Source organism: Nostoc sp. CALU 546, assembly GCF_048836525.1.
Genome location: NZ_JAWJTF010000019.1, coordinates 38648 through 96318 on the forward strand (window position 1 = coordinate 38648; position 57671 = coordinate 96318).

Genomic DNA, 57671 nt, shown 5'->3' on the forward strand with positions numbered 1-57671 from the left:
GAGACAGGGATTTACAATCCCTGGCGGACGTGAGGTTTCGCGTTAAGTTGACACTAATGAGCAATGCTTTACCCCTACGAAAAATCTATATGTATCAAGATTTTTGTGAAATGGTATAACTTAGGGTTTTCTGATAGCCTTCTCTGTTGATTTATGACTCTTGACTCCTGCCCAAAAGGTAAGTGGTTGCCCAACTTTCTTATACAGTAGACTCTCCAAAATAACACCGTTATTATTGGCGGTAAGAGTTTTATTTGGCTGACGCAGAGACTCATAAAAACCGTTGTACCAGCCTTCTTTAGACTGAAGGTTGCCTTGAACGAAATCAAATAACTGGCGAGTATAATCAGTGTTATAAAGTACATGCCAACCGATCGCAGCTTTGGCACTGAGGAATCGCAAATTGTTATGCTGTTCTCTAGTATCTGTAATAGTTGTCCAAGGTTTTCCGTTGACAAATAGGCTGCTGTAAACGAAGTATGGAGAGCGATCTAAGTTGTCTGCGGTAACGGCAGTTAATTGTTTTGTGGCTTCATAACGCGCTGCTTGAGCAGCTAAAATCCGATCGGCATAAGCTTTAGGCAAAGCTTGAAATCCAGTTTCAATACCATCTAAGATATAAGGTTCGCTAAGAACGTAGTTATTAGCACCAGAGTTTTTATAGTCACGTTGATCGTAAGGAATTCCCTGTCCGTAAAGATCAACAAAGGCAGCGTGAGACTGATAATCTAAGGCTTTGTTAACATCCAAGCCCCAAAGCTTCAGACCATAAGCAGCATAATTCTCATAACCCAAGCGACCTTCTTGGTTGTACTGTTCTTTACCTTTGACAACAGCAGTACCATACATTTGTCCTCTTTTGGTCAGACGCTTGACTTGCCAATGTTTCCAAACTTCTTCTGTTTGCGATCGCATTTCTGGATACTTTGCCCCGACAATCTTCAGCCAAATTGCCATCCTGCCCAAATCGATGGCTGACCAACCAATTTCTTCCCGTTTTTCTAGTTGACCATAGTTAACAGGGACGAGAGTTTTAGCATTGTAAAGCTTGTTGGGTAGTTCCCCTTTGTATAAAGGCATTGATGCCAGAGTTTTCAACATTTTGCTCATTTTGGCTTCAAATTCAGCCACAGGCACAATATTGAGTTCTCTAGCACTGACCAAGGCTGCGATCGCTGCTGTCTGATCCCACATACTGACAGAGGCAAAGCCATCAACGGAATTGACCAAGCCAGTTTCATCGTTCCAGTTGCGCTGGAAGTATGACCAAGCCTGACGAGCAGTTGTCGTTTCCCCTGGAGTCAGCTTTCCAACTCCAGGAGCAACGTATGGAATTATGGCGATCGTTAGTTGGTTTTTAGGGATGGGTTGACCTGGCAACACTAAAGATTTAGCATCAAAGCTGGCAATTATTTCAGCTTCTTGAGTAGAGATAGGGCTTTGGATTTTATCTGGTTGTACCAACTGCTGTGAGGCAGTTTGGTCTACAGAAGTTTTAGGAAGTTGCTTAGACCAAACAGTTAAAATTGCGATCGCGATCGCAGCGGTAAGCACTCCTCCTACAGAAGCTAGTATGAACAAGCTCTTAGGTGGCGGTTGAAAATCAGAACTCATACTGATTAAAGCCTTATTTTGTAAGTCAGGGTTATTTGCGTAGTTTCACCAAATACATTCTTCCCAATTTTGAAATCTAACTAACACCCAGAAGTCCACCTGACCACTACAATAAAATAGTCACGCACCCGATCTCTGGAGTTCTAGCAGTGGGCTTATTTGATGATTTGAGTCGGTTTTTAGAAAACCGTTTAGAAGAATTCTTGCGTAACAATCCACATTTGGAGTTAGAGGCGCTGCTAGAACAGCTGCGTGAGCAAGAAGAAGATACATTAAAGCTGATCGCAGATTTAAAATTACAAGAGAAGCGATCGGAAGAAGAAATTCTCTCTACCGCTCAAGAAATTCAGCGTTGGCATATCCGGATTCAAAAAGCCAAAAACGCCAATAGAGAGGATTTGGCAGCGGCGGCGGGTGAGCGAGAAGCAGCCCTGTTGCGCGAAGGAAATCAGCGCTGGGGACACATGCAAGGGCTGAAAGAACGCATTAACCAATCTCAGGAACTACTGCAAAAAATTCAGCAACGGCGACAGGAAGTGCAAGCTAAAGCGGCCGAAGCACAGACAGCCCGTGCGAAAGCGCAAACCCAGCAGCGCTCGGAAAGCATTGGTTGGTCGAATCAAACTAGCAATTTTTCTGGTGGTTTTGATGACTTAGAAGAGAAGTTCCGTAGTTGGGAAACTCAGGATGAGTTAGAACAAATGAAGCGGAATATGCAGAAGTAGCGCCTATTGGCTAAAATACGCCGAAATAGCAAATGAGTATGCCGAAATAGCAAATGCGATCGCCGAATTAACAAATGCGAATGCCGAATCAACAAATGCGATCGCCGAAATAACAAATGAGTTCGCCGAATCAACAAATGCGATCGCCGAAATAGCAAATGAGTTCGCCGAAATAGCAAATGAGTATGCCGAAATAGCAAATGCGATCGCAGAATCAACAAATGCGTAGGCGTAGCCAGCCGTAGGCATCGCCAGAAATAGCTTACTCACTTGGTTTTTCGCGTCAGTTTTACCCCACCCTAACCCTCCCCTTGGAAAGGGGAGGGAACAAGATTTCTTATTTCCCCCCTTTACAAGGGGGGATTAAGGGGGGTAAACGTGTAGTATGTATGTAAACTATATATACCAAGCAATATGAGCGTAGATTTATTAGCTATTGTGGGCCCAGTAGTAAAAGCAGTAGCTCCAGAAATTGTTAAGAAAATCAATAGTGCATTAAATCCTACAGACTTAGAAAAAGCTTTAAAAGCAGGTGCCAAATCTGCTGATGAATGGGATAATAAGCAATCTTATGAACAGCATTTATTCTATCATTGTGACGACAAACAAACTAGAGAACTTCTAGACCAATTTTTCAAAGATACAGGAGTTCAAGAAGAATTACAGAAGCCTTTTACAGAGAAAACAACCCCAAATCTACAAGTTTTAATTAAAATATTCCACAAAATTAAATCAGAAAAGCCAAACTTAGAGTTTCACGATAAAAGTATTGAACATTGGCTGAAAAAGTTTGTAGATGCTTATTTTGAACACACCAATACATATTTAAAGTTTCAAATTGCTAAATCAGATTATCTTAAACAACTATTAGGCTATTTTGATGGTGTTGAATTTGTCGGAATAAAGGTAAAAACAAAAGAAGAAGAAAAATTTGCTAAACTACCACAAATTTTTGTGATGCCTAATGTAGTTGAGCAGGTGGAAGTTAGAGCAAGCACAGGTTTAAAATTAAATCTAGATTTAGCTTTAGAAGAAACAGCCAACCAGCAACGCCAGGAAAATTTACTTTGGGAACAACAAAGTAGTGGCAAGAAATTCTCAGCTAAAGAACTGCTGAAAGAAAGTATACGCAATAAATTTGTTGTGTTGGGAGAACCAGGAATTGGTAAAACAACTTTGATGAGTTACTTTGCTTTGATGTTGGCTAAACAGCAGACTGAGAAACTCGGTTTATCAGCAGACTTAGAGTTACTGCCAATTTTGATTAGAATTAGAGACTTAGGCAAAGCTCCAACAAAGAATCTTTTAGAATATGTACGCATTTTTGCTAATAGTATTCATGTTAAAGAATTGCCCAAAGGTTTCTTTGAACATTGGTTAGATGATGGGAGAGCGTTAATTTTACTTGATGGCTTAGATGAAATCGCTAAACCAGGCGATCGCCATGAATTCGTAAAGATAATTCACAGCTTTCTCGGACAATATTCTCAAAATCGGGCAATTATAACTTCGCGTCCAGCAGGTTATAATCGAGGATTTTTTGGTACAGATGAATTTCCTCATTATCAGCTAGAAAAATTTGATGATAGTCAAATTGATTTATTTATTCAGCAATGGTATAACAGCAGACTGCCAAACAACCCAGAAAAAGCACAAGAGCGTCAAGAAAGCTTAAAAAAAGCATTAGCAACACAAGAACGCATCAAATTATTAGCACGCAATCCTTTATTACTGACAATTATTGCTTTGATTCATCGCTATGATGCACATTTGCCCAGACAACGACATAAACTCTATGAACAAGCAGTTGATACGCTATTGATTAACTGGGATGTAAACAAGGATATTGAGTCCTGGAAGCTGAATTATATTAAATTGGACGATATCAAAAGATTGATGGAACGCCTAGCTTACTGGATTCATTCTCAAGGGGAAAGTAGCGATAAAGAAGGCGGTACGCTGATTGATAGAGATGAGTTAATTACGCAATTAAGCCAATATATTGGTGAATGTAATTATCAAGTTCAAAAACATCAAGCTCAAGAGGAAGCAAAACGCTTAGTTGACCATATTACAGAACGCTGTGGTTTATTAAACGAACAAGGTCAAGATAGATATGCCTTTGTGCATAAGACATTTCAGGAATATTTGGCAGGTGAAGAAATACGCGATCGCCAATCAGGAGACTTTAACGAAGTACTAAATCACATTCGAGATTATCTACACAATTCCCACTGGCGAGAGGTGTTGTTGCTGTTAATAGCTCAACAAAATCCAAAGAACTCGAAAAAAATTATTGAAGCAATTCTGCAACAAGAGACTCCTTATGAAGAATGGCTGCATCGCAATCTTTTATTTGCAGGTACTTGTTTAGCTGAAGATTTAAAATTATCTGATGGCAAATTGATTACAGATATTTTGCAGAAATTAGTTGAGCTTGAAGTTAGCAATTCTCAGTCAGTAGGTAAGAAAGTTAAATCACAGGTTTTTCAAATTCTTTGCAATTTAAATGAAACCCGGTTTCAAGCTCAAGCACTAGAACGGTTGAAAGCATCAGCAGATTTGGATAAAGGGCGACTGCGAGAATACCGGGCAGCTTTAGGTGAACAACAGGAAGTATTGGCAGAACTGCTGGGTTTACTCAAAGATGAGAGTCAGAGTGTACGTAACTCTGCTGGTTTTGCATTGGGCAACTTGGGCAACGCCTCGCCACAGGTAGTTGAAGCACTGCTGGGTTTACTTAAAGATGAGAGTGAGATAGTGCGTTACTTTGCTGCTCAAGCATTGGGCAACTTGAGCAACGCCTCGCCACAGGTAGTTGAAGCACTGCTGGGTTTACTCAAAGATAAGAGTGAGATAGTGCGTAACTCTGCTGCTGATGCATTGGGCAAGTTGGGCAACGCCTCGCCACAGGTAGTTGAAGCACTGCTGGGTTTACTCAAAGATGAGACTCCGATAGTGCGTTACTTTGCTGCTTCTGCATTGGGCAAGTTGGGCAAAAACTCCAGCAATGTAACTGCTACTGTCGCCGAATGGATTTCACAACACCAGGATTCAGAGTATGTAGGAAATGGGATTGATGCGCTGTGGAATTTGGTAGTAACAGAAGAATAATTTTTGTTTTTTCACTAGAAGTTTCTAAAGAGTGCTGAATACTCAGCACTCTGTTACTCAAACAAACCATTGACATTCAGTTAAAAATCGAAAGTTGTCCGAAGCACACCCACATACTGCGTATCATTTCTGCTGTCGTTTTCTGGGTTGAGAATCACCCAAAAACCAGGAGTAACTGAAATGTTATCATTTAGTCGGTAACGATAGAATGCTTCGATATGATAAGCGTTGTCTCGATCTTGACGAACATCACTGTTAGAGACACGCGGCGGTATACCAAAGAGAATTCCCGGCAAGTTTCCCTTACCGCCCACATCGGGAAACGACATACCAATCGCCCCAAACCAAGCATTGGCATTATCACCATTGTTCACGAAGAGAGAATCTGTTCCACCTCTGCCATTGGAAATATCACTCAAACCTGAGTTTTTGGCAGTTGACCAGATATAACCACCCCAAGAGTGAATCTGGAAATTTGGGGAAAAGCGATAGTATCCTTGTGCGCCAACAATGCTGTTGGAAGTAGCAATGGTGTTTCCAAAGGGAGCGCCTGATAAAGCACTGCCCCTACCGGCGGTGATATCTACAGAGCCAGCAGGGGTATAGCCATGAGAGTAAGCGACACCAATAGATCCTTGCTTGCCGTAATATACCAAATGTGCAAGGGCGTTGTAACCACCATCAAATAACCCATTTTGCGCTGATGGAACGTTGGGATTATTCGCTAAATAGCCCAAGGTGAGAACTAAGTTTTTGCTGATATTTAAGTTAGCAGCTGCACCACCGCCACCCCGCTCGAAGAGGGGACTGTTTTTGCCAAATAGTGAGGGAATTCCGTTACCGTCATCGGCGATTGTGGCAGGAGTCACGTTATCTGTGATGTCGTTGTAGCCAATGCCTGTGGGGCCGACAACGAAGGAAAGGGAATCGCTAACGGGGAAGTAGTAACGGATGTGGGGAATTATCAGTGTATTGTTGCTGTCATTGTCGAAATTCAGGCGTGTCATTCCCGTGCCTGTGGCTGCGGCAATTTGGCTTGCACCATTGGAATTCGTAAAGTTGCCAAACTCCAGCCGGACTCGCAACAAATCTTTGCCGGTGAAGCTACTTTCTAAGTTGAGACGACCCCGGTTTGCAAAGTAGAGATTGGATTCATCATCTTCACCACCTACTCTATTACCAAAGGTATCACTAATGGCGGTAATAATTTGAGCATTCAACCTAGTAGTGGTGGAAAACTGCTGCGCCTCCAGTGTTGCTGTCCGTGCTTCTAGGGTATCCACTCGCCCACGCAGAGTTGCCAATTCTGCCGCAAAGTCTGACTGTAACTTTTGTAGCACTGCCAAGTCTTGCTTATTAACTAAATCGCTAGTAGCTGTGGCAATTAACTCATTAATCCGATCCAAACAAGCATTTAAACCTGCGGCAAACTCATAACGGCTTAAGGCACGATTACCGCGATAGGTGGAATTGGGATAACCTGCAATACAACCGTAGCGTTCGACCAAAGATTGCAATGCACCAAATGCCCAATCGGTTGGTTGTACATCAGAAAACTGGGAAACTGAGGTAACTTGTCCCTGCAAATTTCTATTAGAATCATCTTCTGGAGGTGCTGCCCAAACTGCTGGAATTGCCAAAAATAAGAGAAAAAAGCTATAAAAAAGAGTTTTGATCATTGACTTATTAGTTGAAGATGGTTGAATTCTGACTTTGTAACCAAAGAGATTACCAAAAACTTGGGTCTGTTCGCGAAGCGTCTCGTAGAGAAGCCCTGTCCTTTGAGGACGGCTTTTTATCTCGGTGACAGGACTTTAAATGAGTAATGAATAATGAGTAATGAGTAGTGAGTGGATGAGAAATGGGTATTTACTCATTACTTATTACTTATTACTTATTACTCCAGAATCCCCTCCCCTTCTTTCTCGGTGAGTATGTCAAACTAGAAGCTTTGGTTAGAGGTTATGAGATAATCAGCGTTAAAGTTAGATATTTTGAGTTTAGGTTTTAGGTCACTTAAAGCAACGCTATGACTTTTTGCTCATTGCTGCTTGTAATAGCCGCTTCTATAATTCGCATTACATTAATTCCATCTTCGGCAGTAACAGCAATTGGCTGATTATTAACAATGGATTTATACACCGCATCGTAATAACCTAAATAACTGCCCTGTGAGCTTTTAACTTTTTCCCGAATTACTTTTGTGTCTTTTTCTGTATGAAGCAAGCCATATTCACTTTCCGGCTCTGTATACCAATCAAGTGTATTAGGCTTCATACCCGCTACTAAATACTCTTCTTGTTTATCGGCTCTGCTTTTGAGAAAAGAACCTTTAGTGCCATGTATGATATAACCCGGTTCAGGCTCACGCACAAGAAAACTTGCTTTTAATTTGACGCGCAGTTTGTCGTAGTATAATATCAACTCAAAATAATCATCTACCTGCGATCGCAGCCTAGTTATGCGGATATCTGCAAAAACAGCATCAGGCATCCCAAATAAATGCAAAGCTTGGTCTATTAAGTGCGGCCCTAAGTTGTTTAATGTTCCTGCCCCCGGACTTGGAACTTCTACGTGTTGTTTATGGCTAAGGGTTGGTTTATATTTTTGAAGTTGAAATTCTGCTTCAATAATATCACCTAGCAAGCCTTCTTTGACAATTTTTTTTACTGTTTTAAAATCACTATCCCACCTCCGGTTGTGATATACAGATAATTTTTTTCCCTGTTTTTGTGCCAATTCTTTCAGGTGTTCGGCTTCTGCTACCGTTGTGGTGAATGCTTTTTCTACCACTACATGTTTGTCTGCAAGCAATGCCTGTTTAGTATAATCGTAATGGGTATAAGTGGGTGTATTTACCACCACCAAGATTACTTGCTCATCTGCTAGCAATGCTTCTAAAGAAGGATAGCTTTTGACATCAGGATAATGTTCCTGTATTAGCTTTTTGCTTCTTTCCCAAGAACCGGCTAATTTAAATCCGGGATGCAAATCAATAAACGGCGCATGAAATACTATGCCAGATAAACCAGAAGAACAAAGAGCCGTATTGATAGTTTCCATGTTTTTATTGATTGACTGAAGCGAGGGTTTGTATTTAGTTCACCAAATTAATTTTGATAAGTTCGTAGTGGCTGGCTCTAGCTCTCATCTAAGCACTAAAGTGCTTACTACGAACTAAATCAAACTTGATGAAACTACAAATTACATATCTTCTAACTCAATTCCGTTGGTTTCTTTAATAAAAAAGAGAATGAAAAAGAATGAGGTCGCTGCCGCAATTGTATAAAGTCCATAGGCAGAACCTAGACCAAAATATTGCAGTATGGGAGGAAATGTTGTGGAAATGATGAAATTCGCAACCCATTGCATGGCAGCTGCAACTGAAAGTGCAGCGCCTCGAATTTTGTTATTAAACATTTCTCCCAATAGCACCCAAACTACTGGCCCCCAGGAGAAGCCGAAGCAAAATACATAGAGGTTGGCTGCAATGAGAGCCACGGTACCTGCGCTTCCGGTGAGATTGGGGTTCCCAGCAGCATCTAGGGGAGCAGTACCAAAAATAGAAGCCATCGTCCCCAAGGTCAAGGTCATGCCAATCGACCCTAGTATGAGTAAGGGCTTGCGACCAAATTTATCTACAAAGGCGATCGCAATCAATGTTGTAATAATGTTGACGGCTCCTGTAATCACGGTAATTGATAGGGAATCTTTTTCTGAGAACCCGACTGCCCGCCACAAAACGCTGCTGTAGTAAAAGATTACATTAATCCCAACGAATTGCTGTAATACAGATAAGCCTATTCCTATCCAAACTATTGGGAGGAGTCCACCACTTCTGCTTAAAAGGTCAGATAACCTGGGTTCGCGTTCTCGAAGCACTGTTTGCCGAATTTCTTCGATTTTTGGCAGTACGTTACCCCCCAAAATTTTGGTCAGAACGTTAGCTGCTTCTGGTTCTCGACCTTGAGCAACCAAGTACCGGGGAGATTCGGGAATCATTAAGGCTGCCATTCCATAAAGCACGGCGGGAGGAATTTCCGTCCAAAACATCCAGCGCCAAGCCGCGATACCAAACAAAAACGGTGACTCGGCTGAACCTGCTGACACCGCAATAAAGTAGTTGCATATTAGGGCAATGAAAATCCCAATTACGATCGCTAATTGTTGCAGAGATCCTAATCTTCCTCGCAAATGGGTAGGAGAACATTCCGCGATGTAAGCTGGGGCGATTACACTAGCAGCACCAACTGCAATCCCACCCAATACCCGCCAAAAGATAAAATCCCAGATTCCGAAGGCTATCCCGGAACCAATGGCGCTGATGGTAAAAAACACCGAAGCTGCTACCATTGCTTTGACTCGACCATAACGATCTGCGATTTTCCCTGCATAGAAGGCTCCTACCGCAGACCCCAACAATGCCAGTGATACGGCAAGACCTGTTAGCACACTGTTGGCGTTAAAGGTTTGGGAAAGAGCGCGAACCGCGCCGTTGATTACTGCGGTGTCAAAACCGAACAGGAAGCCGCCGAGAGCAGCAGCACCAGCAATCAAAATGACATAAAATGTGTTGGATTTACGACGAACAGTAGTGGTAGACATAAGTTTGTATATTGGGAATTGGGCGTTAGGAGTGCTGAGTGCTGAGTGCTGTTAGCGGTAGCGGGGCGTTTAGCCCGTGCTGAGTTAAGAGTTTTGTTTATCTCCCTCATCCCCCCAGTCCCCAGTCCCCAGTCCCTTTTATCGTCTAGAACGTCTGCGTAACCGATCAATCATTACTGCCAAAATAATTACTAGTCCTTTGACGACTAGTTGCCAGAAGTAAGATAGGTTCAACAAGGTTAAACCGTTGTTGAGAATCGCAATAATTAATGCACCTAAAAGTGTACCGCCAATAGTGCCAATACCACCTGTAAAGCTGGTTCCACCTAGAATAACAGCTGCGATCGCATCTAATTCATAACCTTGACCCAATACACCACTGGCACTATAAAGACGGCTGGCGCTCATGATTCCTCCTAAGCCTGCCAGTAATCCACTAATACCATAGACGAATAGCAATACCCGATTAACTTTAATCCCTGTTAATCTTGCTGCCCGCTCGTTACCACCAACGGCATATATCTGCACTCCTAAAACAGTTTGCCGCAGGATAAACCAGCTAGCTATCACAGTCAGTAGCGCAATTATCACTAGCCACGGCAGGGGGCCGACATAACTATTACCCACCCAAGCAAAATTTATGTCCCGGTTAATTAACGTTGTCCCCTTGGCAATCAAGAAGCCCACACCCCGCAAGGCTGTAAGTGAACCCAAGGTGACAATAAAAGGTGGCACATCCAAGAAGGTGATGAGCGCACCGTTGAGTAAGCCCAAAAACAATCCTGCAAGCAACGCAGCAGGTACGGCTGCCCAACTTAAAGCCGGTAGTAGCGATACCAGCAGGGCAACTACGGCAGAAACAGCCAATATTGACCCAACTGAAAGGTCAATACCGCCGGTGAGAATTACAAAGGTCATTCCTGTTGCCAGCACAATATTAATTGATGACTGACGCAAGATATTAATGATGTTACCGCCGGTGAGGAAGTTGGGAGAAAGGAATGCAAATAAGATGCAGATAATTACTAGGATTGGCAGAATACCCGCAACTTCTAACAGAGTGCTGATTGATTTCCGGTTGCGAGCTGCGGAATTATTGGCTGATTTATTGATAGGTGGTCTGACTGTTTGACTCATGATGCTAATACCTCCGATGCTCCAGTTGCGTAGTGCATAATCTTTTCTTGGGTGATTTCTTTGCCAAGACTGCCATCCAGTTCGCCTACCAGCTGTCCTTCTCGCATCACCAAGACGCGATCGCTCATGCCGACAATCTCTGATAGTTCGCTGGAAACCATTAAAATAGCAACACCTTGCGCTGCTAATTCACTCATAATTCGGTAAATTTCGCTTTTGGCACCGATATCTACGCCGCGTGTCGGCTCATCTAACATCAGTACTCTCGGCTTAATGGCTAACCAACGCGCTAGCAATAGTTTCTGCTGATTACCACCAGAAAGATCCAATGCTCTAATTTCCAAATTGGCTAGGCGGATATTAAAGTTTTCTACCGCGTCTGTTGATAGCCGATTCACTGAAGGCCAGTTAACAATTCCACCCTTTGCATCCTGCTTGAGTGTGTTGATGGCAATATTCTTGCGGGCGCTCATCTCCAGAAATAAACCTTGGTCTTTGCGGTCTTCTGGAACGTAGCCAATTCCCGCCGCGATCGCATCACTGGGGCTATTAATTTCCAGTTTTTTGCCATTCAGAAATACTTCACCACTGGCTTTGCGGTCAGCACCAAAAATCAGCCGGGATAGTTCTGTGCGTCCTGCGCCAACTAGACCCGCTAAACCCAGAATTTCTCCAGCATGAAGTTCAAAACTAGCCGGCTCAATTTTCTTGCGGGCGTCGCTCATATTCCTGACTGACAGCACCACTGGGCCAGGATGCATTTGCCGTTGATGTTCGTAAAAGTCTTGCATGGAGCGACCGACCATCATCTGCACTAATCGCTGGGGAGAAATTTCGCTGCGTGTCAGACTGCCAATATATTGACCATCACGCAACACACTAATCCGGTCAGCTAAGGCATAGATTTCTTCCATGCGATGGCTGATGTAAATAATGGCAATGCCATCACGCCGTAGTTTGCGAATTACCTCAAATAAATGGTCGCTCTCGCGGTCAGATAGGGCTGCTGTTGGTTCATCCATCACCAAAACGCGGCTTTTATCTTTCAGCGCCCTGGCAATTTCCACTTGCTGCTGTTCGGCAATGGACAAAGTACCAACTATAGTCTGGGCGGTAAAATTAGCTCCCAGGCTTTCCAACACTTCCTCTGCTTCCAGTTGCATCGCTTTGCGGTCTAAAAGCTGACCTCGCCGCAACTCGCTACCCATAAACATATTTTCGGTAACGGTTAAATTCGGTGCAACGTTCAGTTCTTGATAAATTAGGTTAATACCCGCCTTGCGTGCTGTCGCCGGATCGGTAATTTTCAGGGGTTGACCATTGATGCGAATTTCTCCTTCATCGGCAATGTAAGCCCCTGCCAGGATTTTCATCAATGTGCTTTTACCTGCTCCGTTTTCACCCATGAGGGCGTGAACTTCTCCAGGATAAATGGTGAGATTAACATTTTGGAGCGCAGATACACCATGAAATCGTTTTGTAATCCCTTGCATTTCTAACACCGGGGTGGTGGCTGGTGCATCAGAAAATGAAGTTTCAATATTTGTTGTCATGAGCAAAACCTGTAAAAAAATTTAAAATTCGCGAACCTAAATTAGAAATTAATAAATTCATATTTGATTGATCGCAAAATCATGTTTTCAAAGCTGACTAGGAGTTGTCAAGAGATATTTTCATCCTTTGTTGTTAACGTTAGTTCAGAGAGATTCTTGGGAAAGTCTAAGTGCTATAAATAGACACTCAAACTTTCCACTGATGCACATACATAGCGGTTATCAATTGGGTGCAGCAGAGTTTTAACCTCTTTCTAAACCCATCTTTCTATTAAAGAAAAGACAGGCATAAAGATGAGGTTTGGTATTAATTTAAGTGAAAACAGCCAGACATTCTAGGTATGTGCAAAAACTTTACAAATGCACCAAAGGACTTATATCAAAAGACATAATTTCCAATTGCAAATTCACAATTTTTATTACTTCCAGCCTTTTTCTGTGCTGACGTTATCTTTTGTGATCAACTTAACTGGAATCAGAATCGTAGAACTGCTTGGTTTTTTCCCATTTAAGATGTCGTTGCCAACTTGAACTGCTTTTTCAGCCATCCCTCGCGGATTTTGAGTAGCAGTTGCCGCATATATACCATCTTTAGTTGCGATCGCAGTAATAGCTTCTGGCGCACCATCAACTCCAACAATAAAGAAATCTTTACGTTGTGCTTGATTAGCTGCTAGTTCTGCGCCAACTCCACTGGGATCGTTGATGGCAAAAACCGCATCAATTTTTGGAAAGGTTGTGAGCAAATCGGTCATAACTCTGAGTCCTCCATCCCGACTACCCTCTGCATTCTGGTTTTTAGAGAGGATTTTGATATCAGGATATTTGGACAATACACTCTCGCAGCCACTAACTCGCTGAATCACCGAGTCTACTGGCGGCCCGTTAACTATGACAACATTGCCTTTACCTTTGAGGCGATCGGCAATATATTTGCAACTAACTTCTCCAGCTTGGACATTGTTGGTAGTAATGGTGGCGTCTACACCTCCCTCAGCACCAGTGTCTACTGCAATGACAATTCGACCTGCTTGTTTTGCCTTTTCAATTGCCGGCTTAATACCACTTTTATCAGCAGCATTGACGATAATGATATCAGTGTTGGAAGCCGTGAAATTTTCAATTTGATTAGCTTGTTGGTTGAGGTCATAGGCACTGGAAACTACGGTAACATTGACATCCTTACCGCCAATTTTCTTCGCCTCTGCCTCAGTTGCTTGTCCCATGAGGACAAAGAAGGGATTACTTAAATCACCAACAGTAAAGGCAACTGATTTTAATTTTCCATTCCCAGTGGCGGTTTTAGTCTCTGCACTGGTATTGGTAGCAGGTTTTGTATCAGGGTTAGTAGCAGTGCCATCGGGAGAAGTATTTGTACAGCCGATAAGACTACCACTGATGATCCCTAGTATGCCAGATGCGATCGCAATCTTTTTCACATTCATATATCTCCTAGAAACACCAAATTTCAAAACGATGTATTTAAAAAACAGGGTAAAGTACTGCAACTATCCTGTATCAAGCCTTTTTCCGCATCTTGTAATTACGAATTACGAATTACAAATTACCAGCCCTTATAGCTGCTGAGATTTTCTCTAGTAACCAAGGTGACTGGAATCAGAATGTCAGATGACTCAGGTTTTTTACCCTTGATGATATCGTTGCCAATTTGAACTGCTTTTTGGGCCATCCCTGCGGGATTTTGAGCAGCAGTTGCAGCAAATACTCCATCTTTATCTTCCATTGCTTTGGTTGCATCTGGTGATCCATCAACCCCAACAATAAAAAATTCTTTACGTCTTGCTTGTCTAGCTGCTAAATCTGCGCCGACACCACTTTGGTCGTTAGTGGCAAAAACGGCATCAATTTTGGGAAAGGTTGTAAGCACATCACTCATGACTCTTAGCCCTCCATCCCTTGTCCCTTCAGCGTTTTGGTCTTTAGAGATGAGTTTGATATCAGGATATTTGGATAATGACTTCTCACAGCCACTAACTCGCTGATTGATTGAGTCCATCGGAGTCCCGTTGAGGATAACTACACTACCTTGACCTTTGAGGCGATCGGCAATATATTGGCAAGCAACCTCACCAGCTTGGGTATTGTTGGAGCTAATCATTGCATCCACATCTGCATCAACGGCTGAATCTACTGCAATCACAACCCTACCTGCCAGCCTTGCTTGATCAATTACGGGTTTAACTCCTTTTTTATCAACAGCACTGAGGATAATTAGGTCAGTATTCGCAGCCGTGAAATTTTCGATTTGGTTGCTTTGTTGGTTCAAGTCAAAGCCACTGGAAACCGCATTAACTCTGATATTACCCCCAAGTTTCTGGGCTTCTGTCTCAGCCCCCTTCTGCACTGCATTATAGAAGGGATTGCCTAAGTCACCCAACGCAACGCCGATTGTTTGCAATTTTCTATTGGGAGTAGCAACATTCTCTGCACTTATATTGGTAGCAGTGTTAGTAGTATTAGTAGCAGTGTTGCCATTTTGAGCGCCATTCGTGCAACCAACAACTGCAAAACCTAATATGCCAACTATGAGCGAAATTCTGTTCATATTTATTTCTAACAACGGATTTAAATTTGAGAAAGATCAGCAGAATATAAATCTGCACAATCATCAAAATATGAAGTAGGTCTGAAATTTTTAGACCTAACCAAGTGATACTACTAGCTTTTGGAATTTCAACTCAAAAGGTCTTCTGCTTTGACCCAATTGGAGTTAGTGCTATTAGTTTCACTAAACTAGATGTTTTGTTTTGAAAGCAAAATCATGAACATTACACTACTTCAAATAATCACATTATTTTTTTTGGTAAAATTACTTTGTCTGTAGTGTGTAGTCTGAAAACAGCTTTTCAGTGAAACTTCCAAAAACTGGTTTTATTAAACTTGCAAATCTTTATTGACTTTGACTTGTTTTATTTTATCCCGCTCCCGCGCAAAAATTAATTTTGTTTACCGAACTTTACAAACTTAAAAGATTTTGAATCTCTCGATATAACCCAAGGTATTCATTTCAAAGCCTTCGCATAAATCAGCCGATTCAATATTTGGGCTAATGTTAAAAACGTTAACATTTCTCAATCAAACTCCTTCAGAAAAGATACTGTTATAGTAGAGAACTCTTGGATTGTGAATGCTATATTTTGAGAAATGTAAACATCCTTTGGTTGGATTTTCTAAGTTAACTCAAATCTGCTTGTCAAGAGTATTTATTTGTTATTGCTCCTCCATCACTTAAAGGATGTCTGAAAAGTTTTTTTGTATACATCTAAGCCTTGGAGATCCCCCTAAACCCCCTTAAAAAGGGGGACTTTAAGAGTCTTGTTCCCCCCTTTTTTTAGGGGGTTTAGGGGGGAACAAGAAATATTTGATACTTCTGGGACATCCTCTAAGCTCGACTTTATCCAAAATTAAAAACTTGGTTCTCTTGATACGGCAAAACCCTAGATTTTTGGGAAAAACTTTTTCCATGTCACTGATTATCGGTGAGATCGAAAAAGTAAAATTACTGTCCCACAAAGATTTCAGAGTAAGATTGAGTCTTGCCAAAAAATGGATAAAGTCGAGCTTAAAGGCAATAGAGGAGTACACAAGATAATATTTTAAAGCCTGATTAGGGATGAAGGAAATTTACATATCTGTTTTATGCTTTTACAGATGTAATATCTTGCTCTGGCTTTATTCCTTCATATATCAAGGATTCTGAGTTCTGAATTCTGAATCCTGAATTCTTCTTCAAGCAGTTTAAAACTTTAAGGTTGCAGGCAAATATTTAGCTACTAAGTCTTCATAGTATGGTTTTAATTTCTGCCAATCAGGAGGAATAGGGTTTTTGGAATATAAATCGTAGGGGTTGAATAACTTCACCCATTTAAACATTTCTTGATCGTGTTTATCCATCAAATGTTCATACGCATTTTCACGATGTTGAGGATAAAATGAATGATAGCGAAGCATATACAATGCAGGTTCGGGCAAATAGTTTTTCATCATTTGATAAAAATACTCATCATGCCCCCATGAAATATGTACATTACTCAATCCACACTTTGGCTCATAAATTCCATATTTAGTGTTGTAGTCGGGGTTATTATAATCAGGATTTTCTTTGAAAAATTCTGGAAAAACAATTTTATCAGAGAAGGCACAACCTACAGGATAAGTATCGCCTACGGTAGCCCATTGAGGCTCACCAAATAGACAAAGCACTTTCCCCATATCGTGAAAGAAGCCGGTAAGTACCATCCAATCAGGATGACCATCAGCGCGAATAGCTTCTGATGTTTGCAATAAATGTTGTAATTGATCCATGTCTGTATCAGGATCGGAATCATCAACCAATTGATTCAAAAATTCGACTGCATCCCAAACAGACATTTCTTTCTTATCAAACTTTAAAAATTCTTTTTCTTTTTGGAGTACAAAATCGTATGTTTGATTAATATGGTTTAATCGATAAAACTCTTTTACCGTATTTCTAATAGTCGTTTCATAATTTCTATACTCTTCGGTGGTTTTACCTTCTTTAACTATGCTTTCTGGATCGGGATAGCGATTCAGTAAGTCTTCTTCCCATTCTTCTAGGGAATGTAAGGGATTGTTTTGAGCTTGAGCAATGACATTATTTAGAGTTTGAGACATATCTTCCTACTTGTCGATATTGATTTGTTAAATGGTACTTTTGCGCTCCCTTATGCACAGGTGTGCAAAACCTGTCTTAAACTTATTTTTTATTTTTGCACACGTGTGCAAAACTGTGTGTTAAGTTTCATTTCGTATTTGTAGACCGATCTATGGATATGGATGGTTTACTTCACCCGCTTTTCTTCGATCTTTTTGGTTCCGAAGAAAAATGGTACTTTTGCTTTTTGCACACCTGTGTATGAATTGACTAATATAAGCTAATCTTTTGTATTACACACCTGTGCAAAACCTATATTTATGTTTTTTTGTTGTCGGACTCAGCCAGGGGGTATCAAATTGCTAATTGCACAGCAGTGGAATACTTAACAAGATTAGCCAACTCTTCTAGCTGATTTATTGCTTCTGCACCCTCCAACTTCATTAATTCGCGATCGTCCCACAATTCCATCCAAGTAATCCCGTAATCAGAGACTAAAAACCGAATTAGGTGTTTTTCTCTGAGGCTAACTATAAATGAAGCACTCTTCATTTGGTCGCCGCATGTATAACAAGACGCAGTATAACCACGTCGCTCAAGTATAATTGTCAGGGCTTGCAGGTTCATTACCAAGTCTTGGACGAATTGTTGATGTTGTTGCGCTAATCTTAGAAACACTATTTTTCTCCTACCACTCCAGTTTATGTGGTTGCTTTTCTAATTTCTTTAGACTTACATCTGATGTAATTTAGTTGCCAAAAGTTCGTGTTTTCGTAGATACGTGATTAATCTTAATCTTATGGTTGTCATCAATAAGCTAAATTTCCAAAGCCGTTCTAATGTTTTGGACAATTATCTGGGGTGGCTGTGCAACATCCATAGATATGGTATCTAACGGTTCTTCAAGAGTATTGAACTGACTTCCGAGGAGTTTTTCATTCATGTAATGATTGCTACGCTCTTGCAATCGCGCTTGAATCAACTCATAAGATCCTTTGAGGTAAACTAGCTTGATGCGTTCGCCCTTGGCGTTGGCGGAGCGATCGCTATCCAGTAGCAAAAATTGCCGATAGCTATCTTTTAAAGCCGAACACGCCAGCACCACACTTTTATTTTCTTGCAACCATTGCTTGATCGCTGTTTGCAAATCTTGTAACCAAGGCATCCTGTCTGCTTCACTCAGAGGGATACCGCATCGCATTTTCTCAATATTCTCTGGCGAGTGAAAATTATCAGCGTCGCTAAACTCCCATTCTAACGAATCTGCTAACAGTTTTCCGATGGTGGTTTTGCCGGAACCAGATACACCCATGACGATAATAATCATTGACTGCTGAATCATATTTTTATTAAGAAAAGTTAAGCTAATTCGTAATTCCTAATTTGTAGTTGTAGCTATGGGTGGAGGTAAAAGTCAGGATTCCTAACTCCTTTTTATACAAAATGTGAGTTGTATAAATCTCTTGACAAATAACGATTATTTTCTATAATACATACAAATGCACACGTGTGCAATATTTAATTACTAAGAGAAAAAATGAATAAACGAAGAATTTCAATTGAAGATATTGCCCGCAGAGCAGGGGTTTCTCATTCTACAGTTTCACGCGCTTTGCGAGATAATGCTCTCATTAGCCCAAAAGTGCGAGAAGAAATTAAGCGACTGGCACAGGAGATGAGCTATGTGCCGAATGCGATCGCTCAAAGTTTGCAAAATAAGCGTACTAATACTATTGGTGTAGTAGTCACTTCAATCGCAGATCCTTTTTTTGCTGAGGTAGTAGAGGGAATCGAGAAGATAGCCAGACCAGCAGGTTTGAGTGTTTTGTTGAGTGCTTCACACCGAAATTTTGAGCAGGAGATGGCAGCTATTGATACTTTTCATCGCCGCAGGGTGGACGGGATCTTAGTAGCTGATTCACGAATTAGTAAGCAGCATATCAAACAACTTACGCAAATTGCTGTGCCAACAGTTCTGATTAATAGTCAGACCGAAGATCAATCCGAAATATTTCACTCAGTAGCAATAGACGATCGCTTAGGTGCTAAATTAGCCACAGAGCATCTAATAAGTTTGGGACACACTGCTATTGGTTATCTTGGTGTAGGCGATCGCAGCAGGTCAAACCAGCAGCGCCTAGAAGGATATCAAATGGCCCTTGCGGAAGCTGGTATTCCACCAAATACTGATTGGGTTTCAATTAGTGACGAATACGATACCAGAACCAGCGATGTGAACACCGGGAAAAATATGCTGTCTAAACTATTATCTGCGGAAGTTACAGGCATATTTTGTTACAACGATATGGTGGCGGTTGGCGCTCTGTTAGCTTGCCAAGAATTAGGTATTTTAGTACCGCGAAATTTAAGTCTCGTCGGATTTGATGGTATTGCTCTAGGCAGTTACGTTACACCAGCACTGACCACAGTTAGCCAGCCAATGTTAGAAATTGGTGGCTATGCTATGCAAATGTTACTCGATTTATTAGAAGAAAAAACTGTAGAAAACCTCGTTTTATCTCCTTTTTTAGTAGAGCGTGGTAGTAGTGCAGCATTATTAACAATTTAAGATTGAAGACAATTTATTTGAAACTTTTAACCAAATAAAAAGTATGTTAACTAAAAAACCGAGTTTATCTCCCGATCGCTGTTTTTCTCCAGAACCAGTTCAAAGACGACTGGCACATCAATTTTTTGACAGTATATCTGCGTTACCTTTAGTTTGCCCACACGGACACGTAGATCCAGCTTTATTAGCTAACCCCGCAGCCCGTTTTGGTTCACCGACGGAATTACTGATTATTCCTGACCACTACCTTTTGCGGATGCTCTATAGTCGGGGCGTACCTCTGCAAGCTTTGGGTATACATACTAATGATGGTTCACCAGCAGAAACCAACCACCGCAAAATCTGGCAATTGTTCGCAGACCATTTTTATCTATTCCAGGGTACTCCCTCTGGGTTGTGGCTGAAAGAGGAACTAACTAACGTCTTTGGTGTAGATGAACCTTTAAATTCTCACAATGCTGGACATATCTATGATTATCTAGAAGGTTTGTTAGCTTCATCTAAATTTTCCCCTCGTGCTTTATTCAAACGCTTTAACATCGAAGTGCTTTGTACTACCGACGCCGCCAGTGATAACCTAGAGAATCAGCGATCGCTCCACGAAGAAGGTTTCACTCAAATTAGACCAACTTTTCGCCCAGATGCAGTAGTTAACCTAGATGCTCCTGGCTGGCGGGAAAATCTTACTAAATTGGAAAGCAGTATCGGTAGAGAAATTACCACTTGTGCCACTTTTGTGCAAGCTCTCGAAGAACGTCGAGCTTTCTTTAAAAAAATGGGTGCGACAGCTACCGATCAAGGTGCAGCTACACCTTATACCACACGCCTTTCTGACCAAGAAGCTGAAGCTATCTTTGCGAGAGCATTAGCCGACAAGCTGAATCCAGGTGATGTAGAAAATTTTACCGGTCATATCTTCATGGAAATGGCGCGGATGAGTGTGGAAGATGGCTTGGTAATGCAAATGCATTGTGGTGTGATGCGTAATCATAACTCGGCTTTATTTGAGAAATTTGGATCTGATAAAGGTGCTGATATTCCCATAAAAATAGAGTGGACTCAAAATCTACACCCATTGTTGTCAGCTTACGGCAATGATCCGCGCTTTTGCTTAATCATTTTTGGTATGGATGAAAGCACTTATAGCCGAGAAATGGCTCCGTTAGCTGGTCATTATCCTACTGTATTGCTTGGGCCGCCTTGGTGGTTTCACGACAGCGTAAATGGTATGGAGCGCTATTTCAATCAGGTAATGGAAACTGCGGGAATTTATAATACTGCTGGATTTAATGATGATACACGGGCTTTTGTTTCGATTCCGGCTCGTCATAACGTCTGGCGGCGGGTAGCTTGTAACTGGTTGGCTGGATTGGTTGCACGGGGGTTGCTTGAGGAGGAGGAGGGGTATGAGATGGCTCGTGCTTTGGCTTATGACCTCGCTAAGGTTGCTTACAAATTGGACTAATACAATTCTCCAAAATCAAGCTATTAGGACTAGGGCGTGTTTTCAAACAACCCCCTTAAAAAGCTACGGTGTATACACAAGTCAAATTACCCCCCTTAATCCCCCCTTGGAAAGGGGGGAAACAAGAAAATCTAGTTCCCTCCCCTTTGCAAGAGCTGAAGAGAATCGTAATAAGCAAGAACATCAGGGGAAACAAGAAAATCTAGTTCCCTCCCCTTTACAAGGGGAGGGTTAGGGTGGGGTAAACCCTTGGTTAATCAGCTATTTCATACTTGTGTATACACCGTAGCTTAAAAAGAGGGACTAAGAGTTTCTTAAAGTCCCCCTTTTTAAGGGGGATTTAGGGGGATCTAAAAACTTATAGGCTAAACAAGTAGTTTGAAAACAAGCCCTATTCCTAGCTACAGAGGAAATCTGCAAACCCAGATTAAATATTGACTTTTTTAATTACGAATTACGTTAGCGGAGCGGGGCGTTAGCCCATTACGAATTACGAATTTAAATAAGCGGGGGAATAGTTGATGTCAGACTTGATTTTAAATAAACTTTTTAGCTTAAAAAAGCAGGTAGCGGTAGTTACTGGTGGTTCTGGTGTGCTTGGTGGGGCTATGGCAAAGGGTTTGGCTCTGGCTGGAGCGCGAGTTGTGGTTTTAGGTCGCAATGAAGCACGGGCGGGGGCGGTGGTGGCTGAAATTACTGCTAACGGTGGAGAAAGTATCGCTGTGGTGGCAGATGTTAGCGATCGCTCTCAATTAGAAATCGCCAGGGATTATATTATACAGTGTTGGGGTGAAATAGATATCTTGGTAAACATGGCTGGCGGGAATATTCCGGCTGCCACAATTACTGCTGATGCGACTATTTTTGATATGCCACACGCAGCCTTTGAGGAAGTAGTTAGCCTCAACTTACTTGGCACTCTACTGCCTTGTCAGGTTTTTGGTCAAGCAATGGTGGAAAAAAATCAGCCCCACGGTTGTATTGTCAATATTTCTTCTATGTCTGCTATCCGAGTGATTAGCCGCGTGGTTGGTTACTCAGCCGCTAAAGCGGGGATAGATAACTTCACTCGCTGGCTAGCGGTAGAACTCGCCCAAAAGTATGGTGATGGAATGCGAGTAAATGCGATCGCACCTGGTTTCTTTATTGGGGAACAAAATCGAGATTTACTCTTAAATTCTGATGGTAGTTTGACCGTTCGCGGGCAAAAAATCATTGAGCATACCCCCGCCGGACGTTTCGGAAAACCAGATGAATTACTCAGCACTTTGATCTGGTTATGTAGTTCTGGTTCTAGTTTCGTTAACGGGGTAGTCGTGCCGGTAGATGGTGGATTTAGTATCTACAGTGGAGTTTAATCATGTATTCACTGGCTGTAAATAATGGCACACTTTCAGATGAGCAAGTTTCTGCGCTAATTCATCAAGCTTTAGCAGATCCTAAGTTAGATGAACAGCGCATCTTAGTGTTAATTCCAGATAGTACCCGCACTGCTCCCATCCCGCAAATGTTTCGATTGCTGCATCAGGAGTTGGGTAAAAGAGTAGCGGCTCTAGATTTTTTAATTGCTCTGGGTACACATAATCCCATGAGTGAAGAACAAATCAATCACTTGGTGGGAGTGACACCGGAGGAGCGAGAGACAACTTTTAAAAAAGTTCGCATATTTAACCATCTTTGGAATGAGCCAGATACCTTTATTTCTTGTGGAATAATTTCGGCAGATGAAATAGCAGAAATTAGTAGTGGAATGCTGCATCAAGAAGTTGATGTGCGTGTTAATAAGCTTGTCACCGAATACGATTTAATCATGATTTGCGGCCCAGTTTTTCCCCACGAAGTTGTCGGTTTCTCTGGTGGAAATAAATATTTTTTTCCTGGTATTAGTGGTCAAGAAGTAATTAATCTCTCACACTGGTTAGGTGCTTTAATCACTTGTTACGAAATTATTGGTACACTCGGAATAACACCAGTCCGGCGTTTGATTAATCGAGCCGCTAGCCTGATTTCTACCCCAAAGCTTTGTTTGGCGATGGTGGTCGCACCAAAAACAAATCAGCTAGCTGGACTTTATATAGATCAACCAGAATCAGCTTGGGAAGCTGCTGCACAATTATCAGCTAAACTGCATATTAAATATGTAAATCAGCCTTTTAAACAAGTGCTTTCAGTCATGCCCCAAATGTATGATGACATTTGGACAGCAGCAAAAGGAATGTATAAGCTAGAGCCAGTAGTTGCTGATGGAGGTGAGGTAATTATATATGCTCCTCACATTACTGAGTTTAGCTATACACACGGCGAAATTTTATCTCAAGTTGGCTATCATGTGCGGGATTACTTTCTCAAACAGTGGCATAAATTCCAAGAATATCCTGCTGGAGTGCTGGCTCATAGTACTCATTTAAAAGGGATGGGTACTTTTGATTTTATAGAAGGGGAACAAGCACGGATTCGTGTCACTTTAGCTACTGGTATTTCTGCTGAACGCTGTGCTGCTCATAACTTGAGCTATCGTGATCCTGATACTATTCGACCAGCAGAATGGGCTAACCGAGAGGATGAAGGTATCTTGCTTGTGCCCAAAGCTGGGGAGATACTATACCGTTTAAGGTCTAGCAAATTTTAGTGACTCAATTATAGTTTTCGAGACGCGATAAATCGCCGTCTCTACAAGTATTGAATCATAAATTGCGATATCTACGATGGGCTACGCCTACGCGATCGCAATCAAAGATTTTCCACTTCGCGCTATTCTTGATCAAACGTCAGCGAATCAGTTTATTGCAGCGAACAAAAAAGCATGGGTGGCAAATTAATTGTATTTGAAGGGGTGGAAGGCTGTGGCAAAACCAGCCAAATGCAGCTTTGTTCTGAGTGGTTGGAAAGTCTAGGTGTTTCTGTGGTGGTAACTCGTGAACCAGGAGGAACAGAGTTAGGTTTACATCTTCGCCGCTTGCTACTAGAAAAGTCAGAGGATAAACCAGTTGCAGAAGTGACAGAACTTTTATTGTATGCTGCTGACCGATCGCAACACGTTGAACAAGAGCTTAAACCAAATCTCGCAGCCGGGAAATATATTTTATGCGATCGCTACACTGACTCTACCATTGCCTACCAAGGATATGGTCGCGGTCTGAATATGAGTTTAATCAATCAGCTTAACTATATTGCTACTGCTGGTTTAGAAAGTGACCTAACTATTTGGCTAGATGTCGATGTCGAAGTTGGACTTTCCCGCAAACTCTCAGACCAAGTAGGATTAGACCGCATTGAACAAGAGACAATCGCTTTTCATCGCCGCGTTCAGCAAGGATACGCACATTTAGCAGAATCCCATCCCTCACGAATTGTACGAGTAGATGGCAGTTTGAGTAAAGAAGCTGTCCAACAGGTAATTCAAGGAATTTTGCGCGTACAACTGCACTTGGCGAGGTAGGGCAAAATTAACAATCTGGGGAAAGGGGAAAGGGAAAAGGGTAAGGGATTTAAACCCTTTACCCCGCCAAGTTCACTTGGCGAACTAATAGGGACGAAAGCGCGTAGCGGGACGCGTCTCTAAGAGTTGTACGGTTTTAACCAATATTCGTCACCCACTCGTACAGAATTCATACTGAATCCTGAGTTCTGAATTCTTCTTATGAACCTAATACTTGACAATCATAGGTAACGTGCTATACCCTTTTTTTTAATGTGTTTATCCTCATCTACACACCTCGCCCGAACCTTGAAAACCGCATAATTCCGTTGAGGTGTGTCGATGCCTTACGCAGTAAGCTTTTCAGACTGCAAAATTGATACTTTTTTGAAAATTTTTTGTACTTTTCAAGAGGTGTGTCGATTGGGGTATCTGAAACCCGCTCCCAGTAAGGTTTCCAAAAGGTAACTCTTTACATAACCACTTCCCCTAACGGGGATGTAAACACGAAAATGTTAACTGGGTTATTAGAATTAACTTTACATAACCACTTCCCCTAACGGGGATGTAAACTTGCCTAAATAATACTTTTGTCGGTTGAACCTACCTTTACATAACCACTTCCCCTAACGGGGATGTAAACGCTTACTTCCATCTTCGCATTCAGCCACGAGGTTGACTTTACATAACCACTTCCCCTAACGGGGATGTAAACTTTTCTATTTCTTCTGGACTTTTATTTTTCATATTTTCGCTTTACATAACCACTTCCCCTAACGGGGATGTAAACCATGACATTCGGTCTTGTTTTATTGTTTCTAACCCCACCTTTACATAACCACTTCCCCTAACGGGGATGTAAACCTTTTGCAGAGTCACCGATGTCTCCGAGAACTGACTTTACATAACCACTTCCCCTAATGCTGTATCTAAGTTTTTTAATTGCGAATTGCCAATTGGTATCACAACCCTAAATTTAGCCTTTGAAAATGATGTCGTACAGTGACAGCAGAATTTCTACCACAATCAGAATCACCACATACCACTCTACACGCTGACTACTGCTATGCTGCATGAACTCCAGCACTGTTTGGGCGGTTTGAGAAATTAAATCTAGTTTACGTTCCAGGGCATGGTGACGCTCACGGATTTCGTATTCATCCTCCAAGCGCAGATATAAATTTTCTAGCTGTGGGGATTCCCAGAGTAACTCCGGCTTATCGATAATCTCTACTTGACCCACAATTTTATGTTGAACTAATAAGGTAGTCCCTAATTGACGCAGTAATTCCCGGCTCTGGTGTCTACTTCTGTTTTCACGCTGGAGACTAGCTGCAAACGGTTCAATTTGATCGAATACAGTCGCTAGGCTGGTTTCATAGTGAGACAGCACAACACTCTTGGCGAGAATATCAGCCACTATCTGCAAGCGTTCTATACTCAATTCATGCAGTAAAATTTTTCCTTCCTTAGCTCGTTCACTGTCCGTAATACTGAGTTGAACTTCCACCTCTTCTGTTTCTGGGTTGGCAAAAGAACCACTAATTTGAGAGGATAGTTTGGTCAAAAAAGCTACCTTTTCTACAGGCTCAAGGTTAAACAGGACAACCACACCATAGGCCAGCAATACTGCGTAGCCAGCTTCACCTGCTCTAACCATTAGTGGCATACTCGCCAAGGAAACGTAATTATCTAGCGTCTGTAAGTTAATACCTTTACCAAGGAATAGGGCCTGTGCTTTAAATCTTTCTTTATCATGAAAAAGGAGTTTTTGCATTGTTGCCCGGAAGCTATATTTTGCCTGCTTTACTGCTTTGGTAGCGATACTAAATTACATATTACGTCATCCGAGCGATCGCTATGTTAGTAATGAATGACTTACGCAAAATTGCTTGATATGTGGGTCTTCTCCCAAAGGGAAACGCCAAGGGCGATAGCGCAGCGTTAGCGAGTCTGTGAGCGTCTGCGGTTTCCCCAAGTGGAGCGACTGGCGTGGGTTAGGGGGGATCTAAAAGTGTCTAAAGTCACAGTGAAACACTTATGCTGTATTCATTTTTAATTTTTAATTTTTAATTCCGCCTTGCGGTACTAGCTTTTGCTAACTATAGAAATATTTCGTAGAATACTTACAATTTCAATTGGGTCTAACCGTTTAGTATAATCTGGATCAACAAAAGCATAAACAATTTTTCCATCTTGAGAAACTACAAATGTAGCTGGGATAGGTAATTCAAAAGACTCATCTCCATTGTATCTAGGTAACACATGACCTTTCTCGTGTAATATATGTCTTAGAGACTCTGGAATTTGAAACACAATCCCAAATTGACGAGCAATCATATTGCTGCGATCGCTCAATACTTCATAAGTTAGTTCATGTTTTTCTACAGTTGAGATAGTATGGCGAGCAGTTTGAGGTGAAATAGCAATTAGTGATGCTCCTAATGTTTGAATTGCAGGTAATGCTTGCTGGAGTCCTGCTAGTTCCAAGTTACAGAAAGGACACCAAGAACCTCGAAAAAAGGAAATAACTACAGCCCCACTAGTCAGTAGTTTTTCTATTTCTACTGATTGACCGAAAGCATTAGGTAGAATGAAATTAGGAATAATATCACCTACCTTTAAAGTTTGGTCAATCATACCAGAAGAAATTAGCTCATTTTTAATAGACTCGGTAAAATTCATCGTAATTTTCCTTACAGCTAACTTATACTTTTATGTACCTTTCTAGAGAAATACTGTTGCAGTGAATTTACTGAAAAGTAATAAAATACATTTTTTATTGAAGAAGAATTCAGAATTCAGAATTCAGGAGTCAGAATAAAGACGCTCGTTCGCGTAGCGTGTCGTAGACAAGACTCGCTAACGCTTCGCTATCCGCGAGTCATACAGAAAACATTGCTGAATTCTGACGACTGACGCCTTTATTCTGTTCGATAAAAGTAGACCCTTGAATTTGCATTTCCGGGATAATTGCTATAGGTGCCAAGGGATGATTATCATCTACTATTTTGGTTGTTTTTATACACGTTAAGCCATTTGATAAAAATAATACCAATGCCGTACTTAATCAAGTGTAAAATAGATAATACTTGAACTACTTCTTCATCGGCTGATTGGGCTAGACTTAAGAAAGTTATGAGGACGCAAATATGACTGACAAAAATCGTTCTCAATGGGACTTAGGCAGGTTTATCGAAACCCTGACTTACTTTGAGGTAATTCCTTTCCTTAACTGGGTACAGCAGTTAATCCAAGGTCGTCCTAAGGATAATCAATATAGACCCAATGGAGGAAGAAACGTGGGTGTAATATTAGTAGCAGGTGCAACAGGTGGTGTAGGTAAACGAGTAGTGCTGCGATCGCTTGAGCAAGGTTATAAAGTTCGCGCACTAGTACGAGATATTGACAAAGCGCGGTCAATTCTTGGTAACGATATAGATTTAGTAGTTGCGGATATTACTCAACCAGAAACTTTAACTCCTTTAGTTATGGCTGATATCCAAGCTGTAGTTTGTTGTACAGCAGTGCGCGTACAACCAGTTGAGGGAGACACAGCAGATAGAGCCAAATATTATCAAGGTGTTAAATTTTACCAACCAGAAATCGTTGGTGACACCCCAGAAAATGTAGAATATCAAGGTGTCAAAAACTTAGTCCAAGCTGCGGCCAAATATTTACCCCAAGCAAACGAAAAACTAATATTTGATTTCACCAAGCCATCAGCAGAATTAAAAGATAACTGGGGAGCGTTGGATGATGTTGTCATGGGTGGCGTGAGTGCCAGTAATATTCAACTAGTAGAAAATACAGCTTTATTTGCTGGTAATGTCTCCACCGCTAACTCTGGCGGATTTGCTTCAGTCAGAACTAAGAATTTTGATCCACCCTTCAACTTATCTGGTTACATAGGTGTGAAATTGCGCGTCAAAGGTGACGGTCAGCGTTATAAAATCTTTCTGCGAACAGATACAAAATGGGATGGTATTGGCTACAGCTATTCCTTTGACACGGTAGCTAATACCTGGATCGATATTCATATTCCTTTTGCAGATTTGATTCCCGTATTTCGGGCAAAAGTTGTCAAAGATGCGCCGCCAATTGAGCAAAGTAGAATTTGTTCATTCCAACTGATGTTGAGCAAATTTGAATATGATGGCGCTTTAAATCCCAAATTTACTGCTGGTGGTTTTGCTTTTCAGTTGGAATCAATTAAAGCTTATGGCGGGACAACTTTACCACAATTTATCCTCGTCAGTTCAGCAGGTGTAACCCGTCCCGGACGCCCTGGCATTAATTTAGATGAAGAACCCCCAGCGGTGAAATTAAATGACCAATTGGGAGGAATTTTAACTTGGAAATTGAAGGGAGAAGATAGTTTAAGAGAAAGCGGAATTCCTTATACGATTATTAGACCTTGTGCTTTAACTGAAGACGCAGGAGGTAAGGAATTAATATTCGAGCAAGGCGATAATATTAAGGGGAAAATCAGCCGTGAAGATGTGGCAAAACTTTGCGTACAAGCTCTCAAACTAGAAAAAGCGGGTAACGTCACCTTTGAGGTTAAACAGGGAGAAAATACTGTCAACTCTATCGATTGGCAGAGTTTATTTTCTAACTTACAACCAGATAAAAAATGAAATATCCACAGATTTTTAATCTGTAAAGCATACCAGCAAACTCTAGTTAGTTAAGCTGTTGTCAGAAGTCAGCTATTGATATGAAAAAAATCAAGGTGCTAGTAATCGCCGGGATTTTAGTAACAATTATCTGGGGCAGTTTTTTTCCTAAAACTGCCTCATCGCAGCAAGTAGAATCCCGCATCAATAATCTGGAAGCCGACTTTAATCGTGTCGAGTCGCGGTTAAATCAGATAGAGTCTCAACTAGGTAGAACCGGCCAGTCTCCATCCTCAAGGACAACACTTACCCCACGACAGCCAACTGGTTCTAGAGGAAATTTATCACAGCAAGATCGGATGTTTGATCGGCTTGCAACTTTGGTGATTGAATTAAAGCAACAAGTCAACAAATTAGAGGAGCGAGTTGCTAAATTAGAACCACGCTGAATATTTCAATTGTCTAGAATACAGGCTTTTAGTAGGGACAGATAGAATTTAGTTCCCCTACTATAGCAATACGGTTCGGTTAAGGCTTTTTGTTGAAAATTTTAGATCACAAAGACGCGATAAATCGCCGTCTCTACAATAATCGGTCTTTTGTAGAGACGGCGATTCATCGCGTCTTTTAACTTAACCGAACCGTATTGCCTACAATAGTACTCATATTTGATTTCTGAAAAAACTCAGTACAACTAAGACGCCTTCTTTCCTATTTCCTATTGCCTATTACCTATTGCCTATTGCCTGCCCACGCAAATTAGTTCATAAATCAAAACAGATTCCTATATTTGATGGTTAATAAATGCTATCTGTAGTAACATTTGTCAATCCAAATTCGCATTTCTTCTTCAGAACCAAAACACGCAGATCGTCCTGTAATTGGATCGTAGGCGTGCCAACAAGAAGTGTGACCACGACGGTCTGATTCGTGCCACACTTGGAGGTCAGAACCGCTACTCATCCAGATGACAAAATGTTGCCAATATTTTCGTAAACTTAACAAAAAATTAAATTTATTCATAGTGAAAGCACCTGATAAATAGTGAACTATTACTTTTACTTTTACGTAAGAGTTTTAAACTGAGAAGGTACAGTTTTGGCAGATTTGATCTAGTACAGTTCAGCTTCATTTCAACTGGTATAGTAAAAAATCTCTCAACTGTACTAGGTAAAGTTGGTACAAATAGCTTATATTGCCAGTATTGATGATTATTCAGTCATTGACGAGTGTGCCAAAATGAAGATTTTGTTAGAACGGCAATCACATAAACCGATTTATTTGCAGATTCGCGATCGCATCAGTCGTCTGATTAAATCTGGCGCACTCAAAAATGGCGATCGCCTGCCTTCTATCCGCTCTTTGGCAGATAGTTTACAAGTAAATAAACTCACTATTATTGAAGCCTATAACGTTTTAGAAGCAGATGGAATTGTTTCTGCTCGTCAGGGTTCAGGATATTTTGTCAGCAGTGTTTCTCTGAATAGTACGAACCTAGAATCTACATTTTCCCCAGCCCAAAATGTCATAATTACAAAACCAGGAAAGTGTTCTTTTTATGAAATGTATACTCCACTGGTGCAAGCACAAACTGAGCCAGGAATAATTAATTTTGGCTACGGTTATCCTCGTCCACCAAAAGATATCAACCTCATTGCCAGACGAGCGCTAAGACAAGAAGATACTGATATTTTCTTTCCTCATGAGATGCCTCAAGGACAACTAACTCTGTGCAGACAAATTGCCCAGATGCTAGTACATCAAGGATTAGAGGTTTTTCCAGAGGATTTAATTATTACTAATGGCTCTCAGCAAGGGTTGTCATTAGCGATGAATTACTATGTACAACCTGGTGATTGGGTGATTGTGGAAGCTCCGACTTATTATGGTGCAATTTCTATCTTAGAAAACTTAGGAGCCAAGATTATTGGTATTCCCATGACTGCCGAGGGAATGAATTTAGATTTATTAGAGCAATATCTACACAGCCACCGCCCGAAATTAATTTATACCATTAGTACATTTCACAATCCAACCGGATTGACGACAACACAAAATCATCGTCAAAAATTATTAGCATTAGCCGAAAAGTATGAGTGTCCAATTTTGGAAGATAATGCTTATGAAGGAATAAATTTTGATGCAGTGCCAGCGCCAATTAAGGCTTTAGATAAAAATAATTTGGTGACTTACTTAAGCACCTTTTCTAAAACTTTAATGCCTGGTTTAAGAGTCGGTTATATGGTAGTTACAGGTAAGCATTATCAAGCAATTATTGAGCAGAAGTTGCTTCATGACTTGCACACATCCAGTATTTCGCAAACAATAGTTAGCGAATATCTTGCTTCCGGACATTACCGCCGTCATCTCAGCCGACTTCGCACAGATAATCTGCAAAGTCGTAATACAATGCTGCAAGCTTTGGAACGTTATTTTCCTGAAGAGATTCGCTGGACAGTTCCCACGGGAGGATTATTTCTCTGGGTACAGTTACCAGATGATCTTCCGATTGGGACAATTCGCAAGGAAGCCTTCGCACAAAATGTTTATCTGGCGTGCGGTTCGGCATTTTTCCCCGATAAGCAGGGTTATCCAGCCATGCGTCTGACTTTCTGTCTTCCGCAAGAGGAGATTGAGCAAGGTATTTCGATTGTGGGTAAGTTGCTGAAAAAGTATATTTCCAGAAGAGACGCCGATAGTTGTCTGAATACCGGAAGCCAGCGCTCAGTTAGCGGAACATTAGCGATCGCGCAGCGTTAGGGAGAAAATATAAAAGATGCCGCATCTGTCCAAGTCGCAAGCATGGATAGGTTTGCGGGGAGGGGGCTAATTATATGGTTTTTGATGAGGAAGTGCGATCGCAGTAGTGTAACCCACCTCATTTATGTTTATGCAAATCTTTTGATGAGATTATCCTATTAAAATATCCATTCAAGGCATCTCCCAGACTTTAACTGTTTTATCATAACCACCACTAACAATATTTTTACCATCTGGACTAAAAGCTACTGACTCTACATAAGATTCATGTCCAAAAAGAGTGATAATTGGTAGTCCAGTTTGCACATCCCATACTTTAATGGTTTTGTCGTCACTACCACTCACAAGATTTAGTCCATCAGGGCTAAAAGCCAAGGATGTCACTGCATGAGAGTGACCTTTAAAAGTACGTATCTGCCTATTATTTTGCCAATCCCAAATTATGATGTTATTGTCTTCACTACCACTAGCCAAAGTCTGACCATTTGGGTTAAAAGCTATAGCACGAACACACTGTTGATGTCCTTCTAGGGTATTAATTTCTTTGCCAGTTTGCACTTCCCATAGTTTGATACTGTTGTCGCAGCTTCCACTAGCGATAATATTATTATTTGGACTAAAATTCAAAGACTTAATGTAACCTGAGTGTCCAGAGAAGCTGCGAATTTGTTCTCCAGTTTCTATATTCCAAAATTTAATAGTTTTGTCATCACTTCCACTAGCTATGGTCTGTCCGTCTGGGCTAAAAGAAAGGGAGCGAATCTTATCAGAATGTGCTGATATAGTAAGGATTTTTTCTCCTGTGCTGACATTCCAAAGTTCAATAGTTTTTTCAGTACCGGAACTAGCAATAGTTTGACCATCAGGGCTAAAAGTTACAGCAAAAACAAAAACTAAATTTCCAGAAAGTGTGTTAATCTCTTGTCCTGTCTTTAAATTCCATAGTTTGATAGTTGAGTCGTCACTGCCACTGGCTAAAGTTGTTCCATCAGAACTGATAGCCACTGACCGAACCGCAGCAAACATTCCTGAATGCCCTGTGAGATTATATATTAATAATGCCCTACTATAATCTGCACTGATATAATCTTTATTTGCTGCCTCGTATTCTCCAAGTGTTTCGTGAGCGATCGCACGAATATCATAAGCTTCATAATACTTAGAATCTAGTTTAATAGCATTATTTAAATCCTCGATTGCTTTTTTGGGTTCACTTAATTTTAAATTAGCAAGTCCGCGTTTATAATAGGCATCTGCATAATAGGTATTAGCATCATCTGCATTACTATCAATAGCCTGAGTGAAGTCTTCAATAGCTTTTTCGTATTCGCCCAATTCAGCCCAAACAGAACCACGTTTTAGAAACGCAGCCGGATAATTATCAGCAGTTAACTTTAATGCTTCTGTTAAATCATTAATTGCTTGCTGATAATCTTTTTGCTCAATATAAATAATAGCTCTGCCTAAATAAGCATCATAAAAGTCAGGATTTAGTTGAACTGCTAGATTAAAATCATCAAGTGCTGCCTGATAATTACCAAGTTTGATGTAAACAGTACCTCGCCCTAGTAATGGTTCAACATATCTATCTTTGTCTTCGGCAAATTTGGGGATAACATTAATTGCCATAGTATAATCTTTAATAGCTCTATCCTGATCTCCTAACTCAGAATATGCACGACCTCGGCTTACGTGAGCTTCTGCAAACTTGCCATCTTTACTTAAAGCATCGCTGTAATGCTTAACAGCACCCTTATAATCTGCTTTTTCTTGAGCTTTTTCTACTCCTAATTTATAACACTCTAAAGCAGGAGACACAAAGGAATCTTTTTTATCACCTATATTAATCTTAATTAAGCTAACCTCTTGAGCTTCAAAAAAGAAATCTACTCTGCCAATGAAAGATAGAGTAGGAGCGAAAGTAGGTGCAATAGTTGGCGCAAAAGTAGGTGCAATAGTTGGCGCGAAAGTTGCTCTTAAAATAGAAATATCTGGGATAAAAGAACTCCCTGTGGTAATAAAATTTCTAGCTTTTTCCAAAACTGTGAGTGTCTTATCTACTTGCAAGGATGATATATATTTATTTATGGGAACTGCCTCAGCCACTCCATGCCTTGTTAGAGGTATAATAGGTGAAATAATTTCTATCATACTCAGAATCAATGCGAGTAAAATACAAAATACAAGTTGAGATAAGTGCTGCAATACATTAGAAAGTTTTATAAATACAGCCTGTTTTGCTTTTTGTAGTGTAGTCAAGTTCATGTTTTTAGGAATCGAGTCTTACCTTACAAGGAATCTCAGGTTAGTATTCCCAGTTAATTGGTAGAAATCTCAAATCCCTATATCTCTGCTTTACTATCTCAGTTATGGGAACTGCAACCGTTTTAGGTTGAACAGCAGGTGTAGCTACAGCTATATTCGGTATTTTAGGATATTCTAAATATGGGTTCATTCCTGGAAATGGATAAGCCATAACAAATATCTCAAAACCAAATTTTAAAACTAATTCTCATAGCCCAATGCTCGCTTGCGGGGTGGGGTTCTAAGAACAACTAGTAAGGGCTGCACCACATTGATCTTCCCTTGTTAACCAACCCTTAACACCTTGATATTCCACCTGTGCCCAATCTCCTTGACAACCGAGTAATTTGACAGCCGTATTAGCAGGAATTCTTCTCAATTTTCGGCTTTCTTGACTGATACTACTATATAAATCCACACCATTAGTACCGTAACCCTGCGTTGTTAAGCCTAACTTTGGCACGAATACCCATCCAGTTCCTTGAAAACCATCACTAGCATTAGTAATCTGTACCCAATCTCCAGCAGCACCAATAACCTGAACTGTTTCGTTGATCGGGATTTGCCCTAGAATTGTCTTATTTCTACTTGCACCACTCCGCACGTTTAAACCTTGTGGATCTGTGTCAATGACATAGGCAAGAATATCGCACTTTTGTACATTAGTTGATTTCGCTAAAGCTATTTGATGAGCTATACCTGTATTGAACATCACGCTAATACAACTGAATACCAATCTTGTTACTAACTTTAATGCTGGATTTTTCACTTTTTTTGTCATAATTTCTTCAAGTTTCTGGCATCAGTACCCAAGGCTGGAGTCTTATTGATATCTCCGAATCTACATAAACTTCAAGACGCGATAAATCGCGTCTCTACATTAGGGTTTTGTTACTCTATCTAAACTGTATTGAGCTATAACTACTTCATATCATAGCCAAACAAATTCGGGTCTACTTCTCCTAATTGCAACTCTGCTAAACCATACTCTGCCCATCGTCTCTCTACCATCGCCGCCACCTCTGGATCAGATTCCAAAGGTGAACCCCATTCATGGTCTGTTTCCGGCGGAATCTTTGTAGTTGCATCAATTCCCATCCGTCCACCTAAGCCAATCTTTTCACTGGCAAAATCCAAGGTATCAAAAGGTGTATTTGGCAGAATAAAGACATCCCGCACTGGGTCAACTTTGGAACTAATTGCCCACACAACTTGACGCGGATCACGAATATTTATGTCTTTATCCACAACAATTACAAATTTTGTGTATGTAAATTGTGGTAAAGCACTCCAAAATGCTAAAGCAGCTCGTCGCGCTTGTCCCGGATATGCTTTATCAATGGAAATAATCGCCGCTTTGTAACTCAAAGCTTCCATTGGTAGGAAGAAATCGACAATTTCTGATACTTGTTGCCGCAGAATGGGGGTATAAATGCGATTTAGTGCGATCGCCATCATCGCTTCTTCTTTAGGTGGACGACCGCTAAATGTTGTTAAGTAAATCGGATTTTTCCGGTGCGTCATACACTCAAAGCGTACCAACGGCGAATCTTCCACGCCGCCGTAATAACCCATGTGGTCGCCAAAAGGCCCATCGGGTAAAACTTCTCCTGGTGTAATCGTCCCTTCCAAGACAAATTCGGAATCTGCGGGAACTTCTAAATCGACGGTTTTACATTTCGCCAACTGCACACCAGAACCGCCGTAGAGTCCAGCGAACAGCCATTCTGATAAATCAACAGGTATGGGTGTAGCTGCTGCCATGATAATTAGAGGATCAACACCAAGTGCGATCGCAACTTCTAATTTCTTCCCACGTTCGGCCGCTTTTCGCAAATGCCTGGCCCCACCCCGCACCGATAACCAGTGAACCGTCATCGTATTCTTGGATTGCAGTTGTAAACGATACACACCTACATTTGGTGTCCCCGTCTCACAATCCTTGGTAATTACTAATCCCAGCGTGATAATCTTGCCAGCATCACCAATATAAGGACGTATCAAAGGTAACTTGTTTAAATCTAAATCATTACCTTGAAGTACAACTTGCTGACAAGCAGGGAAAAAATCCCGTCCTGGTTTCGCCTTTACCACGTCAAACAATACTTTTCCAAAATCTATCGCTTGGGAAATCTTCTTCGGCGGTTTTGGCTGTTGCAGCATACTGAGTTTTTTCCCCAGAGTTTCCAATTCCTCTGGATGCTGCATATTCATCGCCCAGCAAATCCTTTCCACAGTTCCCATCAAATTCACCGCCACCGGGAAAGAAGCGCCTTTGACGTTTTCAAACAACAACCCTGGGCCACCTTTTTGCAGCATCCGGTCGGAAATCTCAGCAATTTCTAAATCTGGGTCAACTAAAGCTGAAATTCGCCGTAATTGTCCTCTTTCTTCCAAAATTTTAATGAATCCCCGTAAGTCTCTCGCCATTGTTCTAATAAAATTGATTGTTTAAGAAGTGTGAAGCGCTTTCTTATATTATGGGGCATGAGGCACTTGTACTGAGCTTTGTCGTTAGCACAGCCTCTCATAAAGAGCCTCTTGATTCTGACCGGAGCTAACGGAAACGTCTCCGGCTCCGCTCCTGAATTCTTCTTCAATGGTTTTAATTGGAAATTAACCTATTTAGTAACTTTTCTTAACTGTGTTTCCCAAAGTATTTAGTTATTGTATCTAGGGATACGCAATTATTTTTTATAAATAAGCGCTAACCTAATCAAACATGGCCAGAATATACTATACCTTCCTGGCAGGTGGCCTTGTTATGTGGTTCCTGCTAGGTTTATTTGTTACAAGCTTAGGCTGTGCATTGCTTTTAGGTTTTTCTAAATTTTTGTTGGTTTTGTTCAACTAATAATGTTGACTTTACCAGTGTCAATGTCGTAACAAGCACCAACAATTTTTAGTTTATCTTCACGGAGCAATTTAGCTAAAATCGTTGAGCTTTCCTGCAATTTTTCAGTCTGATACTGAATGTTAGCTATAACCGCATCTTGCATATTATCACCAGTTCTGAAATTTACCCTTTCTACAGATGGTTTAATGCTCTCAATAATTAAACCAATTCTGCCAGGAAGTGGTTCGTTCTTGATTGCTTCTGCTACTGCACCACATCTTTTATGACCCAAAACTACAATTAACTGCGAACCCAATACGGTTGTAGAGTATTCCAGACTACCTATAACCGTGTCACTGACGACATTACCAGCAACTCGCACGACAAATAAATCTCCAAGTCCTTGATCAAAAACGATTTCCGCAGGTACTCTAGAATCTGCACAGCCTAATATAGCGGCAAACGGATACTGAGCTTTAGCAACTAATCGTAGACGTTCTAGTGATTGAGCGGGATATTGACGTTTTTGCTGGATAAATCTTTGATTACCATCCAGTAAGCGTCTGACGGCTTCATTCGGACTGATTGGATTAGGGTTAACTGGGTGAATATCAGCAACAGCAGTTTGCTCTGAATTCCAAAAGCTATCACCAAAAGCAGTAGCCGCAATACCTACTACACTTGCAAATTTTAAGAAATCACGTCGCCCTACAAATCCATTAATTCGACTCATTAATCTAGCTGATAACAACAAAGCTGTTCTCAGGAAGATATCAGATTCAAGCAAGATGCAAGAGTACCTTTTTACACGATTTAAGAGTCATTTAATCTTCACATTAATCGTAACTTAGAAATTAAGTAGGTAGGCATGATTAAACATACAACAAAATTCTCGTTTGTAGTGAGCGATTCATAGCTAATAGAAAGTTTTATCAGGACTAAAGTCCTTACTACAAACTTGAACTGATTTATGCCGATTTATTGTATGTATTCCTGTGCTTTTTTGGGAATAATTAACACAGTATTGAGTATTATTATGCCTTTTTTAAACAAAATAAACTGGAATTTTTTGCGTAAAAATTCTCCAAATCTTTCTGGGATAGATCCGTTTGTCCCCAGCCAACAATCTGCAACACCATCAACCCCCAAAAATCTAGCTAAATTAGAGCATGAATTAGAGTTAGAGAGACGGGTTCTCAAAACATCCCCTCAGCGATCGCATAGCAAAGCCAAGCGGGGTATAGGTAGTAGACTTATTTGGATAGCAATACTTATAGGCATTCCCAGTGGTGTAATTTGGGTGGCGAATCAGCCTTACCCGGTGATTCGCCGTCCAGTGATGCTCCATGCACCTTTTTTGTTGCTACCCAGCTACATCAGCATGGATAATCACTATCGGCAGGCGTTGGTATCAGTTGAGCAAGCTGAACAATTGATTGAAAAAGCTACTAGTCCCGCTGATTTGGCTTTGGGAGAACAAAAGCTACAAAAAACACAACAACATCTAGACCAGTTACCAACTTACTTTGTCAATGATTGGTCACAATACAGATATTGGTGGTATGACTCGCGGTTTAGCATCTACGGTTTTAATGCATTTCGGAGTAAAGTTGGGCAGCTAGAAGCTCAGGTTTTTCAAGAAAAGAATGCTCAGTCCTTGCTTACCGATAATATGCAGACCTTCTTAAATGCAAAACAGCAATATGGACGGGCTACAACAGTACTTGATAAACAGACTGCAACAGCTGCTTGGCAAACGGCGCTGAATCAATTCGAGCAGATTCCCGGTGAAACTTTGGCAGGAAAAACTGTACAAAATCAACTAGATAATTATAAGCGTGAGTTTCAGGAAGTTGTTGGATTGGCAGCGGGAAACGATCGCATCAGTGCATTAATCACCGCAGCGCGGCAATTTTCTTGGCAAGCTGCCAAAACTGGTCAAAATCCGCCGCACAGCGTAACTGAATGGCGACAGATAGAAAAGTTGTGGATGGAGGCAATTGAGCGGCTTAAAGAAATTTCTTCAAAAGACGTGGCGGGTTATACCGAGGCACAGAAGTTATTAGCAATTTATGAGGCGAATTTAGGTCAAGTTAAGGTCAGGCGGCAATCTGAGGCTGATGCTGTGGAAGCTTTGGAGGCGGCACAACGAAAAATCGAAAGGTTGTTGGCTTCAATTCCTACTGATGCTAATGATGTGGAGCGTAATCGGGTGTTGAGCCAATTGCAGAGTATTATTAATCAATTAGAAAAGGTGCAAAATGGCACAACAGCTTATCTGAAAGCTCAAGAGTTACTACTGTCGGCAAATAATAAACTCAGGCAGCTACAGGTTAAATAAATGGTGCGATCGCTTTGATATGATCTTCTTGGCTAAGTGATGCCTGTCATCACCTGACTTAAATCTGTGTAAGTTCATTTGTACTATGTGTTTTCTGTTTGATTTCTAGCCAGTTGTGGTGAAGCGATGACGCTTGCGCTGCATCCACTTTAGGGTGGTTCGGAGAGCGTGGGCGTCAACAACTGGCCATTGGGTGGGGTTTTGAGACGGGAATTTATCCCTTGTAGAATTTTCTCAATTTCCCTGTAACCCTGTTGATATCTCAATTAAAACTGCAACAGAAAAATTTTGGATGCCAAATTGCCAAAAGCACTCAATGTAATTACTAATTCGTAATTTAAGAAACCAGTTAGTGCCATTAGAGTCAGAGACTTCTATACCCGGATTTCTCCCCTGCCCCTTTGCCCCTCTTCTCTATCAAACGTTTGAAGCTTGTGAGCAATACGGATATAGATTGTATAGATTGCAACCTTATGATTTGGGTCTAAATACTCATCCATGACGTAATCAAGAATTACGAATTGCTAATGGGGGTTCTGACAAATCCGGGTAATTTACATTTTGGTCAATTTTTCCTGAATGATTGTCCTGTTTTACCTTTCTACTCGCTGTAGATGTGATTAGAAACGCAAGGATTATTGGGGAGAATTCTTTGAGCATCGAAAACGACGGTCGCGGCAGTGGCAGGATTTGTATTTAGTTATAGATAGCGTCGGCGCAGCCCACCAGAGGCATCGCTATCGCCTGATGAAGCTCCCTTATGAAGCTGGTGTTATGTTGAATGGGGCAAGAGTGATTAAAAAAGATTAATGTCTCTTACCCGCTCCTAGATATAGCTCACCCACTTTCGGGTCATTCAACAATTCTTCACCAGGGCCGGAGATCGCATCACGTCCCGACTCTAATACATATCCACGATTAGCCATCTCTAAAGCTTTACGGGCATTTTGTTCTACTAATACGATCGCAGTACCCGCCTGATTAATTTGTTTAATCTGCTCAAACACTTGTGTCACCAAGATGGGGGACAAAGCAGCAGATGGTTCATCTAAAATCAGCAAGCTAGGCTCCAACATTAAAGCTTTACCCATCGCTAGCATCTGGCGTTCTCCTCCAGAGAGAGTACCAGCGCGTTGACGACGGCGATCGCTTAGTCTGGGAAACATAGTAAATATTTTATCTTTAATTGGTTTCAAAGGAACGTTAAGTACAAAAGCACCCATCTCCAAGTTCTCTTCAACACTGAGAGAGGGAAAGACATTGGCGATTTGCGGTACGTAGCACATTCCTCGTTGGACAATTTGATTGGACTTTAGCCCCACGATATTTTCACCTTTGAAGGTAATTGTGCCTGTGTGGGGGATCAAAAGCCCAAAAATTGCTTTTGCCAAAGTAGATTTACCCGCACCGTTGGGGCCAATCACTGTCACCAATTCTCCTGCTGCAACCTGGAAATTCACGCCTTGCAGGATATCCACATCTTTGATGTATCCAGCGTGGACATTTTGAACGTCTAATAAATAGTCATTTGTCATTGGTCAACAGTCAATCGATTTTGGATTTTAAATTTTGGATTTTGGATTGACCCCGACCACAAGGGTACGGGGCAAAATGATTTTAAATTTTGGATTCTAGATTTGTTCCGCTTGACTTAGGTCGGGGCATGAACCGGAATAATCTAAAATCTAAAATCTAAAATTGGCACGGTCAAGTCAAACATAACTATTGACTATTGACTGTTGACTATGGACTATTACGGAGTTTTTTGCAACTCCGGTCGTTCTTCTGCCAGAATTGCCCCTTCCACAGGGCAAACTTGGAGACATATACCACAGTCAATGCAAGTGGCAAAGTCAATCCAGTACCAATCAGTTCCCTTGGCATTTTTGCCTGGGCCATCATGAATACAAGCTACTGGACAGGCATCTACGCAGTCAGCGACGCCTTCACAGACCTCTGTAACAATCGTGTGCGGCATGTTCTCGATTCCCTCTTTTCTGTATCGGCTATTTCTAGCCTAGCAGGGGAGGGGAGAGCAGGGGAGCAGGGGAGAAGTTACAGTAAGTTTTATCCCCTCTGCCTCTTTACCCCATACCCACTAACGCAATGATTCAATTTTTGGTGAACCGTCAGCTTTGATCCAAGCAATTTGGGCTATGCTGCGATCGCGTGCGTATTGGCGAATAGCCTCTGCATCTCTTCCCCCCAAATCAATTTCTACCCGCACCAAATCAGTAGAATCTCTGAGTTTTTGCGCGTAGGCAAAGGCAAAGGCGTTAGCACTGGCTGTCTCTGGTGCTACCAACCAGTCACTCGCTGGGGTTGACTGTGGTAATTGCTGAGTAGATAACAAAACTTGGTATAAATCTTCGATACTGAGTCCAAAACCAATACCAGGTATGTTTTCTCCCTGGGGATGATATAGCCCTAAAAGCTGGTCATATCGACCACCCCGCCCTAAAACTCTGGCTTGAGATTCGGTATCATTGACAACTTCAAAGACAATACCAGTGTAGTAGTCTATGGTCTGGATGAGGCTGAGGTCGAGGATTAAGGGAAAATTTTTCTCTGATTCTAGTAATTCTACTAGGTATTTGAGGTTATTTACTGCCTCTCGCTGTTCTTCATCTAGATCCAAACTACTGACTTTTTGTAACACTTCTGCACTTGGGCCGCGCAAATCCATGATGATTCGGGCGCGATCGCGGAGTTTGTCACTCAGGGGTAGATTATCTATAGTAATGCGGTCGAGATGAGCGATCGCACTGCGAACTTGATCTTGTAAATTACCAGGAAAGGCACTCAGGAGCGATCGGGTAATTCCCGCCTCACCTAAAATTAAATGCCATCCCTGCAAACCCAATGCTGCCAAACAATCTGCTACTAACAGCAGAACTTCGGCATTCGCCAGCAATCCGCCAGTACCTAACAACTCCACCCCAGCTTGATAAAACTCCTGTTGGCGATTGTGTCTACTTTCCCAAGTGCGGCGAAACACATTGGCGTTATAGTACAACCGTTGCGGATAAGTGACACCTGCCATCCGAGTCACAACAGTACGAGCAATAGATGCTGTTAATTCTGGACGTAACCCTAATTCATCATCTTCGCCATTTTGTTGTAGTTGAATGACCATTTGACGCTGGATTGCTTCCCCCGCCATCAGGGTATCCATGCGCTCTAAAGTTGAGGTGATAATCCTGTGATATCCCCAACGGTGAAACACCTGCTGTAACCGATCTTCAATCCAGCGTTTTTTCTCCACATCCAAGGGCAATAAATCCCTGGCTCCCGCTGCTGGTTGATACACCATTATTTTTTCTTCCCACCAAACAAACCACCGAACAAACCACCGCTACCAGATTTATCTGGTTGCTTATCTCCATTATTGGGGGATGAAGTCACCTTATGATCACTCGGTTGTTGTCCTAGAGCTTTATCTATTTTTGGTTTCCATTGCAATGCCGTTTCGTCATTGGGGTCTAATTTTAGAGCATTGTCAAAATGGATTTTTGCCATTTTTAGCTGATTTTGCTTCAAATACACCATTGCAATTAAGCTATGGCAGCGGCTATTTTTCGGTTCTAGCTTTAGGGCTTCTTGCAACTCTACTTTGGCTGAGGCAAATTGGTTTTTATCAATCAAAGATTGAGCGCGACGAACATACTGTTCTACAACCGAGTCTTCTTTTGGTGGCGCTGGTGCTGGTGGTGTGTTTTTTGGTGTATTTTGCTGAGGCGTACCTGATTGGACTTTGGGTTGAGCAGGTGGCGGCGGCGCTGCGGATGATTTAGCCGCACTCCGCATTAAATATACTAAGTTCAACTCACTAACTTGGGCAATAACTTGCAGCACTTGCTCTAAAGAATCATATTGAGTTTGGGCTAGTTTTGCGATCGCACTTTTATAGAAATGATCGAGATTAGCCGCCTCGGTTAACTGTCTAGCCAAGTCGGTGTTGAGAGTTACCGAAGTAGATTCTTGTACCAGGCGCTTGCCAATTTGCGACAAAATTAAAATATATTCCGTGCGAGTGCGATCGCCACAAAGTTTTTCGTAAGCAGGGTTAACCAGCTTTGATAAAAATTCGTTACCTAGCTGTTTTTGAGCAGCCGTTTCAGTAAAACTACTATCCGGGTGTAAGCGGCGGGCGATTTGAAGATAGCGTTTGCGAATCTCTTTGACATCCGCATCAACTGGAACGCACAATACTGCGTGATGATCTATGAAATCATATTTAAATAGTCCACGATCTATTTTGAAAGACATATAGATTTTTTTGCACCAAAGGAGCGTTAGATTCCTCTTAGTTTACCCAAAGTCGGGAGGAAAGCCCCCATCTGCTACACCCATGCTGACAGTGGCGGGACTTGTAAAAGTTCGCTACTGAGGGAGCCGTGAATATAACCATTTGTAGCCAGAACTCTACCTGACTCAATTTTGACGGGAGTACCGTCGTAGGCGGTGACTTTGCCCCCGGCTTCTTGTACCAAAATTATCCCAGCGGCAATATCCCAAGGAGAAAGCCCCCGTTCCCAGTAACCATCGACACGCCCACAGGCGACATAAGCCAAATCTAGCGAGGCAGAACCGCTACGTCTGACTCCTTGGGTAAGATGGGTGAGGTGACTAAATTCTGCGTAGTTGTTATCAGAGGTTTCGCGCCGATCATAAGCAAAACCTGTTACTAATAGGCTTTTACTCAGTTCAGATGTTTCTGAAACTTTTATGGGACGACGGTTACGCGTTGCTCCTAAGCCCGCAGCGGCACGGAATAATTCATTGTGAAATGGGTCAAAAATTACACCAACTTGTGGAACGCCATTAATTAATAGCCCGATGGAAACAGCAAAAAATGGGTATTGATGAGCATAGTTAGTTGTGCCATCTAAAGGATCTATTGCCCAGAGGTATTCATTCTCTTGATTACCGAATTTCCCTGATTCTTCAGCGAGGATAGAATGCTGGGGAAAGTGACGACGCAAAATTTCTAAAATCAACTTTTCAGAGGCTTTATCAGCAGCAGTGACTAAATCACCAGGGCGTCCTTTTTCAATAATTGCGTCTTCTAACTTACCCAAGTAGCCTTGCAAAATAGCACCAGCAGCCAAGGCCGCTTCTGTCGCAATATCTAGAAAAATTTGTAGATTAGTCATTTGTCATTTGTCATGGGGCATGGGGCATGGAGAAGAGACAAGGAAGAGAGGGAAGACAAGGGAGAGGGGGGAGTAAATTCTCCCCAATCCCCAATCCCAGTCCCCAGTCCCCAGTCCCCAGTCCCCAATATTCAAAGATTTTGGCGGCGAAATTCAGTGGGAGTGAGGCGCATGGGTTTTTCTGGTTTCCAGATTCCTTGCCCCATGAGTCTAGCCCATTGTTGGGCACGTTCTAAACGCAGGTCATATTTGTGGTTAGGCGATCGCCCCACAAACATTGCATTCCCTTGTTTGATTAATTCTTCATTCAATAACACCTTATTTTTCCACACATAAGCTAGAGTTCGCCCGATTTTGTCTTTTGCTTCTAAATCAAACTCCAGTGTTACCGACTGTTCTGCACCGCCGATTAGATTCTCTAACTGCTCTTTTGCTGCTTCGCCCCAAGGGCGCTGTCGCAAATCTGGTGCATCAACACCCACTAACCGCACTTGGGAAATCCAATTTGGTTGTTCAGCCATGCCTAAAACTTCTAAACTCTGCCCACTAACTACCCGCGCGACTTTGACGTTAGCCTCATTGTTTGGCAGCTGGCTTTTGCCTTGGCAACTCACCAAGAGCAATAAGCAAACCAAAATAGTTATTTTTCGTACCCAGTCACCAAAATGTACAGGCATCAGAAATTTGGTGATTTTGAATTGTTTATCGAGACAGAATTCAGAATTCTGAATTCTGACTCCTGAATTCTTCTTCATTCGTCATCTAAGGGTAAACCCGCTTTAATTTTCCCCCTAGCAAAATAGCGTCCAAACTGGAGTTCGTAGACTTCATCTTCGTCTTGTGTCTCCACTTCCAAGTCAGAACGGGGATAACTCACACACAACAAGGCATAACCTTGCCGACGTAAATCTGGCGACAATCCGATCGCCTCTGGTTGATAAATTTCTCCTGACAAAACTCTTACAGCGCAAGCGGTGCAAGCCCCGTTGCGGCAAGAAAACGGTAGTTCTACCCCTTGTTTTTCGCCAGTGTGCAGGATGTAGCGGTCTTCGGGTACTTGTAAGGTGTATGTTTTGCCAGTGGCGCGATCGCGAACTCTAATTGTGTATGTACGGGACATTTGGATTTGCGTTGTGAAGTTGGGACTTTCAGATTCAATCTAAAATCTCTTTCTTTATCTTTGCATTTTCTGAGATTCTATAGTATGATCGTAACTTGTGACACCTGGAGAGGTGGCCGAGTGGTTTAAGGCGCAGACCTGGAAAGTCTGTTTAGGGAAACTTAACGGGGGTTCGAATCCCCCCCTCTCCGTTCTCAAACCTAGTCTCAATATATAGTTTCAACCGGATTTCTACAAATAGTCGGGTTAACTAAAAAGCGCAATATTGCCAAAGATATTCTTAAATTCTCTTGAACAAGCTACGCACAACTTTCCATAGTCAAGCTGTTTATAGATGAACTGATCATGCAAGTTTGTGATTTTTTTTGCTTTGGCGTAATGCACTCTACCAAAACTACTACTGAAAGTAGAAGTTAGAATACACGTGTATCAAGCTTAGGTGGATCTTTGCTGCTTGTGCTGGCGTAATTCCTCTACTATGTAGTCTTCCAGTTCTTGTCTTTCCCTTTTACTGGCATTTCGTTGATAAGTTCTTCCTGTTTCTTGGATAAACTTGCGTTTCTCGCTTGGAGAAGATTTGAGTTTACCTCCAGTTCCTTGGAGCTTTTGCTGTAATTCTTCCCAAGTCTTTTCACCCACACTTTCACCTAGTTTGACCAGTACCTTTGGTAGTAATATTCTGGCCTCTCTTTGAAAATCGTCTTCTGTTTCCAGGGAAGCTAAATCTATATTGCTGAAGTCGATATCGATTTGAAATTTACTCATAGAATTGTGTTTGTTCTTTTAACGATTATTACCACAATCAGGAGAAGATAGGTTTTACTTTTCTGTAAATCCTAGATAGGATACGAAGATAGCATGATTGAGCAGCTAGTAGATGGCAGGTTGTATTGAATTTGTTAACTTAACACTGACAAGTATCGCCAATGCTTTGTGCAAGGGCATTTTCCTGCTTGAACCCATAAAATAAACAATATGGAAGCTTTCGTCACGAATTTGACGACTGTACTTGCGACAGCAGTTGATATCTTCACTGGCATTATCATTGGTATCGCTGTTTTGGAAGCCGTCATTAAGATCCTAGTTTTTTTATTTAGCCGCCGTAAAAAGCTGAACGATGCTAAAGAGGAAATTCGCTTAGGGTTAGGTATGTGGCTGGCTCTTTCCCTTGAGTTTGCACTGGCTGCTGACATTTTACGTAGTACGATCGCTCCAACTTGGGACGAAATTGGTAAACTAGCTGCCATCATTACACTACGAACAATTCTGAATTTCTTTTTGGCAAAAGAAATTGAGCAAGCAAAGACTAAAAAGAACAATATCAAGGATGAATCTTTTTAATTTCTCTGTATGGGCAACAATCATCCAGTTGTTAGGTTCTTTAGCGATCGCTGGTTATGTCATCGCTGCAATCTTTTCTCTAATTCTTAAGTGCAATGTTTACCAGGCAAGGCTTATAGTCGCAGAAGGAATGCTAACTAGTTTGAGCTTTATGGTTGCAGCAACTTTGTTAAAGGCCATTAACCTGCAAACTTGGGGACAAATTCTGATCTTTAGCGCGATTTTATCACTCCGCATCTTTCTAAAGAAGTTATTTGCTTGGGAGAAAATACAAATTTTGACAATTAAATCTCACGTTTGATGAGTCAAACAAGTTTTTACAAATGATTTAAGATTGCTATAGGACTCATATTTGATTTTTGAAAAAAACTTAGTACACCTTTATTCCTTCTTCCCAGTCCTCATTGCCCCTAATCCCCAGTTCCTTACCTCTACGAGTGATTCAGAAATCAAATCGGATTACTATATATCAGAAAGATTTTACATATAGTTAATGCTTGCATAACCAGGTTAACAATATTAAAAATGCTATCTTAAAGACAAAGGTCATTTGCTCAAATTCTGAGGAAAACGCTATGACTACAACGCTCATAGAGGCTAATTCTATCGAGTCATTGCTAGGTAAAGAGGCAGAAGACCTGCTTACCTACAAAGCAAAAGTTTCTCGTGATTTACTACATTTGCCGGGGTCAGATTTTGTAGATCGAATCTGGCTTAACAGCGATCGCAACCCTCAAGTATTGCGTAATCTCCAGCTACTTTATTCTACTGGTCGTCTGGCAAACACAGGTTATTTATCTATTTTACCAGTAGACCAAGGGATTGAACACTCAGCAGGTGCGTCTTTTGCGCCCAATCCGATTTACTTTGATCCAGAAAATATTGTCAAGCTAGCGATCGCTTCAGGTTGCAATGCTGTTGCTACTACTTTAGGGACATTAGGTATAGTTTCGCGCAAATATGCCCACAAAATTCCCTTTATTGTCAAAATCAATCACAACGAATTGCTGACTTTCCCCAATCAATTTGACCAAGTATTATTTGCTGATGTGGAACAAGCTTGGAATTTGGGGGCAGCCGCCGTAGGTGCGACAATTTACTTTGGTTCCGAGAATTCTACCAGACAAATCAAAGAAATCAGCCAAGCTTTTAAACGCGCCCATGAACTAGGGATGGTTACTATTCTCTGGTGCTATCTGCGAAATAATGCCTTTAAACAAGATAAAGATTACCACCTTGCAGCCGACCTCACCGGACAAGCGAATCATTTGGGTGTCACCATTGAAGCCGACATCATCAAACAAAAGTTACCCGAAACTAACAATGGTTATGGTGCAGTTGCCAAAGCCAGTGGTAAGAGTTACGGCAAAACCGATGAGCGGGTTTACACAGAATTGACAACCGATCATCCAATTGATTTAACTCGTTACCAAGTGCTGAATTGCTACTCTGGGCGTGTGGGACTGATTAATTCTGGTGGCGCGACTGGGAAAAATGACTTCGCCGAAGCCGTTCGCACTGCTGTAATTAACAAACGGGCTGGTGGTTCAGGATTAATTTCTGGGCGGAAGACCTTTCAGCGTCCCTTTGAAGAAGGCGTGAAGCTATTCCACACCATTCAAGATGTTTACTTGTCGCCGGATGTGACGATAGCTTAGGGAATGGGTAAGGGAATAGGGTACAGGTTACAGGGTAAAGGGTAAAGGTTAGAGATTATTCACTGTCCCCTGTCCCCTGTCCCCTGTCATCTTGCCTTAACCGAAGTGTATTGCCTCATCTCCCCAATCCCCAACGAATTCAGAAAAAGCAAATCTTGGTAGGGATTCTGGGATATCCTTAGATAAGTGAAAGATTTGCCAAAAAAAAGTAAGAATGAAGCTGGCAGCAAGAGTAAGTCAGGTAACACCTTCATTAACCTTAGCGATCGCAGCCAAGGCTAAGGCATTGAAGGCAGAGGGAATAGATGTTTGTAGTTTTAGCGCTGGAGAACCAGATTTTGATACCCCGGCGCATATTAAAGCCGCAGCAGTCAAAGCTTTGGATGAAGGCAAAACCAAATATGGTGCCGCCGCCGGAGAACCAAAGTTAAGGGAAGCGATCGCCCGTAAGCTTAAAACTGATAACGGTCTTGATTACAAGTCAGAGAATGTCATCGTCACCAATGGCGGTAAGCATTCTCTGTACAACTTAATGGTGGCGCTAATCGATCCAGGTGATGAGGTAATTATCCCTGCACCCTACTGGCTAAGTTATCCCGAAATGGTGACTTTGGTCGGTGGAGTTTCGGTAATTGTGCCCACAGATGCTACGACCGGTTATAAAATTACTCCCGAACAACTCCGTAAAGCAATCACGCCTAAGACTAAGCTATTTATCCTCAACTCCCCATCTAATCCCACTGGGATGGTTTATACACCAGATGAAATTAAAGCACTGGCGCAGGTAGTAGTTGATGCAGATATCTTAGTCGTCTCTGATGAGATTTACGAAAAGATTCTCTACGACGGTGCAGAACATATCAGCATCGGTTCTCTTGGGAAGGAAATTTTTGACCGGACTTTGATCAGTAATGGGTTTGCGAAAGCTTATTCCATGACGGGCTGGCGTCTTGGCTATTTAGCAGGGCCCGTGGAAATCATTAAAGCAGCGAGTACCATCCAAGGACATAGTACATCTAACGTTTGTACCTTTGCCCAATATGGTGCGATCGCGGCTTTAGAAAGTTCTCAAGATTGTGTCGAAGAAATGCGTCAAGCCTTCGCCAAACGCCGACAGGTAATGCTAGATAGACTCAACGCCATTCCCGGATTGAGTACCGCAAAACCAGATGGCGCTTTTTATCTATTCCCTGATATCAGCAAAACCGGTCTAAAATCTCTAGAATTTTGTGACGCTTTGCTGGAACAACATCAAGTTGCAGTCATTCCCGGAATTGCTTTTGGCGCTGATGACAACATTCGCCTTTCCTACGCCACAGATATGGCGACGATTGAAAAGGGAATGGATAGATTGGAAAAATTTGTCAAGTCGCGTGTTTAGTTAGTTGTCATTTTTGACATCCTCACCGACCTAAAGGCGCTCTTAAGAAGGAGTAATGAGTAATGAGTAATAAGTAATGAGTAAATGCCCATTTTTCATCCACTCATTACTCCTTACTCATTACTCATTACTTTAAAGCATTGCGTGAAGCACGGGACTTTACCCACTACGCGGGTTTCCAATTTCTTAAGTCCGCACAGGCGGACTTTGTTTGTGTAGCCGCGATTTCTAATCGCCTGGTGTATTTGCTGTTCAAATAAGCTCTAAGACATCGCTTGTTTAATTGGTTCTAATTCATCCAAAGACAACTCACGGAATTCGAGATAATATAAAATTGCTTCAATAGGATCTAGTGGTTCTATTGGATAACACCTTTGCTCGTATGCTGCCACAAGCGTAGTTAAAACTTCCAAGCGGTCAAACTCTGGTGTATTTAATTCCGCATCAAACAATCTTTCAATTTCATCCAGTGCAGCACGATAATCAGCTTCGGTGCGGATGGCATAGGGTTCAAACATAGGTATTACTGCCTCAAATACTTATTGCATCTACGTTGCTGTATTCTTCGTTTTCTTAATGGAGATTTTAGTAGTAACTTTGATGCAAGATGAAAAAATCAGTCTATTCCGTTCCCAAAATACTTTTATTTAGAACCTATCAAACGCGGAAACGACCTGACTAATACAATTCCGCCAACCAAGGCAAAAATTGATCCTAAGCTGATAAACATCATAGGCAAAAACCATAAACTTAGCCAGGAGTTGATCGTGGCAGAATTTGGTTTTTCAGGACTGTATAGTATTTCTACCTGCTGACCTTTAGTAAATTCTGGTGGGTTGCTGCCTGAATTTGCTTCAAAAACCGTTGTTTCACCAGAGGAAGTGGTAAATTTCACCACTGGATAGTAGACATAAGAATAACGACCCTTATTATCAGTTGATGAACGTCGTACCAAATCAATTATTGTCCCTTGTGCTGGGATTGCAGAGGTCACAAAGGAACGAGTATTCAGTCCAATAATTATGCCCGTGACGGCAATTATGCTGCCAACACCGCCGAATATTGAACCAAATATACGAAAAAATGTTCTATCTTCATTCATAGGATGTTGAAAAGTTTGGTATCGCTAAAAGTGTTAACAAATTTTATGTTGATAATTTGAAATTAGGTAAAAATCGGGGAGAACTAGGGGAGCGACTAGAAGTGACTAGAAGTCGCGGCTACACAGACAAAACCAATACGCTTGGGTTAAGGTAAGGGCTAATTGTACAAATTTGTGGGTTTTCGAGACGCGATTTATCGCGTCTCGAAAACCGTCAAAATGAATTTGACAGACTACTACTGGTCTGTCCCATTAATTTTGCAGGGTTTGTAGTAAGCACTTAAGTGCTTAAAAATTCAGGACTAAAGTCCTTACTACAAACTTTTATAACCCTTCAGAACTAATGGGACAGACCAATACCTGAAAATCATTCTTTTCGGCTACCGTTTGCGTAAGTCCTGTTTAAGTATTTTGTCTGTTTGTTAAGAAAGATATGGGTAAGGGGGCCAAACTTTCCTCTCCGCTATGCTTCACGGAAGGCTTGCGCCCAAGTTAATTACACTACTAACGGTACTGGTTATCCCTTTGAGAATCGCTATAAGATGAGTAATAAGGGTCTTCTAGGTTAATAATTTCAATCTTAAACACCATGAAGTGTCCTGAATGAATGACAGCTATCTACCGTTTGGATGTAAATGACTGAGCAACGTGATGCTGACTCACCCTTAACTGATTCTCAGCAATTGAGTGAACCGACCGATGGAACAACTACCAAATCCGTCGATAATTCCTGGACAAACCGCATTGGTGATGTCTGGAACAAAACAACAACACGTCTAACGCAACTCTTACCCGTAGAACAACTGGCACAGACAGTTGTTGAATGGTTTAGTGTGAGTGAGGCTCAGGTTACAGAGATTTTAGAGAAAATCCGAGCCGAACTGCCAACCACAGAAGCGCTACTGATTGGTAAACCCCAAGCCGGAAAAAGTTCAATTGTGCGGGGATTGACGGGAGTTTCTGCCAAAATTATTGGTCAGGGATTTCGTCCCCACACGCAAAACACCCAGCGCTATGCCTATCCTTCTAATGACCTGCCGCTACTGATTTTTACTGATACGGTAGGTTTAGGCGATGTTAAACAAGATACCCAGGGAATTATTCAGGAATTAGCTAGCGATTTACAACAGCAAACTCGTTCCGCCAGAATTCTCCTTTTGACCGTCAAAATCAACGATTTTGCAACTGACACGCTACGACAAATTGCTCAACAACTACGCCAGAAGTATCCAGACATTCCCTGTCTGTTGGTAGTTACCTGTTTGCATGAAGTTTATCCTGCCAATACTGTTGATCATCCCGCCTATCCACCAGATTATGAGGAAGTCAACCGCGCATTTGCCGCAATGCAACAAGCCTTCGCAGGAATAACTGACCGCTCTGTACTAATTGACTTTACTTTAGAAGAAGATGGCTACACTCCGGTATTTTATGGCTTAGAAGCGCTGCGAGATTCCTTAGCAGAACTACTCCCACAAGCAGAAGCACAGGCGATTTATCAGCTATTAGATCAAGAAGAAGTTGGGAAGCAAATTGGCAACCTTTATCGAGATGCTGCACGCCGTTATATTTTGCCATTTGCGATTATGTCTGCCACTCTCGCCGCTGTACCTTTGCCATTTGCCACAATGCCTGTACTCACTGCTTTGCAAGTATCAATGGTGGGATTGTTAGGTAAATTATATGGGCAAACAGTTACACCATCTCAGGCGGGGGGAGTTGTGAGTGCGATCGCAGGTGGTTTTTTAGCACAAGCAATTGCACGGGAGCTAATTAAATTTATACCAGGTTTTGGTAGTGCGATCGCAGCCTCTTGGGCAGCCGCCTATACCTGGGCACTAGGGGAAGCAGCTTGCGTTTATTTTGGTGATTTAATGGGAGGTAAGAAACCCGATCCCGAAAAAATTCAGTTGGTGATGCAAGAAGCGTTTCAGGCAGCAAAAGAACGATTTAAGGGAATTCGTAATTCGTAATTCGTATAATACCATTGCAGAGTAGATAAAAGGCTGAAACGACCCATTTTCCTATATGCATACCATGATTAAGTTGTACAGTGCGTAAGTCCTAGGTAGGTCGAAACCCCACTCCTAGTGGGTGGCTTAGTTTAATTGCGAATTGCGAATTGCGAATTGCGAATTGGTTTCATACTTTCTCCTTTGGTGCTGGCACAATGCCAAACTTATTTAAACCTGTATCGATTTCCCTAAGTGCTTTAAAATCTTCCTCTGGTAAAGGATAGCTGCTACTGCTGAATAAACCCCCACTGACAGCAGGCTGCTTTTCCAAAAAAGAGAAAGCTTGACGAAACTGATGCGGTTCGGCTTTAATCGGTGAATCAAAGTGGCAGGGAATTATCCACTGGAAATCCCAACGAGCAACTTTTTCAGCCCAGTCGATAGTTTCTTTTGGTGCGCGGTTGAGAATTAGCGTTTGTAAAATTGGTGCGACAAACAAACGTCCATTCCCTTGCAGAGCATAAAACGATCGCTGCCAATCTGACTGCCATTTAAAGGGATACAATCCAAAATATGCTTTCCTTGAGCGTTGTGGTGCTTTCAAGGCATCTTGCAACACCTGACTCCATTGGGGTATATCTAGTGCCCTTGGTTGAAAATACAAAGCAAACAAACAGATGCGCTGCCAACCCTTACGGCGATTTTCCTGAATGTCTGCAACAATATCAGAAGCACGATCTTTGGCATGGAATAGTAAGGGATATGGATCTAATAGAACGATCGCAGGTGGATCTTCTGGGATCGAAAGTACAGAATCAGTGACTAAAAGAGTATGCGATCGCTTGTGGAAAAAAGCAACTTCTGCAAACCTACCAGGGCCAAGGTCGATGGGGCCCAGAATCGCGTAATCAAACTCATCAGCAAAGGGTGTTTTGCTACTATCTTCTGGAAGTACTTGAGTTCGTTTTGGGGGTAAGCCAAGCCAACTAAGGGGGAGATTTAGCGGGAAACTCCACTGATGGGGAGCCACAAATACCTGTGCAGTGGGAAAGTATCTGGCGAAGGGGCCAACGAAAACTTTGTGTTCTATACCAGAGATAGTTGGCAGAATGATGTACTTAACATTGCCATGTTCTGCCACCAATTCATTCACAAGCCGGATGCACTCTGGAGTTGGTGCAACAGGCGCGTAGATCAAAAGACCCCCAGTTTCCAGCTTAACCACAGTCATACGAATCGGCACAACTACGTAGAAAATGCCCTGAATCTGGTCAAAATTCCAGATTGTGTCCTTAAGCACCTCTTTACGAATTGTCTGCCGCCTACCGTAAGGGTAGAGTGGTAGAACAGGCCATAATCCCCAGGAAAAGTCCTTTGGATAAATCTGTTGTGTATTGACTATGCGTTCATCATCAGTCACTCTGCAACCCCCTCCAAATTCCCGATCTCAAATTGTTTTTATTTACTCCCCACGGAGTTAGAGAGCAAATTGTTGAGATAATGATAAGCTAAATCACATCTAGTACGGCTTGGCGTAATTCGTAATTCGTAATTCGTAATTTAGAGGTGTCAGATTTTATCTGAGATTTCAGGTTTGAATCTGTAACTTTCTTTCTTCAAATTGGTATGACCTAGCTTTTAACAAAACTAATCAGCATAGAGTTAAACCATTTTGGATTTTAGATTGGCGATCGCAAAGCGTCGGAAGGAACTTCTTTTAGATTTGAGAGCAGGCATAGCGGCCTTGATCGAACCCAAGAACCAATTCCATTATCCAAAATCCTAAATTGGCGCGGTCAACCTACAGAGGAAGGAACCAGCTTTTTTAAGGGGATATCAAGGAAAAACTCCGCTCCTTTTCCTTGTTCCGATATTACACTTAATTGTCCCTCATGTTTTTCCATAATAGAGTAGCTAATCGATAATCCCAAGCCCGTTCCTCGTCCAACAGGTTTTGTTGTGAAAAAGGGGTCAAATAGATGCTGCTTCACTTCTTCAGACATACCAGACCCATTATCTGCAATTTGAATAGTGACTGTATGGGCATCAGTCATTTTAGTACGAATTCGGATGGTGGGAATTGTTGCTTGTTTATTATGTTCAGTTGTTGCAAAGGATGAATCCAATACATCAATAGCATTGCTGAGAATATTCATAAACACCTGATTAATCTGGCTGGCATAGCAGTTAACTTCTGGCAACTGTGCATATTCCTTAATTACATCAATTGCAGGACGGTGTGTTTTCCCTTCGAGGCGGTGCTGTAAAATTAGCAAGGTGCTGTCGATGCCTTCGTGAATGTTGACAGGTTTCATTTCGGACTCATCCAGGCGAGAGAAATTGCGGAGAGAAAGGACAATTTGGCGGATGCGATCTGCCCCCACTTTCATTGATTGCAGCAGTTTTTGTAGGTCTGACTTGAGGAATTTGAAATCTATTGCCTCTAGTTCTTCTTGAATCTCAGCCAACGGTTGAGGATAGTAGTGCTGATAGCGCTCAACCAAGCGCAGCAAATCTTGACAATACTCATTGGTATAGGTGAGGTTGCCATAAATAAAGTTAATCGGGTTGTTAATTTCGTGAGCAACACCTGCCACCATTTGTCCTAACGAAGACATTTTTTCAGTTTGAATCAATTGAGTTTGCGTGTGTTGAAGTTTCTCTAAGGTTTCCGAGAGATGCTGATTTTTATCATTCAACTCAAAAGTTCTCTGCTGCACCTTGTCTTCTAAGGTATGACTGTAGTCTTCTAATTGAGTTTTTGCCACAGCTAAATTGGTATACAACATGGCGTTTTGCAGCGAGATGGCAGCTTGTGCTGTGAGTAGCCGCAAAATCTCAAGACGGTTTTGGGTAAAGGCTCCAGTCGTCAAACTGTTTTCCAAGTAGAGGATACCAATTAGCTGGCCACGATTATGAATGGGCGTACATAGCAAGCTTTTGGGTTGCCATTGCATTATGTAGGGATCGTTGGCGAAGGTAGTTTCTGTGCGAGCATCATCTAGTACCAGGGTTGCGGAGGTACGTGAGACATAGTTCACAACCGCTTTGGGAATATCCTGACTGGCTGAAAGCGGAAGGGAGTGTAGATTCTTTATCCCAAGGTTTTCACCCAATCGCTCCTCTGCTTGAGGAATTGGATTTGTAACACCCGTTTCCACGATCACTTTGCTGGTTTTTTGAGCTGCAACCACCCAGTTATCATCTTGAAGCAGTAGGAGGACAGATTTTTCAGCCCCGGCATTTTCGATCACGACTTGCATCAGGGTTGTCAACAGCTTTTCTAACTCAATTTCTCCCGCTAGGGCATGAGAGGCTTTCATTACTGTTGCTAAATCTAAGGCTTCAAACCCACCAGAACTAGTGTGTCCCAATCCGGTTGTAGTGGTGCGGGTGAGGTTGGAAGAAACAGTTTCTTGCGGCTGTTGGATCGTAGCCAAGAATTGAGGATATTGATGGGACAACTGGTTGACTTTGGCTACTGCTCCCCAGTTGAGGTAACTATAATAGGCATTTGCTAGGTAAATTTGAGCGATCGGCTCTTTGTTCCATTCCAGGTAAAATCGGGCAGCTAGTTCATTAGCGAGGGCAACTTCTTGAATGTATCCATTGACTTTTGCCCCAGCGATCGCGCGATCGTAGAGATCGACTGCTTGCCCCATTTGCCCTAACACTCGGCATTCTTCAGCTTTTACCAGTTCAAATTTGTGCAAATAATTCATGGGTGTATGGTGCGCCCAAGTCTGCATTTTTCTCTGGTTATCTGTGACTCGTTCCAGCAATGTTTCTCGCCAAGAAGGTGTAGCCGTAGAATACTCTGCCAAAGCCGTCAGTGAATCATAGAAATAAAACATCGGCACGGTGGCATAGCCCATGCCTGCAACTAGATATTCTCTAGCTTGAGTGGCTGTTTCCACTGCTTCAGAGAGGTTTTCAAACAGATAACAGAGAATCAATTTGTGGAGCCAAAAGTAGTGAAGCCCAGTCAACTCATTGGCATTAACCAGTTGGGTGACAAATTCTGCTTCGTTAAGTGCCTCACCTGTTAAAGTGCAGGGATTCTCAGCCTTGCCGAGCAAGTTCAAAACTACTTGCCAGAAGATGCGGCAGTAGTTGAGGGTCGTGCCTTGCTTAAAATTTTCTAAAACATGACTGTAAGCTCTTATGTCTTGCTCTAACGAGTCCAGTTCTTGACCTAGGAAATAAGAATACTGACAGATGTCTTTCGTATTGAAGCCCACGTAGTATACGTTTCCAGTTTC

General features: G+C 41.8%; 48 protein-coding genes, 1 tRNA gene and 1 CRISPR repeat array (1 of these 50 cut by a window edge). Of the genes, 17 read left to right on the forward strand and 32 right to left on the reverse strand.

Translation table 11 applies throughout. The annotated features are described in order from the left end of the window. Nucleotides 1–120: 120 nt before the first annotated feature. Nucleotides 121–1614: a DUF3131 domain-containing protein gene (locus RRG12_RS12205; RefSeq protein WP_420759458.1), complete on the reverse strand. Its 1494-nt coding sequence runs from the start codon at nucleotides 1612–1614 to the stop codon at nucleotides 121–123. Between the two features lie 149 nt (nucleotides 1615–1763). On the opposite strand from RRG12_RS12205, the gene RRG12_RS12210 reads away from it, so the two are divergent. Next, entirely contained in the window at nucleotides 1764–2339 is a 576-nt protein-coding gene (locus RRG12_RS12210) for a TIGR04376 family protein (protein ID WP_069069332.1), read from the forward strand. A 3-nt stretch (nucleotides 2340–2342) separates the two neighbouring features. Here the strand turns inward: RRG12_RS12210 and RRG12_RS12215 are convergent, their stop codons facing one another. Further along, complete coding sequence (locus RRG12_RS12215) at nucleotides 2343–2609, reverse strand: hypothetical protein (RefSeq protein WP_420759459.1); 267 nt, start codon at nucleotides 2607–2609, stop codon at nucleotides 2343–2345. A 144-nt stretch (nucleotides 2610–2753) separates the two neighbouring features. On the opposite strand from RRG12_RS12215, the gene RRG12_RS12220 reads away from it, so the two are divergent. Continuing rightward, complete coding sequence (locus RRG12_RS12220) at nucleotides 2754–5453, forward strand: NACHT domain-containing protein (RefSeq protein WP_420759460.1); 2700 nt, start codon at nucleotides 2754–2756, stop codon at nucleotides 5451–5453. An 80-nt stretch (nucleotides 5454–5533) separates the two neighbouring features. Here RRG12_RS12220 and RRG12_RS12225 read toward each other — a convergent pair whose 3' ends face one another. The 10 genes from RRG12_RS12225 to RRG12_RS12270 all read right to left on the reverse strand — a co-directional run bounded on the left by RRG12_RS12225 (nucleotide 5534) and on the right by RRG12_RS12270 (nucleotide 18711). Continuing rightward, nucleotides 5534–7132, reverse strand: coding sequence for an iron uptake porin (locus tag RRG12_RS12225; protein WP_420759461.1), 1599 nt, complete (start codon nucleotides 7130–7132; stop codon nucleotides 5534–5536). A gap of 337 nt (nucleotides 7133–7469) precedes the next feature. Next, on the reverse strand, nucleotides 7470–8516 hold the full coding sequence (locus tag RRG12_RS12230) for a Gfo/Idh/MocA family oxidoreductase (protein ID WP_420759462.1): 1047 nt from the start codon (nucleotides 8514–8516) through the stop codon (nucleotides 7470–7472). A gap of 141 nt (nucleotides 8517–8657) precedes the next feature. After that, nucleotides 8658–10058 carry a sugar porter family MFS transporter gene (locus RRG12_RS12235; protein ID WP_420759463.1) on the reverse strand — a complete coding sequence of 467 codons (1401 nt, stop codon included), beginning with the start codon at nucleotides 10056–10058 and terminating at the stop codon, nucleotides 8658–8660. A gap of 138 nt (nucleotides 10059–10196) precedes the next feature. Next, nucleotides 10197–11195 carry an ABC transporter permease subunit gene (locus RRG12_RS12240; RefSeq protein ID WP_069069326.1) on the reverse strand — a complete coding sequence of 333 codons (999 nt, stop codon included), beginning with the start codon at nucleotides 11193–11195 and terminating at the stop codon, nucleotides 10197–10199. Beyond that, the gene (locus RRG12_RS12245) at nucleotides 11192–12748 is read right to left on the reverse strand and encodes a sugar ABC transporter ATP-binding protein (RefSeq protein ID WP_420759464.1); all 1557 of its coding nucleotides are present in this window, start codon (nucleotides 12746–12748) and stop codon (nucleotides 11192–11194) included. The genes RRG12_RS12240 and RRG12_RS12245 overlap by 4 nt, the downstream gene beginning before the upstream one ends. 419 nt (nucleotides 12749–13167) lie before the next feature. After that, nucleotides 13168–14193, reverse strand: coding sequence for an ABC transporter substrate-binding protein (locus tag RRG12_RS12250; RefSeq protein WP_420759465.1), 1026 nt, complete (start codon nucleotides 14191–14193; stop codon nucleotides 13168–13170). Between the two features lie 119 nt (nucleotides 14194–14312). Beyond that, a complete protein-coding gene (locus RRG12_RS12255; RefSeq protein ID WP_420759466.1) occupies nucleotides 14313–15314 on the reverse strand; it encodes an ABC transporter substrate-binding protein in 1002 nt (333 codons plus the stop codon). 1193 nt (nucleotides 15315–16507) lie between these two features. After that, nucleotides 16508–17404 (reverse strand): inositol oxygenase family protein, encoded by an 897-nt coding sequence (locus RRG12_RS12260; RefSeq protein ID WP_420759467.1) that lies wholly within the window; start codon nucleotides 17402–17404, stop codon nucleotides 16508–16510. A 334-nt stretch (nucleotides 17405–17738) separates the two neighbouring features. After that, nucleotides 17739–18062, reverse strand: a complete 324-nt coding sequence (locus tag RRG12_RS12265; protein WP_069069321.1) for a DUF1815 family protein — start codon at nucleotides 18060–18062, stop codon at nucleotides 17739–17741. A 139-nt stretch (nucleotides 18063–18201) separates the two neighbouring features. Continuing rightward, nucleotides 18202–18711 (reverse strand): gluconokinase, encoded by a 510-nt coding sequence (locus RRG12_RS12270; protein ID WP_420759495.1) that lies wholly within the window; start codon nucleotides 18709–18711, stop codon nucleotides 18202–18204. A gap of 210 nt (nucleotides 18712–18921) precedes the next feature. Here RRG12_RS12270 and RRG12_RS12275 point away from each other — a divergent pair, with 210 nt between their 5' ends. From RRG12_RS12275 to tmk, 5 genes are all read left to right on the forward strand, one after another. Beyond that, nucleotides 18922–19953: a LacI family DNA-binding transcriptional regulator gene (locus RRG12_RS12275; protein WP_069069320.1), complete on the forward strand. Its 1032-nt coding sequence runs from the start codon at nucleotides 18922–18924 to the stop codon at nucleotides 19951–19953. 43 nt (nucleotides 19954–19996) lie between these two features. Continuing rightward, nucleotides 19997–21418 carry a glucuronate isomerase gene (gene uxaC, locus RRG12_RS12280; protein WP_420759468.1) on the forward strand — a complete coding sequence of 474 codons (1422 nt, stop codon included), beginning with the start codon at nucleotides 19997–19999 and terminating at the stop codon, nucleotides 21416–21418. 521 nt (nucleotides 21419–21939) lie between these two features. After that, nucleotides 21940–22776, forward strand: coding sequence for an SDR family oxidoreductase (locus tag RRG12_RS12285; protein WP_420759469.1), 837 nt, complete (start codon nucleotides 21940–21942; stop codon nucleotides 22774–22776). Nucleotides 22777–22778: 2 nt separating this feature from the next. After that, a complete protein-coding gene (locus tag RRG12_RS12290) occupies nucleotides 22779–24047 on the forward strand; it encodes a lactate racemase domain-containing protein (RefSeq protein WP_420759470.1) in 1269 nt (422 codons plus the stop codon). Between the two features lie 174 nt (nucleotides 24048–24221). Continuing rightward, nucleotides 24222–24857: a dTMP kinase gene (tmk, locus tag RRG12_RS12295; RefSeq protein ID WP_420759471.1), complete on the forward strand. Its 636-nt coding sequence runs from the start codon at nucleotides 24222–24224 to the stop codon at nucleotides 24855–24857. Nucleotides 24858–25306: 449 nt separating this feature from the next. After that, a CRISPR array of direct repeats spans nucleotides 25307–25700; the repeat unit is 36 nt; unit sequence CTTTACATAACCACTTCCCCTAACGGGGATGTAAAC. Nucleotides 25701–25812: 112 nt separating this feature from the next. Here the strand turns inward: tmk and RRG12_RS12300 are convergent. Both RRG12_RS12300 and RRG12_RS12305 read right to left on the reverse strand, forming a co-directional pair. Beyond that, nucleotides 25813–26613: an RMD1 family protein gene (locus RRG12_RS12300; protein WP_420759472.1), complete on the reverse strand. Its 801-nt coding sequence runs from the start codon at nucleotides 26611–26613 to the stop codon at nucleotides 25813–25815. 311 nt (nucleotides 26614–26924) lie between these two features. Beyond that, nucleotides 26925–27521, reverse strand: coding sequence for a peroxiredoxin-like family protein (locus RRG12_RS12305; RefSeq protein WP_084227366.1), 597 nt, complete (start codon nucleotides 27519–27521; stop codon nucleotides 26925–26927). Nucleotides 27522–27988: 467 nt separating this feature from the next. Here RRG12_RS12305 and RRG12_RS12310 point away from each other — a divergent pair, with 467 nt between their 5' ends. After that, nucleotides 27989–29476: a CIA30 family protein gene (locus tag RRG12_RS12310; RefSeq protein WP_420759473.1), complete on the forward strand. Its 1488-nt coding sequence runs from the start codon at nucleotides 27989–27991 to the stop codon at nucleotides 29474–29476. Between the two features lie 80 nt (nucleotides 29477–29556). After that, nucleotides 29557–29904, forward strand: coding sequence for a hypothetical protein (locus tag RRG12_RS12315; protein WP_420759474.1), 348 nt, complete (start codon nucleotides 29557–29559; stop codon nucleotides 29902–29904). Between the two features lie 358 nt (nucleotides 29905–30262). On the opposite strand, the gene RRG12_RS12320 is transcribed toward RRG12_RS12315, so the two are convergent. Then, nucleotides 30263–30478 carry a hypothetical protein gene (locus tag RRG12_RS12320; RefSeq protein WP_069074181.1) on the reverse strand — a complete coding sequence of 72 codons (216 nt, stop codon included), beginning with the start codon at nucleotides 30476–30478 and terminating at the stop codon, nucleotides 30263–30265. A gap of 216 nt (nucleotides 30479–30694) precedes the next feature. On the opposite strand from RRG12_RS12320, the gene RRG12_RS12325 reads away from it, so the two are divergent. Then, nucleotides 30695–32215, forward strand: a complete 1521-nt coding sequence (locus RRG12_RS12325; RefSeq protein WP_420759496.1) for a PLP-dependent aminotransferase family protein — start codon at nucleotides 30695–30697, stop codon at nucleotides 32213–32215. Nucleotides 32216–32386: 171 nt separating this feature from the next. On the opposite strand, the gene RRG12_RS12330 is transcribed toward RRG12_RS12325, so the two are convergent. From RRG12_RS12330 to RRG12_RS12350, 5 genes are all read right to left on the reverse strand, one after another. Next, a complete protein-coding gene (locus tag RRG12_RS12330; protein ID WP_420759475.1) occupies nucleotides 32387–34480 on the reverse strand; it encodes a tetratricopeptide repeat protein in 2094 nt (697 codons plus the stop codon). A 40-nt stretch (nucleotides 34481–34520) separates the two neighbouring features. Further along, nucleotides 34521–34691: a hypothetical protein gene (locus RRG12_RS12335; RefSeq protein WP_420759476.1), complete on the reverse strand. Its 171-nt coding sequence runs from the start codon at nucleotides 34689–34691 to the stop codon at nucleotides 34521–34523. A 69-nt stretch (nucleotides 34692–34760) separates the two neighbouring features. Next, nucleotides 34761–35300, reverse strand: a complete 540-nt coding sequence (locus RRG12_RS12340; protein ID WP_420759477.1) for an SH3 domain-containing protein — start codon at nucleotides 35298–35300, stop codon at nucleotides 34761–34763. 140 nt (nucleotides 35301–35440) lie between these two features. Further along, nucleotides 35441–36949 (reverse strand): UbiD family decarboxylase, encoded by a 1509-nt coding sequence (locus RRG12_RS12345; RefSeq protein ID WP_420759478.1) that lies wholly within the window; start codon nucleotides 36947–36949, stop codon nucleotides 35441–35443. Between the two features lie 416 nt (nucleotides 36950–37365). Beyond that, nucleotides 37366–38088 carry a carbonic anhydrase gene (locus RRG12_RS12350; RefSeq protein ID WP_420759497.1) on the reverse strand — a complete coding sequence of 241 codons (723 nt, stop codon included), beginning with the start codon at nucleotides 38086–38088 and terminating at the stop codon, nucleotides 37366–37368. Between the two features lie 303 nt (nucleotides 38089–38391). Between RRG12_RS12350 and RRG12_RS12355 the strand changes: the two genes are divergently transcribed. After that, entirely contained in the window at nucleotides 38392–39696 is a 1305-nt protein-coding gene (locus tag RRG12_RS12355; protein ID WP_420759479.1) for a hypothetical protein, read from the forward strand. 806 nt (nucleotides 39697–40502) lie between these two features. Here RRG12_RS12355 and RRG12_RS12360 read toward each other — a convergent pair. From RRG12_RS12360 to RRG12_RS12390, 7 genes are all read right to left on the reverse strand, one after another. Then, nucleotides 40503–41231: an ABC transporter ATP-binding protein gene (locus RRG12_RS12360; protein ID WP_069074186.1), complete on the reverse strand. Its 729-nt coding sequence runs from the start codon at nucleotides 41229–41231 to the stop codon at nucleotides 40503–40505. Nucleotides 41232–41449: 218 nt separating this feature from the next. Next, nucleotides 41450–41674 carry an indolepyruvate ferredoxin oxidoreductase subunit alpha gene (locus tag RRG12_RS12365; protein ID WP_012407913.1) on the reverse strand — a complete coding sequence of 75 codons (225 nt, stop codon included), beginning with the start codon at nucleotides 41672–41674 and terminating at the stop codon, nucleotides 41450–41452. A 120-nt stretch (nucleotides 41675–41794) separates the two neighbouring features. Next, nucleotides 41795–43009 (reverse strand): ATP phosphoribosyltransferase regulatory subunit, encoded by a 1215-nt coding sequence (locus RRG12_RS12370; protein ID WP_420759480.1) that lies wholly within the window; start codon nucleotides 43007–43009, stop codon nucleotides 41795–41797. After that, nucleotides 43009–43965: a J domain-containing protein gene (locus RRG12_RS12375; RefSeq protein WP_420759481.1), complete on the reverse strand. Its 957-nt coding sequence runs from the start codon at nucleotides 43963–43965 to the stop codon at nucleotides 43009–43011. The genes RRG12_RS12370 and RRG12_RS12375 overlap by 1 nt, the downstream gene beginning before the upstream one ends. Before the next feature lie 74 nt (nucleotides 43966–44039). Beyond that, nucleotides 44040–44852 carry an inositol monophosphatase family protein gene (locus tag RRG12_RS12380; protein WP_069074189.1) on the reverse strand — a complete coding sequence of 271 codons (813 nt, stop codon included), beginning with the start codon at nucleotides 44850–44852 and terminating at the stop codon, nucleotides 44040–44042. A gap of 131 nt (nucleotides 44853–44983) precedes the next feature. Next, nucleotides 44984–45529 (reverse strand): thermonuclease family protein, encoded by a 546-nt coding sequence (locus tag RRG12_RS12385; RefSeq protein WP_069074206.1) that lies wholly within the window; start codon nucleotides 45527–45529, stop codon nucleotides 44984–44986. Between the two features lie 74 nt (nucleotides 45530–45603). After that, complete coding sequence (locus RRG12_RS12390; RefSeq protein WP_420759482.1) at nucleotides 45604–45972, reverse strand: 2Fe-2S iron-sulfur cluster-binding protein; 369 nt, start codon at nucleotides 45970–45972, stop codon at nucleotides 45604–45606. 106 nt (nucleotides 45973–46078) lie between these two features. Between RRG12_RS12390 and RRG12_RS12395 the strand changes: the two genes are divergently transcribed. Next, nucleotides 46079–46163 (forward strand) — tRNA-Ser (locus RRG12_RS12395). 244 nt (nucleotides 46164–46407) lie between these two features. On the opposite strand, the gene RRG12_RS12400 is transcribed toward RRG12_RS12395, so the two are convergent. Then, the gene (locus RRG12_RS12400; RefSeq protein ID WP_069074198.1) at nucleotides 46408–46737 is read right to left on the reverse strand and encodes a hypothetical protein; all 330 of its coding nucleotides are present in this window, start codon (nucleotides 46735–46737) and stop codon (nucleotides 46408–46410) included. Between the two features lie 210 nt (nucleotides 46738–46947). Here RRG12_RS12400 and RRG12_RS12405 point away from each other — a divergent pair, with 210 nt between their 5' ends. The 4 genes from RRG12_RS12405 to RRG12_RS12420 all read left to right on the forward strand — a co-directional run bounded on the left by RRG12_RS12405 (nucleotide 46948) and on the right by RRG12_RS12420 (nucleotide 50352). Then, on the forward strand, nucleotides 46948–47313 hold the full coding sequence (locus RRG12_RS12405; protein ID WP_420759483.1) for a DUF1622 domain-containing protein: 366 nt from the start codon (nucleotides 46948–46950) through the stop codon (nucleotides 47311–47313). Further along, the gene (locus RRG12_RS12410) at nucleotides 47300–47614 is read left to right on the forward strand and encodes a DUF1622 domain-containing protein (RefSeq protein ID WP_069074200.1); all 315 of its coding nucleotides are present in this window, start codon (nucleotides 47300–47302) and stop codon (nucleotides 47612–47614) included. Before RRG12_RS12405 ends, RRG12_RS12410 begins: the two co-directional genes overlap by 14 nt. A gap of 274 nt (nucleotides 47615–47888) precedes the next feature. After that, on the forward strand, nucleotides 47889–48971 hold the full coding sequence (locus tag RRG12_RS12415; RefSeq protein ID WP_420759484.1) for a class I fructose-bisphosphate aldolase: 1083 nt from the start codon (nucleotides 47889–47891) through the stop codon (nucleotides 48969–48971). A 214-nt stretch (nucleotides 48972–49185) separates the two neighbouring features. Continuing rightward, nucleotides 49186–50352 (forward strand): pyridoxal phosphate-dependent aminotransferase, encoded by a 1167-nt coding sequence (locus tag RRG12_RS12420; RefSeq protein ID WP_420759485.1) that lies wholly within the window; start codon nucleotides 49186–49188, stop codon nucleotides 50350–50352. A gap of 263 nt (nucleotides 50353–50615) precedes the next feature. Here RRG12_RS12420 and RRG12_RS12425 read toward each other — a convergent pair whose 3' ends face one another. Both RRG12_RS12425 and RRG12_RS12430 read right to left on the reverse strand, forming a co-directional pair. Next, the gene (locus RRG12_RS12425; protein ID WP_069074203.1) at nucleotides 50616–50870 is read right to left on the reverse strand and encodes a helix-turn-helix domain-containing protein; all 255 of its coding nucleotides are present in this window, start codon (nucleotides 50868–50870) and stop codon (nucleotides 50616–50618) included. A gap of 125 nt (nucleotides 50871–50995) precedes the next feature. Further along, the gene (locus tag RRG12_RS12430) at nucleotides 50996–51454 is read right to left on the reverse strand and encodes a DUF3592 domain-containing protein (protein ID WP_420759486.1); all 459 of its coding nucleotides are present in this window, start codon (nucleotides 51452–51454) and stop codon (nucleotides 50996–50998) included. Nucleotides 51455–52089: 635 nt separating this feature from the next. On the opposite strand from RRG12_RS12430, the gene RRG12_RS12435 reads away from it, so the two are divergent. Then, nucleotides 52090–53427: a YcjF family protein gene (locus RRG12_RS12435; protein ID WP_420759487.1), complete on the forward strand. Its 1338-nt coding sequence runs from the start codon at nucleotides 52090–52092 to the stop codon at nucleotides 53425–53427. Between the two features lie 169 nt (nucleotides 53428–53596). Here the strand turns inward: RRG12_RS12435 and RRG12_RS12440 are convergent, their stop codons facing one another. Beyond that, nucleotides 53597–54829, reverse strand: a complete 1233-nt coding sequence (locus RRG12_RS12440; RefSeq protein WP_420759488.1) for a DUF4336 domain-containing protein — start codon at nucleotides 54827–54829, stop codon at nucleotides 53597–53599. 376 nt (nucleotides 54830–55205) lie between these two features. Next, a protein-coding gene (locus RRG12_RS12445) for a trifunctional serine/threonine-protein kinase/ATP-binding protein/sensor histidine kinase (RefSeq protein WP_420759489.1) crosses the window boundary here: on the reverse strand, nucleotides 55206–57671 show its 3' end. It continues 3129 nt past the right edge of the window; the window shows 2466 of its 5595 coding nt (coding positions 3130–5595); its start codon lies off the right edge, out of view; it ends in the stop codon at nucleotides 55206–55208.

Bases quoted from the DNA above. Each gene is read 5' to 3' on its own strand.
- RRG12_RS12205 (WP_420759458.1), bottom strand. From the start codon at position 1,614: ATGAGTTCTGATTTTCAACCGCCACCTAAGAGCTTGTTCATACTAGCT.
- RRG12_RS12325 (WP_420759496.1), top strand. From the start codon at position 30,695: ATGAAGATTTTGTTAGAACGGCAATCACATAAACCGATTTATTTGCAG.
- RRG12_RS12250 (WP_420759465.1), bottom strand. From the start codon at position 14,193: ATGAATGTGAAAAAGATTGCGATCGCATCTGGCATACTAGGGATCATC.
- RRG12_RS12365 (WP_012407913.1), bottom strand. From the start codon at position 41,674: ATGCCGCACACGATTGTTACAGAGGTCTGTGAAGGCGTCGCTGACTGC.
- RRG12_RS12300 (WP_420759472.1), bottom strand. From the start codon at position 26,613: ATGCAAAAACTCCTTTTTCATGATAAAGAAAGATTTAAAGCACAGGCC.
- RRG12_RS12220 (WP_420759460.1), top strand. From the start codon at position 2,754: ATGAGCGTAGATTTATTAGCTATTGTGGGCCCAGTAGTAAAAGCAGTA.
- RRG12_RS12425 (WP_069074203.1), bottom strand. From the start codon at position 50,870: ATGTTTGAACCCTATGCCATCCGCACCGAAGCTGATTATCGTGCTGCA.
- RRG12_RS12255 (WP_420759466.1), bottom strand. From the start codon at position 15,314: ATGAACAGAATTTCGCTCATAGTTGGCATATTAGGTTTTGCAGTTGTT.
- RRG12_RS12370 (WP_420759480.1), bottom strand. From the start codon at position 43,009: ATGGTGTATCAACCAGCAGCGGGAGCCAGGGATTTATTGCCCTTGGAT.
- RRG12_RS12235 (WP_420759463.1), bottom strand. From the start codon at position 10,058: ATGTCTACCACTACTGTTCGTCGTAAATCCAACACATTTTATGTCATT.
- RRG12_RS12320 (WP_069074181.1), bottom strand. From the start codon at position 30,478: ATGAATAAATTTAATTTTTTGTTAAGTTTACGAAAATATTGGCAACAT.
- RRG12_RS12305 (WP_084227366.1), bottom strand. From the start codon at position 27,521: ATGAATTTTACCGAGTCTATTAAAAATGAGCTAATTTCTTCTGGTATG.
- RRG12_RS12385 (WP_069074206.1), bottom strand. From the start codon at position 45,529: ATGCCTGTACATTTTGGTGACTGGGTACGAAAAATAACTATTTTGGTT.
- RRG12_RS12285 (WP_420759469.1), top strand. From the start codon at position 21,940: ATGTCAGACTTGATTTTAAATAAACTTTTTAGCTTAAAAAAGCAGGTA.
- RRG12_RS12355 (WP_420759479.1), top strand. From the start codon at position 38,392: ATGCCTTTTTTAAACAAAATAAACTGGAATTTTTTGCGTAAAAATTCT.
- RRG12_RS12345 (WP_420759478.1), bottom strand. From the start codon at position 36,949: ATGGCGAGAGACTTACGGGGATTCATTAAAATTTTGGAAGAAAGAGGA.
- RRG12_RS12335 (WP_420759476.1), bottom strand. From the start codon at position 34,691: ATGGCTTATCCATTTCCAGGAATGAACCCATATTTAGAATATCCTAAA.
- RRG12_RS12275 (WP_069069320.1), top strand. From the start codon at position 18,922: ATGAATAAACGAAGAATTTCAATTGAAGATATTGCCCGCAGAGCAGGG.
- RRG12_RS12350 (WP_420759497.1), bottom strand. From the start codon at position 38,088: ATGAGTCGAATTAATGGATTTGTAGGGCGACGTGATTTCTTAAAATTT.
- RRG12_RS12415 (WP_420759484.1), top strand. From the start codon at position 47,889: ATGACTACAACGCTCATAGAGGCTAATTCTATCGAGTCATTGCTAGGT.
- RRG12_RS12390 (WP_420759482.1), bottom strand. From the start codon at position 45,972: ATGTCCCGTACATACACAATTAGAGTTCGCGATCGCGCCACTGGCAAA.
- RRG12_RS12245 (WP_420759464.1), bottom strand. From the start codon at position 12,748: ATGACAACAAATATTGAAACTTCATTTTCTGATGCACCAGCCACCACC.
- RRG12_RS12405 (WP_420759483.1), top strand. From the start codon at position 46,948: ATGGAAGCTTTCGTCACGAATTTGACGACTGTACTTGCGACAGCAGTT.
- RRG12_RS12260 (WP_420759467.1), bottom strand. From the start codon at position 17,404: ATGTCTCAAACTCTAAATAATGTCATTGCTCAAGCTCAAAACAATCCC.
- RRG12_RS12420 (WP_420759485.1), top strand. From the start codon at position 49,186: ATGAAGCTGGCAGCAAGAGTAAGTCAGGTAACACCTTCATTAACCTTA.
- RRG12_RS12270 (WP_420759495.1), bottom strand. From the start codon at position 18,711: ATGATTATTATCGTCATGGGTGTATCTGGTTCCGGCAAAACCACCATC.
- RRG12_RS12240 (WP_069069326.1), bottom strand. From the start codon at position 11,195: ATGAGTCAAACAGTCAGACCACCTATCAATAAATCAGCCAATAATTCC.
- RRG12_RS12375 (WP_420759481.1), bottom strand. From the start codon at position 43,965: ATGTCTTTCAAAATAGATCGTGGACTATTTAAATATGATTTCATAGAT.
- RRG12_RS12315 (WP_420759474.1), top strand. From the start codon at position 29,557: ATGAAAAAAATCAAGGTGCTAGTAATCGCCGGGATTTTAGTAACAATT.
- RRG12_RS12400 (WP_069074198.1), bottom strand. From the start codon at position 46,737: ATGAGTAAATTTCAAATCGATATCGACTTCAGCAATATAGATTTAGCT.
- RRG12_RS12380 (WP_069074189.1), bottom strand. From the start codon at position 44,852: ATGACTAATCTACAAATTTTTCTAGATATTGCGACAGAAGCGGCCTTG.
- RRG12_RS12410 (WP_069074200.1), top strand. From the start codon at position 47,300: ATGAATCTTTTTAATTTCTCTGTATGGGCAACAATCATCCAGTTGTTA.
- RRG12_RS12435 (WP_420759487.1), top strand. From the start codon at position 52,090: ATGACTGAGCAACGTGATGCTGACTCACCCTTAACTGATTCTCAGCAA.
- RRG12_RS12230 (WP_420759462.1), bottom strand. From the start codon at position 8,516: ATGGAAACTATCAATACGGCTCTTTGTTCTTCTGGTTTATCTGGCATA.
- RRG12_RS12290 (WP_420759470.1), top strand. From the start codon at position 22,779: ATGTATTCACTGGCTGTAAATAATGGCACACTTTCAGATGAGCAAGTT.
- RRG12_RS12340 (WP_420759477.1), bottom strand. From the start codon at position 35,300: ATGACAAAAAAAGTGAAAAATCCAGCATTAAAGTTAGTAACAAGATTG.
- RRG12_RS12225 (WP_420759461.1), bottom strand. From the start codon at position 7,132: ATGATCAAAACTCTTTTTTATAGCTTTTTTCTCTTATTTTTGGCAATT.
- RRG12_RS12330 (WP_420759475.1), bottom strand. From the start codon at position 34,480: ATGAACTTGACTACACTACAAAAAGCAAAACAGGCTGTATTTATAAAA.
- uxaC (WP_420759468.1), top strand. From the start codon at position 19,997: ATGTTAACTAAAAAACCGAGTTTATCTCCCGATCGCTGTTTTTCTCCA.
- RRG12_RS12310 (WP_420759473.1), top strand. From the start codon at position 27,989: ATGACTGACAAAAATCGTTCTCAATGGGACTTAGGCAGGTTTATCGAA.
- RRG12_RS12360 (WP_069074186.1), bottom strand. From the start codon at position 41,231: ATGACAAATGACTATTTATTAGACGTTCAAAATGTCCACGCTGGATAC.
- tmk (WP_420759471.1), top strand. From the start codon at position 24,222: ATGGGTGGCAAATTAATTGTATTTGAAGGGGTGGAAGGCTGTGGCAAA.
- RRG12_RS12430 (WP_420759486.1), bottom strand. From the start codon at position 51,454: ATGAATGAAGATAGAACATTTTTTCGTATATTTGGTTCAATATTCGGC.